The sequence below is a fragment of the Trichocoleus sp. FACHB-6 genome, from assembly GCF_014695815.1.
GTDB lineage: Bacteria > Cyanobacteriota > Cyanobacteriia > Cyanobacteriales > FACHB-T130 > Funiculus > Funiculus sociatus.
This window is the reverse complement of the sequence record NZ_JACJOY010000026.1, coordinates 57,672-115,342: the sequence shown is the minus strand read 5'-3', so window position 1 is coordinate 115,342 and position 57,671 is coordinate 57,672. Positions and strand designations below refer to the sequence as shown.

Genomic DNA, 57,671 nt, shown 5'->3' with positions numbered 1-57,671 from the left:
AAAATCTTCTGTTAGTTTAATTCGGGCTAATTCCTACGAACAGCAATTATTGCGGGAATCTGTGCAAAGCTTACTGGCACCATTAGGAGGGATAGAAGCGTTTGTAAAGGCAGGCGATCGCGTCCTACTTAAGCCTAATCTACTCACAGGTGGTCGTGTAGGCAATGAGTGCGTCACTCGTCCAGAAATCCTTCACTGCGTTACCAAACTGGTGCAAGAAGCTGGCGGTAAGCCCTTCTTTGGGGATAGTCCTGCTTTTGGTAGTGCGATGGGTGTGGCAAAGGTTAATGGTTATCTTCCCCTGATGGAAGAATTAAATCTGCCAATTGTAGAATTTCACGGCAAGCGTTACGAAACAGCCAACAAAGAATTCAACCATCTGTTATTGTGCAAAGAAGCATTCGATGCAGATGTAGTAATTAACTTGCCCAAAGTAAAATCTCATTGTCAACTAACAATGACAATGGGTGTAAAAAATCTCTTTGGTTGCGTACCCGGAAAAATGAAAGCGTGGTGGCACATGGAGGCGGGGAAAGATAGCGATCGCTTTGGGGAAATGTTGGTAGAAACCGCCAGAGCAATTAATCCCAATTTAACCATTTTAGATGGAATTATCGGTCACGAAGGAAACGGGCCTTCTGGTGGCGAACCGCGTCCTCTAGGCATTCTGGCGGCTTCTGGTGATGTATTTGCTCTAGATCGTGCCATTGTCGAAATGCTCAATGTAAATCCCCTTCAGGTTCCCACAGTCGCGGCTTCGATGAGATTAGGTCTTTGCTCAAATCTAGAGGCGATTGACTTTGTGCAACTGCACCCAGAAGATTTAAAGGTGCTGGATTGGAAACTGCCTACTAAGATGATGCCTATCGACTTCGCCATGCCTCGCGTGATTAAATCTACTTTCAGGCATCTCTACATCCGGTTTATCAAAGAACCCATGAACGCTTATGCTGGCAGATAAGTCAAGTTGAGGCGTATTCTGTAAAAGTTGTTACAGTAGGATACAAAATTACCAGGATAATCTATATTACCCTCCGATTGCTTAGGAAGACCGCCCTTACTCATGCTAGAGGCGGTTTTTTTCTGTCTAGACGAAATAACGCCGGAACCGAGGATCTAAATTGTCTGTTTTGCGCTGGTTGCAGGTAAGACAGAGGGTGTGTAGATTGCTGATATCGTTAGAACCGCCCCGCGCCAAGGGTATGATGTGATCGATGGTCAGGTTGGTTTCTAGCGTAGTTTTGCCGCAGCTTTGACATTGATAACGATCGCGTTCAAACACATACTTCCTCACTTGTGGGGGGATGCGAATTCTAGGCGTTTTAGTCATAAAATACTTCTGTAAACACGATCCCAGGCTGAAATGACTGAAACTACAGGCGCTGATGCTATTGATGTAGCGATCGCTAAAGGAATTGACTTTGACGGTTCCCCGATTCCCACAGCCAAACTTGAATTATATCAAAAAGTGATGGGTTTGGAAGCTGGTCGTCAGCGCAGCGGCGTATCTAATACCATGCGTTCCAGAATTGTTCGCATTGGTGCTAAGCATATTTCCCAAGATGAACTCAATCAAATGCTTTTAGATGCCGACTTTGCACCGCTGAAAGACAAAGAAGTAGCCTTTTACTACGGCGAAAAATAGCCTTAGTAATAGTAATTCTCCCCCTAGATGAATGAAAGTTTAGGGGATTTTTTTTATAAAATTTTATTCTAATTTTCTTGGTTGATCATTTTACGAAGCTCGTCAAGCGGCGAGTCTAATTGGCTGATTTCTAGCTCATTCCGCATTAGTGTTTCTTCTTCATTTTGCATTAGCACTTCTTTTACTTCAGGCTCATCAGGAATAAACTCTAAGGTGGTTTTTATTTTTACCTTACCTTTTTGCCAGCCACTAGCACCAATTTTAAGAATTTCACAATCTATCCCCTCTACAAACCACCTTTCGTTTGCTTTATAGTAATGGTGATTAATTATTATTCCTGTATCTATCTCTACTTGTTGTGATTTTAAAGATTCATATAGTGCATTAGCGATTGCACCTTTCAAGGAGTCTTGCAAAGCTTGTTTGATTTGCCTCACTTTAAACATATTATTTTTAAATGATAAAGCATCATCATTGTTACAATTTTGTAAAGGTAAATTATCTTCCATATCAATCTTCACCCTTGAAATTGAATTACTAATTATTGGAAAGCATCGTAACTTTTGGTAGCGAATATAATTCGCGGCTATATAAACAAAGTTCGCCTACACGAACTAATAGAGTTGAAACCCGCGCAGGCGGGTTTCGTCTGTGTAGCCGCGATTTCCAATCGCCAAGGCTATAAACTATGCTTCTGAATGAACAACCCCATTAGCAATCGCACTAACATGGGAATCCTCTAAATCAGAAACAATTAGAATAACATCAGATTGACCAATTACAGGCAACTGATGATCATACAAACCCATCGCCTGCAAACAACTATTAATCCCAGTCACGGCTGAATTATAATTTGCTACTTTTTGCTCAATTGCACTTTGCAAACGGCGATTATTGGCAATCTTTTCCTCAGCTTCTTGTTCTAAAGTTTGCTCTAAATAAGCACGAGCCTGAGTATATTGCTGCAAAATTTCACTACGTTGCTGGGTTGCCATTCGATCCAAATGGGTATTAAGTGCTTGATTGACAGTTGCAGGAAAATCGCGACTGATTGTAGCTTTAACTTTTGGCTCGAAGTCTAACTTCAATAGCTGACGAATTGCTGGCTCTGCTTCCACCATACTTTCACAACCGTAACTTTGAGAAGTTTGCAATAATGTCTGACGAAATTGATAAATTGAGAACGTGCCTTCATCGTAAAACCGCGCGCTTTCCCGTACATAGCGATTACACTCGTCACTCGCCGCAGCTTTGAGAACGTTCGTTACCTGTGTCTCTAAGGCTTTCAATTGTTGCTCAATTCCGCCATCATTGCCTAATAAACGATATAATTGTCGGTAATATTCAGACTTGCGAATTCGCTCTGTGAGGCGTTTAAACAAACTGGTAACTACTTGTTCAGAAGACTCTACCAAGATATCTTCAAGTTGATTCGCAAGGTAATAAAGTGCCTCGACTAAAACAGCAATCAAAGGTGCGGTAGAATTGCGGCGATGACTCCCGATGGCGCGACGATAAGCATCTGCAACCGAGAAAGTATCTAGCAACTCATCTAAACGACGAACCATCCGAGATTGCAACTGGCGAAAATCTGCCTCGAAAGCATCGCATTTGCCTGTGACAATTTGCTTTAGTTCTTCTGTGATATGTTCGAGAAATTCTTCGCCAACTTGCTGTAGTTCCTGATTTAGCCGTTGTAATTCTTGCGCTTTCATCGCCTCAATTTCGCGAGGCTGACTATCTAATCCTTGCAGCGTGGACTGATAATATTTCTTTAAGCTGATGCAAACGTCTTCGAGATCGTCAGCCAAACTTTTAAACAGTTGAGGACGTTTCTCTTTGGTAAGATACTCTGTAATAGCAGCACGAAATTCTTCAATACCACTATCTTGAATTAGCTGCTGAATTACGGGTGTTCCTTGTTCAGCGAGAATACGCACATAATTTTCATTTGGCGTTTCGTAGCTATTAACAGAAATCCGAAATTTGTTCGAGGGTAGTTTACCTGAGTTAGCGCAGTAGTTGTTAAACGATGTAACAAACTGTGGCGTTTCTTCTCGTCCGTCCAAGCCTTTGACACTCTCAGCAAAGATAGAATCTAAACCAAAGCGATCGCGTCCGCTTGTCTGTTTAATCTGACTGCCGTAAAATCCTAGTAAACCGCTAGTTTTGTAAACTCTGCTAGTATCCCGAAACTGAGCGCTAATCAGCTCGTCTAAACGTTGCCTTAACTGGCTATTGTACCAAGTTTCATCGATGCGGTTGAAGGCAAAAAATACGCGATCGCGTATCCCTGAATTTGAGCGCATTTTCTCCAGCAGTTCCGTTTCTTCCTTAGTCATGTCGCCAGCAGACGCGGGTTTGAGAACGCACACCACCGCTGAAGTATCCGGGTGTTCAATCTTAGCGTAGGTAAGTTGTGCGTCTTTCTCCACTGGCGCATCAATTCCCGGCGTATCAATAATCACATTGCCATCCTGCAACAGAGGATGATAACAGTAATACTCAATCCGCTTCAAAACCGCGCTATTGCTGCCACGACGAGCATAACCAGCAGCTTCCTTGAGATTAGAAAAGTTAAACTGCTCCATTGAATATGTAGCATTATTAACAGTATTGATGCGCTCGCGATTGGCGACGAATCCCTCCAGCAACAACATCAACGCATTCGCCTGTTTTGCCCGTTCAGACTTATCTTTACCACCCTCCTGCCTAATAATTCCCTGACATTGCTGATACAGTTGGTTAATAAAATCAGGTTGATTAATATTAGCAGCAGGAGGTAATTCCAACCCTTGTAACAAAGCACCCGCCTGTTCTCGAATCTCCGCCTCCGAGAGAAACGTCAGCACCACTCGTTCTTTATCTGGTTCGGCGTACTCAATTTTACATTCCGTACCTGTAGCGTGTCCCTCTGCACTGTAAAGCAATTCTCGTTCCAGCAGGGCATTAATTAGCATGGATTTACCCGCACTAAAAGCACCCGCAAACACAATTTCAAACTTCGGAGAAATAGCTTTACCGAGAGATGTCTGCACAGGTGTAACATCTTGCGATCGCAGCGACGGCTCCTGATGCAACAATTGTAGTATCTTCTCAACCTGTTCCTTCAGATTTTGACATTGAGGCGGCAAATCAGTCACGGTTTCATCCTAGGAATATAAATTAACACTATTCTAAAAATATTATCTAGTGGTAGGTATAGTAATATTACTGAGTAAAACCTTATCTAAGAATTGATACCAGTGTATCTACTTAATTAAATTATGAAAGTATTTGCTATCCGACTAAAACCGAATCAAGACTTAAAAAAAAGTTTAAAAGAATTTAGTGTCCAGCAAGATATAAAAGCTGGGTTTATTTTAACTGCAATTGGTAGCCTTAAACAAGCAACCATTCGCTTTGCAAATCAAAATGATAGTACAGTTTTAAATGATAAATTTGAAATCCTTGCCCTGAATGGCACCCTAGCAACTACTGGCATTCATCTGCATATTGCCATCTCCGATAAACAAGGAAAAACCATCGGCGGACATCTTGATAACGGTTGCATTATTTACACAACCGCCGAAATAGTTATAGGCGAAAGTGAAAATTTTACCTTCTTAAGAACACTTGACGAGCAGACAGGCTATCAAGAACTAGAAATCCTCCCAAATACCTCCAAATCTTCTTGAGATTTCTAGGCGTTCTCTGCACCTTTGCGGTTCAATAAATTTTTAACCTAAAAGACACAAACTAAAGCCTAGTTAAGAATAATTGTTTGTTGGGTTGAACCACATTAAAACCTAACAAACGCTTATATTGAGTTGGGTTTCGTTACCTCAACCCAACCTACTTCTACTTCCTAGAAACGAGCAATTATAGATAAAACATCTAAATCTATCTGCTTCGCCTCACCTTCTTCCGTATTCTTAAATAAGGCAGTAAACGCACCAGCACCCAAACCATCTTGAGGCAACATCCGATAACAAGGCATAGTAGTAATATGAGATTGATAGGCTGATAAATCCGAAACTTCTATCGCTTGAAATTGAGGAAATTTTTGCAAAAGCCATTCACAAACCTGCTCGTTTTCTTCAAGTGAGTAAGTACAAGTCATATAAGCAAGATACCCTTGAGGCGCTACAATCTGAGCAGAATTTGCTATGATTCTCTTTTGCCTATTGGCACATTTATTAATAGCAATTGGGTGAAAGCATCCAGGTACTTTTTCACCTTTAGCAACTAAAGATTGTCCAGTACAAGGAGCATCAACAATCACCAGGTTGCTGGTGCGGTCAAATGTGGTTTTTAAGATATCTGAGTCTTTGTTAATAACCGCAGAAGATTGAATATTACACCGCTTCAAATTGGAAATGAGCATCCCCAGGCGTTTACCTATGACTTCATTACAAATCAGTAGGTTTGGTTGCAAAGCTTGCCACGCAAAGACACTTTTGCCACCTGGTGCAGCGCACATATCAAAAACTAAATTTACTGGCGACCCAATGGTTAAGAGAGTGGAAGCTGCAAAAACAGAGGAAAAGTCGAGACAGTAATAATATCCTTGTTCGTGCAGTTGATGTTTACCGGGTTTTTCTCTCAAAGCTAAGCGGTTAACAAAGCTTGGTTGCCAAGAAGTAGGCGTTTCGACAACAAAGGGCAAAGTTTCAGGTTCTTCTTTACACCAAAGGATGCAAGGAGGGAAGGATTTAGGATGAATTAATGCCTCTACAAATTTTTCTTGTTCGGAAGTATCATCAAACAAACGCCGACTGAGTTTAAGCAGTAGTTTAGAAGCTTTTTCCATATGTATGCAATTTATTTTTTTACCTTTTGAAGACTTTTTTATTTGCCAGTATTTAAACTGTCACAACTGCTTGAAGTAAATGAGGTAAGCAGATTAAAACTTATTTTAAGAGAAGCCAGTAAAATATAAGAGCGAAACTGGGATAAAATTATGGTTTCAGATAAGTTTCGCCGCCAGTTACGCCAAGAAGCAGAACTTTGGCAAGCTGAGGGGCTAATTGATACTGACCTATACGAACAATTATCAGAGCGTTATCAGTTTAATACTCTGGATACTACCGCACGCGATCGCTTCGTAATGATTTTGCTGGGTTTGGGGAGTGTCCTCATCGGTTTGGGGATAATTACCTTTGTAGCAGCGAACTGGCAGGAGTTGCCACGCAATGGCAAGGTGACGCTACTGTTGAGTTTGTTTATCGGGGTGAACACTGCGGGTTTTTATTTGTGGCGACAACCCAAGGGGGCGCAACACCGCCTTGGTCATGGTTTACTCCTGTTAGGATCGCTGATTTTAGGCGCGAATATGGGGTTGATGGGTCAGATGTTCCACATCAGCGGTCAGTTCTACGAGTTGTTACTCGCCTGGGGAATAGGCGTGTTGGCAATGGCTTACAGCCTGCGTTTAACATCTTTGAGTGTAGTCGCGATTATTATTATCGGGTTGGGTTACTGGGGTTTTTGGGGGGATTACGTAGGACAAGGCTGGTCAGAAACGCTGGCGGGAGAGGAATTTTCTTGGTCATCCCAGATGGGACAACATATGCCGCTAATTTCTGGGTTGATGTTTGTGCCGCTTGCGTACTGGTGCCGCTCTCGCGCTATTTTTGGATTAGCTGCGATCGCAGTCATATCTTCCCTACTCGCCAATTTATACCCTTTGAGCTGGGGATGGTTTTCTTTTCGGTCAACAGGTTTGCTGTTGGCGATCGCCTTCGCCCTGCCACCAGCTTTATTATGGGCTTATGATGACTCATTGTGGGTTTACGGTGACTTCTACTCTTCAAACCGACAACCCCAACCTTTAGCAACTACAGGGTCATTTCAGCCCCTCTCCCGCAGTTTATCGCTGGCATTTTTGGGCGTGGTGCTTTATCTCTTGTCCTCATTTTTCTTCTGGAGAATTTTATCCACAGACTACTCTGGAGATCAACCAAGGAATTTAAACTGGCTTCCCCTAGTGGATGCGTTAATTTTAAGCGGCTTAGCCATCTTTGAGTGGTTGCGTCTAGCATGGCTTTCCAGAAGAATACGCGATCGCTCCGATAGTCTTATCACCACAATCGCCATTGGAATCTTCATTAGTTTAGTAGCTGCGATACCCATTTGGCATCTGAGCTTTACCCCAATTCCCGAACTTGCAACCTTGATTTTCAACGTGCTGTTGTTTCTGTTTGCAGGCGGCTTGATGCGTGCAGGATTAGCACAAGGAGAACGCCAACCTTTTTGGGGTGGTATGGTGTTAGTAACCCTGCGAATTGTCACTTGGTTTGTGCTAATTGAGACGGGATTAGTCTTAAAGTCCCTGCTATTTATTTTATGCGGCGTGGTTGTGATTGCTGTCGGGCTTTGGTTTGAGCGTTATGTCCGCACTCTGTCAATTAAACATTGAAAATGTCAGTAGTACGGTGGGCAATGCTTACCAAAGCTAGTGATTATTATGTAATGCCTTTGAATCCATAATCCAAAATCGACATGACACAAAGTTCTCAATCCTCATCAACCAATCCTACATTTGTAGGACAGCGATCGCTATCTGGACGCATACCATCTTGGAGACTCTGGGTTCCCCTGCTGTTCCAGACAAGCGTAATTCTTGCAGCTCCTGCGGTGCCATTTTATACTGTAATGACTGGTAAATCCATAGTTTTACAGACTGTGCCAGTAGATCCTTACGACTTCCTACGCGGATACTCACAGACCTTGAGTTATGACATTTCCAGTCTAGACACCCTGCGCCGTCTTCCGGGCTGGAAACAGTTACTTAAGCAACAAGCAGGTGGAAAGTCGATAAATGTGCCGCCGCCTGCGCCTTCTTCAGAATATTTAGTTTCCGGGACTCGCTTCTATGTAATTTTAGAAGCGCCTGCTTCCAATAAATCTAGCTCCCCCAAGCCTTGGAAACCTGTGAGAGTAAGTAGCGATCGCCCTGCGTATTTACCTGATAATCAGATAGCCCTAAAAGGCAAGTCCACAGGAAACTCTATCGAGTACGGCTTAGAAACGTACTATATGCCAGAGAATCGACGGGATGAGATTAACAACGATATTAGTCAAGCTCGTGGGGGTAAACAACGACAACCTATAGTAATGGAAGTGAAGGTGGATACCCTTGGGCGTGCCGTACCGATTAGTTTCTGGGTGAGCGATCGCAACTATAGATTTTAAGACAGCTAAATGCTGTATAATTGCGTAATATTATTGCCGCTTCAGTTGGAAAGTGGCACCCAGCGCCGCTCCCGCTCCTGCTATCAAACCCATACTCATGCCCTGAATAGTTTTAAGAGTGGGATCTTGCAATAGGCACTCTGTGGTAGGTGTTTTAGCTTGCAAACACTGATGACTTTCTATCCAGTTCGAGACGCCTCCCACCAGTACCCCAGCAGCACTACAGGAAACAATCAGCACGGTAAAGCGGTTGGTTTTTATAACCATAGATAGATGTTTTAATTTTTGTAAGGAACTAACTGTTCAGTCTACTCTACTCTTAGGCAGAGTGTTACAGTAAATTCCACAATTCTGAATCTTTTTTCCGTACTCCGGAAAATTTTCCCTTTTAGGCTCAGCCTAAGAAATATCTCTGGGAGGCGACCGCCTTAAGAATAGCCGAAAGCAGGCTAAGGCGGTCGCCTCATCAATAGGCATTCCCAGTCAGAGACTGGGAACGAGAATTCACTCAAGCCGAAAGCAGAAAGTTTAATCAATCCGCAGGCTATAGGGCAAACGGGCATAAATGCCTCTGGGGTCGTTCATCGCCTTGAAAGTCGCCAGCTCCTCTTGTAACTTTAGGAATTCTGCTGTCAGCGGATCGGGCGCTTTCTTAGCTTGAGTGCTTTCGTCACCACCAAGCTGCTTGAGAAGCCTTTGTTCAAAACTGCGAGCTTTGGGATACTCTTCCAGTTGCCAATCATTCCCCAACTTAGCTTGTTTAGCAGCATACTCAATAGCTTTATCCACACCACCAATATCATCAACCAAACCTAACTGCTTGGCATCTTGACCTGACCAAACCCGTCCTTGGGCAATTTCTGCCACTTTGGTTCTTGGTATCTTGCGGGACTCTGCCACTTTGGTAACAAACTGACCGTAAATTTGGTTCACAAATTTCTGGTAAATCGCCAGTTCTTGCGGCGTTTTCGGGCGAGAAATGGTTTGAGAATCGGCAAGGTTGGAGGTTTTTACCACATCCCAGGTGATGCCGTTGTTATTGGCAAGCTTTTGCACATTTAGCAGCAACCCAAAGACACCAATCGAACCCGTGATAGTATTCGGCTGGGCATAAATTCGGTTGGCATAGGTAGCAATCCAGTAGCCGCCGGATGCCGCCATATCGCCCATAGAGACGACAATTGGTTTCACCTGACGAATAAGCCGCACTTCCCGCTGAATCACTTCTGATGCCGAAGCGCTACCGCCGGGACTATTCACCCGCAGCACTACCGCTTTCACATCTTTGTCGAGTCGCAAACGTCGCAATTGTCTGGCGAAGCGATCGCCACCAACTTGTCTAGAACTGCCTTCCCCATCAACTATCTCACCTTCGGCGTAAATTACAGCAACTTTATTCTCAGAAACGCGCTCCTTGGCTTCTCTTTTGGCAACCTTGGCGTAGGTACTGAGGCTAATTTGCCGAAACGATTTATCATCTTTATCACTGCCACTTAGCTTTTTCAGCTCTGCAACCACCTGATCCAGGTAGGCAACCCGATCGACAAAGCCGCGTTTTTTAGCTTCCGGTGCTGCTAAAACTCCTTGAGTATCTGCGATCGCTTGTAGCTGTTTCGGGTTTAATTTACGGCTTTTGCTCACCGTCGTCAGAAATTCTCCCCACAAATCACCCAGCAAATTTTGAGTTTGTAGTCGATTTTCCGCACTTAATTTTGTTAACACATACGGCTCTACCGCTGACTTAAACTTTCCTACTCGCACGACCTGAACGCCAACGCCGTACTTTTGAAAAGCTCCTGTCAGGAACATAGATTCCGAGCGCAGACCGTTCATTTCCATCATCCCCAATGGGTTAAGTACAATGGTGTCTGCTACGGAGCTTAAGTAATACTCCTTTTTACCCAAATCCATGTTGTAGGCAATAATCTTTTTGCCCGATGCTCGGAATTTTTCCAACGCCGAACGCACTTCCTTGAGCGTCGCCAACCCGGTTCCAGAACTAGACGACTCGCTGCCATCTAAATACAAGCCGACAATTCGCTTATCCTTGGTTGCCTGCTCTATAGCATCCAAAACTGTTCGCAGAGTTAATGTGTCAGGACTATCACCTGATAGCGCTTCGCTGAGAGCTTCTGAGGTGCTGGAACTCGGTTCGCTATCGGTAATATTTATAGACTGGTCAATAACCAGCACCGATTTATTATCAACTTGCGGCCCTGTATCTCTAGATGCAACTGCAACCAACAAAAATATTAGCCCAGTTGTCCCCAAACCAAAAAATAGGAGGAGTCCAAATAGGCTTCCGAGTGTGCTGGCAAAGGTTTGTTTTAGAAAATTACGCATTGGGGAAGGGGGAAGGGGGAATGGGGGCTGGGGACTGGGGACTGGGGACTGGGGGAGTTACCAATTCCCAATTCCCATCCCCAATTTCATCGTAATGGTTGTAGAGAATTTGAATGTTTCAGATCGGGCAGGGTGGCGTTACCAGTACAGAATAATACAGTGGTGATTTCAGCGAACAACACCTCAACTAAAGCGTCGAGGGCATCTTCTGATTCAACGGCTGCTTGTAGGAAAGGCCATGCTAGACCAGCTAAATCTGCTCCCAGCGCGATCGCTTTGGCGACTTCCAAACCCGTCCGCAATCCTCCGGAGGCAATTAAGGGAATATCGGGGGCAACTGCTCGAATATTTGTAATACATTCTGCTGTTGGCAACCCCCAATCAGCAAATGTTAATCCCAACCGTCGCTGCTGGGCATTTTCCGCTCGTTCACTCTCCACCTTTGCCCATGATGTCCCACCAGCCCCAGCAACGTCAATGGCGCTCACACCCGCCTCGATTAACTTCACAGCCATTGCTGCTGAAATTCCATTGCCCACCTCTTTTGCTATCACTGGCACAGATAATTTACTGCATAAATCAGCTATTCTGTCAAGCAAGCCGCGAAAATTAGTATCGCCTCTGGGTTGAATGCACTCTTGCAGGGGATTGAGATGCAAAATCAGCGCGTCGGCTTCGAGCAAGTCAACTACGCGCAGACATTCATCAATGCCATATTTATAGTTAAGTTGTACTGCGCCCAAGTTAGCAAATAAGAGAATATCAGGAGCAAGCGATCGCACCGCAAAAGTATCGGCAACTTGGGGATTCTCCACCGCCACCCGCTGGGAACCCACCCCCATCGCTAGTTTGTAGCGTTGCGCCGCCTCAGCAAGACGATAATTAATTGTCCTGGCCTGTTGGGTTCCTCCAGTCATTGAAGAAATCAGCAATGGCGCACCCAGATGTTTTCCCAGAAACGTAGTTGATATATCAACTTCACTGCGGTCTAGTTCTGGCAAACAACAATGGGTGAAGCGGTAGCCCTCAAGCCCATTTTTAGTCTGATGAAATTGCACATCTTCATCCAGACAAATCCGCAGGTGGTCTGCCTTTCGCGTCTGGGTTTCTCTCATAGCTCAAAAATCTATACTGGCAGGTTTATCGACAATCTCGATTGTCGCACCGACGCGATCGCTCACCCAAAACACCTCTCAAAACTTTATTAACTCCACAGCATCCCGTCCATCACTATCTTGCAAGTAAACCTTAACCTGTTCTTCCTTCGACGTTGGCAGTTTCTTACCAGTAAAATCCGGATGAATCGGCAACTCCCTATGTCCCCTATCCACCAGAACCGCTAACCAAATCGCCGCTGGTCTACCATAATCATTAACCGCATTCAAAGCAGCGCGGACGGTGCGCCCCTTATATATGACATCATCTACCAGCACCACCGTCTTACCAGATAGATCGAAAGGAATGTCAGTTTTCGCAGGCGTTCGGATGCCAATTTGATCCAAGTCATCCCGATAGAAGGTAATATCCAAAGCCCCTACCGGAACTTCAACTTGTTCGAGTGCTTCTATCTGACGCGCCAACATCTGGGCTAATGCTACACCTTTAGTGTAAATGCCTACTAGCACTAGCTCAGACAAGTCTCGTGACTTTTCCACCACCTGAGAGGCTACGCGGTTAAGGGTACGACGGATTTCGTCGCAAGAGAGAATTTCTACAACTTCGGAAGACATATTAAATCTATGGATTTAGTAGGGCATCTGAATCATAATCGTTGTAGTTTAATTGAAAAAGCCGTTCTATTAAACTTATTTGTTTAGAAGCGGTCGCCTCGTTTTCTTAAAACTTGCTGTGCGGCGGTCGCCGCACAGCTGAAGAATTAGTCAGCTGCAAGCGCTGATTTGGTACTCTGTCCTACCACTCCGTCAGCATATAGCCCATTGGCTTGTTGAAATCTTTTCACAGAGGATTCTGTTAACGAACCAAAGTAGCCAGTAATCGGCCCGTTGTAGTAGCCTCTGCTTCTCAAAACTTGCTGAAGCGTAGTTACACCAGAACCGTTGCTTCCACGTCGTAAGGTGCTGCGACCAAAACCACCACCAGTTATAGGACTTTCACCACCACGACCTTCTAGTGCGGCTAAAGTTCTAGAGCCAGCTATGCCATCTGCTATTAGTCCATTGGATCGCTGAAATCTTATGACAGCTGCCTTAGTCAGATCGCCATAATATCCAGTGACTGGGCCATTATAATAGCCTGCAATTTGGAGATTTCTTTGCAGGGTGGCTACTTGAGAGCCGCTATTGCCTCTCCCAAGTGCCAGCGCATTACCAGCTGTACCCACAACGGCTAAGGTGAGGGCAAGGGATAGCAAGCGAAAACTTGCTTTTTTAGGGAAGTTTTTCCAATTCAGTCCTGGGAATAATTTAACTTCAGCAGGATGTGATTGAGAATATTCGTAGGCGGTGGATAGATGAAGGTATGCAAGAGTTTCCATAGTTTTAGGGCAAAATTTTTACAGAAAATTAAAAAGTAAATACACCCAGTTGGATTTTGAATAGGCTGCATTTCCCTAGAAGGAATTCTAGGTTTACGAACCCGGAAGGCGATCTAAATCCATATCAGGGCTTGAAACTATATCTAATCTATGCTGCCGACTACTTAAGTACCATCGCCCAATGGATTCACCCAAACGGGCGATCGCATAAAAATAATGATGATGCCTGGTGATTTATACGCACAGTATTATTAGGGTAGCGATCGCTATTCCCAACCAAATCAGAAAGCAATACCGCGTTAGCTGCAATGCTCGATGAATTTCTACTGAAGTAATCGGGTTAATCCCATCTCCCAGTAGGGGTTTGTGTTTAGCAACGCCGCGATACCAGTTTGTTCCTCCTACTTGGACTCCCAAAACTGCGGCATAGGCGCACTCACTCCAACCAGAATTAGGACTGGGATCTTTAATAGCATCCCTCTGGCACACGCTCCACACATACCCCGGCTTTCGGGATATTAAAGCTAAAGTAATTACAGTTAATCGGCAAGGCAACCAAGTAAGAATATCTTCTAATTTGGCACTAAACCACCCCAAATCTGTGTAGGGTGCTTCCTTGTAACCAACCATAGAATCAAGGGTACTGGCAGCTTTGTAGGCAAGGGCAAGGGGAACAGCTTCCACATGGGGTAAAAATGCTCCGACAATGGCATAAAAAAGTGGTGCCATTACTCCATCGGTGGCGTTTTCTGTTACGGTTTCCAAAACAGCGCGGAGGATTTCTGATTCTGATAAATTTTCAGTATCGCGTCCTACATATTGACTCAATTTGGAACGCGCAGTGATAATATCGGCTGAATTTAGAGGTTGCAATACATCTTCAGCTGCGGCTCGCAAACTGCGACCAGCGAAACAACTGGCAAGTAAAATACTCTCTAGAGCAATTCCGATAAAAAGATGTAGCGAGTTGGCGGCTTGAACAATTAACCACCCTACAAAGTAGCTGCCTAAGTTTAGCCCGATTGGGAGAATAATTCCCGCCCATCGCAGTGCGAGGGGATGCTGCCATATTTTGAAGACTATCTGGGTATAGCGAGAAATTATCCAGCCCATGACTCGTACTGGATGAGGCCATCCCCAAGGATCGCCGATGATGTAATCAATACTGGCAGCGATCGCTAAAACAACAAACAGCGATGGGTCAGCAGTCATTGGTTCCTAGTTTCTAGTCTTCAATCTATTTAAGAATGACTAATGACTAATGACTAAACAACAAAACTGGTTTCTTCCCCTTGGGCTGCTTGCCAGCTACGAGCGTCATAGTATAAGTCTGCCAATGTAATACTGTACAACGCTTCTTTAAGTTTTTGGTGCAATCTGTGCCAAAGAGTAAATGTTACCCAATCTTCCGCAAGCTCTGCGTCTGGGGTGTGGCGAGGTAGCGGTTCGATTGTTTCGCCTACTGCTTCTAATATTTGTCCGAGGGAAATTTTTGCAGGTTCGCGGGACAGTTGATATCCCCCATGAGCGCCTCGAACTGACTTGACTAAACCAGCTCGTCGCAATTCTATCAACAATTTTTCCAGATAGGGTGCGGGGAGGTCTTGCCGATGCGCGATCGCTTTTACTGAAGTCGGTCTATACCCTGGTTGTAAACTTAAATCCAGCAGTGCCTTTACACTGTAGTGTCCGCGAGTTGTCAGCTTCATACTGGTAAAAAGGGTATTAGGAAAAAATGATTGGGGATAATGACTTGGAAATTAACACTCGCCATTCCCCATTCCCCGTCCCCCATTCCCCGTTCCCCTACATCCTACACTCTTTAATCTTTTTTCACATTGATGCTTTCAAAGGAACAACCATCATTGACTTACCTGAGTTGTTCACAAGGTACAGATATTTATACTTATTCAACAGTCTGATAAAAAAAGTTCTCCTTTAAAGAATACAAATATATTGAATTAATAAAGCGATATCTGTATGATATAGTTTTATGAGCTGATATAAAGCTAAGGTTTTTTATTCTTAGCTACTGTCAAGCTAAAACACCATCCCCGCCCTCCATTACTTACTTCTCGTTGCAAGTTGATGAATAAAAAGAAAAAAATCGAAACTCTAACTGGTGAGACGCTAGTCAAGAAAGTTAAAGAGTTAGAAAACCTCAGCAAGGAAGAAAAGGCAAGAGCCTGCGGCTACTACACCGTTACAAAAAGCGGCGTAGAGCGAGTAAATATGATGAAGTTCTTGAATGCCCTTATTGATGCGGAAGGGATTGAGTTAGACGGCAAACAAAACGGCAATGGACGAGGAGGCCGCAGTGCCAGCTATAGAATTAGCGTCCAGTCTAACGGTAATTTGCTGATAGGCTCTGCTTATACTAAACAGATGGGTCTCCAATCTGGGGATGAGTTTGAAATATCTCTGGGACGGAAACATATTCATCTGCGACAACTTGACCGCGAAGAAGGAGACTTAGACGAAGAATTAGAAGAGGCATCTTGATTCAGGGAGTCGTTAGTCATTAGTAAAAACGCCTGACGAATGTAGAGACGTTGTATACAACGTCTCTATACCCGGTTAAGGCAATATGTAAATTGGCTTTTGCAGGAGATGCGGTGGGAGCGGCCTGCAAAAGTTAGTTATTAGTTATGAAGTTGCGACTGATGACTAATAACTAACTTAAGCAGTTTTCTTGAGCGGCGGTAAATTTAACTCTTTCGGCAGAGGTGTCACAGGGAGATAGCGACGCAATGTTTTGCGAGTAGCGGCGAGACTGCACGCCAAAGCAATTCCATCTTTTTCCAAGACACCTAATACATGATGAGGATTATCTGGGTCAACAACTGGTAACTGGTGGAGTCCCCGCGCCGCCATCCGGTCTAAGGCATCAGCCACAGGTTCATCAGGAGTTGCATAGAGAATTTCAGTTGTGCAGATATCAGCAATCGACTGATAAGCCAAATTGTCGGTCAAGTTAGTAGAGACGCTGCTTAAAACGCTGGTTTGAGCTGAGGAAATTACAGGCGATCGCGCTACAGAAATCGCTCGATTAATATCCTGTAAGGTGACAATACCAATTAACTGCTGGGTGTCGTCAATCACTAAAGCACTGCGAGAACGACTATTAGTTAAAGCCAAACCTGCCTCTAAAACTGAAGAAGAAGCAGCCAGCATCAAACAAGGTGTTTGCATTGCTTCTGCAACTGGCAGTGAAGTTAAGATTTCCTGTTGATAAAGGTCTTTTTCCACATTAATATCCAGCTGCTGGATGTTTTGACCTTTGGTTGGCGCTGGCTTGAGTCGATCCACCAACCAGACACTTAAGCCGACTGCTGCCATCAGCGGCAAAACAATCCGGTAGTCCCGTGTTAGCTCAAACAGTAGCAGAATCGATGTCAGGGGCGCACTGACACTGCCTGCAAGGACTGCTGCCATCCCCACCATTGCATAAGCAGGTGGTGCGGCGATGTGGGCGGATGCAGGCGCTAAGACTGCTGCCAAAATTTTGCCGTAAGCTGCCCCCACCGAGGCACCTAGGAACATCGCCGGGGCAAAGATGCCGCCCACTAAACCACTACCCACGCTAATTGCGGTCAGCACTAGCTTAAATACCAGCAGCGTAAGCAGTAACCCCAAAGAAAAATCAACATCCTGAAGCATGGCGGCAATTGTTTCATAGCCGATGCCGAGAATTTGGGGTAGATGTAAAGCCACTAAGCCAAGACTTGCACCGCCAATTACCGGACAAAGCGATCGCGGCACCCTTTGCATCCATTCAAAACCGACAATTTGCCCGCGAAAGAAACGCCGCGACAGTTGAATTGACTGGGTGTAAGCTAGCGATACCAAACTCGCTAATATACCCAGCCCCATATAAAGAGGTAATTCTAAGGGACTGCGGACTTCATATACTGGCAAAGTGAAAGCTGCTTGACCGCCCAACCCAATCTGAGCAATCAAAGATGACACAACTGCTGCTAGCAACACCACGCTTACTGCTGAAGTGGCGAAAGTCGTTCCCAGAACCACTTCTAAGGCAAAAAATACCCCAGCAATCGGTGCATTAAATCCAGCCGCAACACCAGCAGCTGCCCCTGCACCCAAGAGTAACTGCTGCCTCTCTCTGGAAACTTGCAGCACTTGACCCAACAGCATCCCAAAATTAGCACCAATCTCCGCGCTAGGCCCTTCCGGCCCCAACGAGGCTCCCGTACCCAAGGAAACAGCAGCTGCCACCATCTTCGTAACTGGTCGCAGGGGTAACACTTCTTTCCCGCCTTGTGCCGCAGCAATTAACGAGGAAATGTTGGGGCCAAAGTCAGGCCAAGCAAGCCGCATTAATCCAACAATTAATCCGCCAATTGTAGGAACGCAAGCTAGAGTCCACGCACCCCAGCCGGAGATTAAGCCCATCAAATTCTCCAGCATCAAGCTGTGAATCAGATGTATTAAGTAGTGAAATGTAACTACACCCATTCCTGTACCTGTGCCAATTAAGACAGCCAGGAGGAGAACCACCGTTTCCGGTGAGGGTTGGATGTGGTTGATAACGTGAGTAACGCGGGACGCAGGGGACGCAGGTGCGGATGATTCCGGCAGCAGGACATCTGACGAAGTAGTGGCGGTCATTGAGGAGGTTTGGGAGTAAAAATGAGAAGAAGCTTAATTTTTATTTATAAATCTCATTCTAACCGCGAGTTATCAGCTATAAGCTATAAGCTATAAGGTTTTTATTGAAAATGGGAATTGGTTTATTTTAAGGTGCGTAAATATACTCACAGGCTTCAAGAAGCCTGGGAAGGCAGGCTTCTTTTGCGTAGCCGCGACTTTAGTCGTTAGGCTTCTTTGTAATTAACAGCCAACCCTCTGCCTTGTTAATCGATTTCACACCCTGGAATTTCAGCTTGTCAAAGGTGGGTTGGTCAACTAATAAATAAGGTGAAGGTGCTGTTTTCCAAAGTTGTTTGAGTTGTTCGGGTGTATTAGGGATGACTTGGCGATCGCTATAAAAATTCAGAGAAGGACGTTCATCGGGAAAAGATGTATAAATCTTTTCACCGATGGGAGTGCCGCGCTTAACTATGGCAGCAACGGGTTTAACAGGATACTGTTCTGCCAACTCCCAAACCCAGTGAGAGGATGTCATAAATATCGTCAGCGTCACATAGGTTCCCCAAAACAAAATTGCGATGAATTGCAGATTTCTTCGGGACACTAAAAATGCTGCTACAAGTAAAGTCATAGCAGCAGATGCCAGCACCAGTGACAAATGCCAGTCTAGTTTGGGAGCGAAAACCGCAAAATAAATACTCCCAACAATAGCAACTAAACCCATCACTGTTAAACAAGGTGTCCAAAAGCGGGGATAAGATTCACTGCTGGGCCAGTACCAAACTTCAGCTAGTTTTGCACCACCGAATAAAGCTAATGCTGGGTAAATTGGCAACACATACCAGGGAAGTTTGGTTCCCATCACCGAGATGGCAACTAAATAAACACCACCCCATACCAATGCTAATTTTGCCCAGCTTGAAGTGCGATTTTCCCAGGCGAGGCGAACCCCTTGGGGAAAGAATAGTAACCAAGGCCATGCGTATTTTAAAATTTCCAGCAAGTAGTACCAGGGAGGCCCAGCGTGATTCTCAACTGGTATCCAAATCCGCTGCAATGATTGATTGAAAATGCCGATGCTGATAAACATCTGCTGGTAGCGCCACAGCTGGGCAGCATACCAAGCAGCAACTGGCGCACTGCCAAGCAGCAAACCGCCCCAGAGATAGGGAGAGGTGAGCAGTCTGGGAGTATCCCAAGCCAAAAATATTAACGCGATCGCGCCCAGCAATAATCCCATAATGCCTTTGGTAAGGCAAATCAGCCCAAACCCCACTCCGGCACCCAGTGCATAGCGCAAGTCTCGACGACTTCGCAATACACACCACATCATAAACATCAAAAAGCACAACACCGCCCCATCCAACATCGCCAGTCGCCCATGACGCACCACTGGCACTAAAGTTAGATAAGTCAAAGCTGAGAAAAGAGCTGGAATGCGTTGCCGAAATAATTCCCGACCAATTCCATACAGCAGCGGCACTGAGAAGGCTGTTAGCATTGCCCCAGGCAAGCGCGATGTCCACTCATTGACACCGCCAACCTTGTAAGCTCCGGCAATCAGCAGATGCACCAGAGGCGGCTTATTTAGATATTCTGTACCTGATAGCGTCGGATAAAGCCATCGCCATGAGCCTGCTGGTGCCTGCAAAATCTCACGCGCAACCTGAGCAACTGTACCCTCATCCCAATCTCGCAAAGGTAGTCCGCCCAAATTAATCCCAAACAAGACAATAGCCGCTAGGAGCAACCCCAAAACCCAAAGCCACTCAACCCATCTGTTAGCCCCAATAATCTTGTTTTTTGAACGGCCCCAAGCAAAAGTTTGACGATCCATATTTAACAACGCTCGTGCTATCTAGCGGCAATCAGAAGCAACTTCCTTCGATCTAACTCTTTAAATCATCTGATGAGGATCGCCTATAGCAATTCCAGGGTTGGGTGCCATACATCTGTAGGGATATGGCATTGCCATGTCCCTACCAACATGGACTGAACGTCAGAACCGCGATATATTCCACCCAACTGAGAAACGCTATAGTAAGTTTCCATCTACTATTAAAGGTTGCATAAATCTATAAATAGAGCCGTATTTTCTATCTTAAAGCGGCGCGGCAAAACTTCTGTTAGGCATACACCAATAATGTATGGAAATGCTAGCGGGGAACTAAATCATGTTTAATCTAGTCTAAACTAGGCAAGAAAATCAACTTCACGAGGTTTGTATATGGGTGCGAAACTATCAATTAGTCGTGCTGCTTTGGTAGCTGTTGTTTTGGGAACCCCTCTGGGGGAGGCTTTTGGGCTGGTCAAGCTACTGCACAGCGTGAATATCAACCCCGGATGCGGTCTGCACTGGCAAATTTGAAAGAAGCTAAAACCCATTTGGAAAAAGCTTCTACCGATAAAGGAGGTCATCAGGCAGCAGCGCTACGTTTAACAAACCAGGCAATTACAGAAGTTAATAGAGGTATCGAATACGACAAAAAAATCCTAGACGCTAAAGTGCTAATTGTTTTTAAAGCAATTAGGGATATTAAATAAAGGGATGGGGGATGAAATCTCTGATAGAGCGGGGGTTCGTCCCATTATTTATTTAGTTAAAAGATATAAAATTTACTGCTTTAACGGACGCAATCTGAACTAAGAGTTAATTACTAAAAGATAAAAACCAGCTTTAGTTGCCACACTTCCGCCTGTCGGGTAATTTCAATTTGACGAATGAATTCTCGAAAGTAAAATCTTCGCTCTGATTCTGATAAGTCTAGCCAGAATTGGGGGATGGAAACTGCCTGCGCGATCGCTTGCAAATTTACTGGCGGCAAACTCGCTAACTTTCCTTGTAGCTGAGATATTTCTGTACGAAGTTTGTAGGCGCGTATATCGGCTGTTTCTGAATCCAAAATGCCATTTGCAGTTAAATTAGGCAATTGAGCTAAAATATCTTGTTTGGCAGCAATTTGACTTGTAATTGCGCTCTTAATTCCATTCATATTTGGTACATTCATACCCGCTACTGCAAGAGGTAAATCCTGACAAGTTCTCTCAATAGTTTCTTGCAAAACTTGCTCGTAGGAAATTGCACCACATTTAGGCTGTTTGTTGCACTTGGTTGGACGCAAATAGAGATATTCTCCCTGTTTGGCACGAGTTGTAACGCGAGTTATCGTCATCGGTGACTGGCACTCCCCACACACAACCAACCCCGCCAAAGAACGATTTGCACTTGCTGTGCGAGGTGGCAAATGGCGGTTACGGCGTATTAGTCGGTCAATCTGTGCGGCTTCTTCCCTGGTAACAATGGCAACATGAGTATCCGAGATAACCTGACCATTTTGATAAGCTGTGTCACCCCGATAAACTGGGTTAGAGAGCCAGCGTTGTCCGGTAGATACGGAAATTTTCTTACAGTATTTCTTTTCTAGATACCGCACCGCACCGCGCAGAGAACCGTAGAGTAGATATTGTTCAAAAAAATCTTTCACTACAGGCGCTGCACTGCGGTCAAGTATGTAACGGTCTTTACCTCGCTTATAGCCGTAAGGAGCTTTCCCCGGCCCCGGTGAAGCTTTGAGTCGCCGCTTCGCGTGTCCTTTACGGAGGCGGCGCGATCGCTGGCTTTCCTGAATTTCTTTTAATAATTGGAGCGGTGTTTGATTATACCCTACAGATTCAGTGGTAATGAGTTTGATGCCGAGAGATTCAAGATTGGAGATGCGATCGCATACTTCATCAACCGAGTCTCCCAATTCTTCTAACCGTCGAATCAGCAGATATTCGGCAGGTTCTTCTCGGCAATCTTTTAACAACTGTTGTAGCTGATCCCGACCTCCCAAATCTTGATAAACCCGATCCACCTCCCAACCCCACACATTCGGATTAGGTGTTGATTCCAACAATGGATCGCTGTACAAATACGCAATAATATTCATTGAAGTAAGGCGGCAAGGTGCTTTAGTATACTAAAAACACGATACAAGTCATTTCCTCGATTAAAGATCGAGAAATCATCAGACCTACCATACTGCGGTGTATCTTGTTTGATCAGCTTCAGAAAAACGAAATGGCTGCCATTTGTGACAAATCCAAAGCACGGTTTTTCATGGTTAGGGTTGCCTAACATATAAGCTAGAGCTTGGGGTATACCTGCGTCTAGGGATAAGCTACTACGTTTAGACTCAATGACGAATATCCACAAATGGTTTCCTAAAACCAGAACATCAATATCTCCCTTAATAACTTCATCCTCATCTTCGACAAAGATTTCTACTCCTTTTTCTCCGTCTATTTCAAAAGGAGGCTGATAAAAACCTGCCAATTCCAGCAGCGGAGACAGTACCACCATTTTGACGATACTTTCTATCATTTGCTGGCGTTCAATCAAATGAAGAAAGTTGCTTTTAATACGGTCTAAAGTTTGTTTTTCTAGTTCGGATAGTTCGGGCAAATCAGCTAACCATTCGGTGAAAAATTTGTCATCATTCACCCGTTGTAAGTCAAATTTGTCTATCAGATATCCGATGGTGATTTTACTGGCTTGGATTATTTGAACCATATTTTTTTTAGTAGTTATTTGTCATTTTTATACCTGGCTCAATTCAATTATATTACCGTCTGGATCTTGGGTGAACAAAGCTGCTCTACCAGAAGCACTCATTTGTACGGGACAGTTGTTATTTATAATCTGCTCTTTAGCAGCATCTAAATTTGCCACAGAAAAAGCTAAGTGTCGGTTGCGACCTAACTTTTGGGAATCTACCATATCCGAGGATATATCAGCGACAATCAGGTGAATTTGAAACTCGCCGACTTGATACCATGCTCCCGGAAATTTAAGCGTTCTATCTATTTTATATAGTCCCAGTACCTTGCCATAAAAATGTTCTGCTCGTTCTAAGTCAGAAACGAGAATAGCTGCGTGGAGGCATTGGATAATTTGCATGGCTGGTTTGGTTAAAGATAGGGGTAATTTTAATTATGCAGCAGGTTAGGGATGCGCGATCGCTCTCAAACCACAGAAAACCTAAATTAGCCTAACTCACTGAATGTCATTCAGAGTTAGCTTGAAGAAATCAGCTAAAATTTCCTAATAGCAATGCAACTATAGCAGTCCTAAATGATTGGCGAAGGCGAGATACCCGCCTTCTTACAGAAGTCGGGTATCTGAATGACTGGCATCTCACAACTCAAATAGAATTGCTATACATCCCATTCAAATAAAATTATAAAGTCCGAGATTTTATATAAGCCAGCTACTTCAGCGGAACTGCCAGAAGGTGATTCAAAACACTGAATTTACGCTTACAGGCTGAGTCTGACAACCTTTTATTCTGAGGCTCTCCCTACCTCGACAACTCGAAAAAACTGAGGCTTAAGCCTCCCTAAAAGTATTAATAGCCTGAACTTAGGAACAAGAAATTATCAATTTTTACTTGTTGATTTTTCTATACCGTACCGCTCGATTTCACTTTGCAAATTCAGCGGCGCAACTATTGCCTTATTTTCAAAGTTTCCCCAATCTTCGCGGGGAATATGCCAGGTAATTTCAAACTCCAAGCCATCAGGATCTTGACCATAGACTGATTTGCTGGCACCGTGATCGCTAGCACCTCGAAAATAACCGTTATTTTTGAGAATTTGAATAGAGTTTGCTAAATCTTCAATTGTCTTTACTTCCCACGCTAGATGATAAAGTCCAATTGTTCCCTTTGGTGGAGATGGAGCATTAGAACCCAAGGCTATTAATCCCAAATCGTGATGATTTCTGGAGCCTTTTACTCGCAGAAAAGCCATCGTTCCGTGTAGACGAGATACTTCTTCAAAACCAAAAACTGATTGATTTATAAAACTCAACTGAACGCTCAAGTTCGCGCACATAAAGGACTGCATGGTTTAAACCTGTGACAGGAATCATAAAATTAACCTCATTGAAACGTAAAATCTTGACTAACGATTTTTGGATATATTTGGATACTTAAATTTTAAGAACAGTAAAGATAGTATGTAAAGTATGCACTTTAAAGTAAGCTAGTACCCAAAAAGATACTATGGAAGCCAAAAGCCAGAGTCACGAGAGAAAGACTTGTCCGGCGGAAACTGCTTTAAAAGCGATTAGCGGACGCTGGAAGCTTTTTATTTGGGGAGAACTACTGACAGGAGTTAAACGGTTTGGTGAATTGCAACGATCTTTAAACGGCATTACCCAAAAGATGCTCACGCAGCAGCTTAGAGAAATGGAGGAAGACGGAATTATCCATCGGGAGGTTTATCTGCAAATCCCCCCCAAAGTGGAATATTCCCTAACACCTTTAGGGGAAAGTTTGAAACCTATTATCGATGCTATGCACGAATTCGGAACCCAGTTGTGAAATTACTTGCGGGTGTAGCGGTGCTTAACTCCGATGGGAAAATACTCAGGATCGCCAGTTAGAGTTAGTGTAACTTGCGGCATTTGGTATTCTGCGGGGACGTAGTTAGCAAATTCGCTGTTCAGCCGTAGTAACTGTTTGAGAATGGAGGATGCGATCGCATCCTGCTTCTGTTCACTTTCATCCACCCCAGACGCTAACTCCACCACAACCGACAAAAACCGATTCTTATCTGCATCTTCCTTAACTTGCAATACGAATTTACCTGTCACCCACTCTCGAATAATTGGCTGTTCCAATCCCACCGTCACATTTTCCGGGTAAATATTCGCGCCGAAGTAAGAAACTGTAAAATTAGAGCGCCCGAAAACATAGACAAAAGGTAGAGGATGAATTCCTCTCCCACTTTGTAGCTGCAAGATTTCTATAGGATTGAATCCCCATTCTGCCAAGAACTGGAGCATCGCATCATAAGAGATTAAACCCCCCGTATCCAAAATGTTATAGCGCACCAAGGGGATACCGTTATCGCCGGAAAACAGCAACGTGCTATCAATAACCTCGAAAAAGCGGCTCAAAGGGTCATACTGTACCAATGTAGGTAAGCGCGATTCACCGAACAAAGTACGAGGCGCATCTGGATTATTTGCTAAAAACCTGCGAATGCAAATACTAAGAGGTGTTTCGTTTCCTAAAACGCCTGCATCTGCTGTTCCATACAGCGAAGCTGAGTCATAGTAGGGATTACAGGAACCAACTCGTTCACCTACAAGACTACGCCATTCTTCACTAAAAACTTCTCCAGCAAAAACCATTTTTATTTGATATTTCTGCCACTCTACACCCCGCGCAATACCGCTATCAATAACATCCTTAATAAACGGCGGATATCCCAACAATACAACTTGCTCAAATGCTGAACCAAGTTCCTGCACAACTCGGAATATTTCTTCTTTGTTATTGCCGGGAGTAATAACAGTAATGGGGTAGCCTTTACTGGCAAGATAGCGGCAGCAATTTGTTGTGTACATTCCCCCCACCCAAGTTCCCAAAGTAAAGCAAATTACAGCTAAGGTGCGGCGCGTGTCAGCATAAAAGTTATCGTAAAAAATTTGCTCAAAACGTGTAGCCATCTGAAATTCATCACTCAAAAAGCGAGGCCAAAATGTAGGCTTCCCAGTAGAACCTGATGAAACAGCAATTATGTCGCAGGTTTCTAATTGCCCATTCCGGCACAAGTCCGCGAGTGAGTGACGCAACAGGTAATTCTCTTTAGTAATCAGAGGAAGCTTTTGGAAATCCTGGTAACTTTGAATAGATGAAGGATTGACACCCTGTTCTTTCAGAAAAGCTTTGTAAGCGGGTATACTAGCAGCGACATCGTGAAATAATTGCCTAGCAGCAGCTTCTGGAGAAGAAGTGCAATGCTCTTCAAGTAGCCCCTGAAAGGGTGTATTTAGGAATGCTTGAAAAGCTGTAATTGCCCGTTGACTTTTTTCTTCCTGCATTGTCGCCTCTCTTTTTTGAAAGTGCTTCGCCTTATAGTGCTTATCGCTAGTAAGTTAGGTTGAGCCACAGCGAAACCTAACAAATGATCATGTTGTGTTGGGTAATACTCACCTCAACCCAACCTACTAGCGCGTCTATCCTAATTTGTCGGGTAAAGCAAGCCTATAATCTTGGAAATTTGGATTTTGAGAATTTTATCAATCCAGCATTTCAGCCCTTACGCGCTACTACTCACTGCGATTTTCTTGGTGAACCTTTGTACTTAAATTTCAGTTTCATCTAACACATGGGGCGGTTCCTGATTTGGTTGGTAAATTGGAATTTCGATGATAAACTCTGTTCCCTCTCCTGGTGCAGAAATACAGCTCAAATTTCCGCCGTGTTTTTGTACAATAATTGAGTGCGAAATTGATAAGCCTAAACCTGTACCTTTGCCTACTGCTTTTGTCGTAAAGAAGGGGTCAAATAGCCGATTCCTTACTGATTCTGGAATTCCTGAGCCATTATCATAAATTCGGATTGAAACTTTGTCTTTTTCTATAACTTCAGTGTGAATACGAATCTGGGGATTGTCAGCGATTTTTCCATTTACAATTGACAACTGACGGCTGGCTACTAACTCTTCCAAAGCATCAATTGCATTGCCAATGAGATTCATGAACACCTGATTAAGTGGCCCGGCGTAGCACTCAACAAGGGGTAACTTTCCATATTCTTTGATTACCTGAATACCTGGATGATCTGGACTTGCTCTTAGACGGTTATGCAAAATCATCAGAGTGCTGTCGATACCTTCGTGCAGATCAACACCTTTCATCATCGCTTCGTCGAGGCGAGAAAAGTTTCGCAAGCTACGCACGATTTCACAAATGCGTTGCGTTCCCACTTTTATTGAAGATAGCATTTTGGGCAAATCTGACCTAATAAAATTGAGGTCGATGGCTTCTATTTCATCCAAAATTTCTGGTGTGGGATTGGGGTATTCTTGCTGATAAAGCGTTACTAAACCCAGTAAATCTTCGGCGTAATCCCAAACATGGGGTAGATTGCCGTGAATAAAGCTAACGGGGTTATTAATTTCATGGGCGACACCAGCAACTAGCTGCCCTAAACTAGACAATTTTTCGGTTTGAATCAGCTGGGATTGTGTCTGCTGAAGTTCCCGCACGGTTTGTTCCAACTGAGTCGCTTGTTGTTTTAATTGGGACTCTGCGTGCTTGCGTTTGGTGATATCATTACAAATGCAAACTACCCCGATAATCTTGCCAGTTTTGTCTTTAATGGCATCAGCACGGAGGGAAATTGGTACAATGCGATCGCTCTTTGTTTTAATCTCTACTTCCCCCCGCCAAGAGTCACCTTTCATCACTGTAGAAAACACCTCTTGTACTACCAACGAATCGGTGTAAACTATCGCCTGTCCCCCAGTATTGTTTAGTTCATCTACAGTGTATCCAAACAAATTTATAAAAGCATGGTTGTGATAGATGGAAGTGCCATTAATATCGGTCATAGCAATTGCATCGCTAGAAGATTCTACGGCCTTTCTCAGCAATAAAAGTGCTTCTTCTGCCTGTTTCTGCGCTGTAATGTCTCTGGCAAAAACTACGACACCCCCAATATTTCCCTCGTCATCATGCCAAGGAACTCTATCTAGATTAAGCCAGATATTTTCTCCTGAGTAGGTTTTTATTTTTTCAATGATTCCAAGTCTAGGCTTTTTAGAATTGATTACTTCTAGGTCGTTTTGATGATATTTTGCTGCTTGAGCAGGATAAATATCATAGGTAGATCTGCCTTCGATATCTTCCACGTTCATCCCCATCCATGCGGCAGCAGCTTTATTTATTTTTAAAATTCGATTTTCTCTATCTTTGAACCAAATCATTGCTGGCATGGCATCAAGAATGATTTGTTGATGTTGCTTTTCAGAGGAAGTGCTAATTTGTCTTTTAACTTGGGCGTAAGCGTTGCTTAATGAACTTATAGTATTTTTCAGTTCCGCTGTACGTTCTTCTACTCTGAGTTCTAATTGTTCATTTGCTTTGTCTAGCGCTTCCTGGGCAGCTTTGCGCCGCGAGATGTCTTCGATAGTTGCTATAAAATAGTCTGGTTCCCCAGAAGGTTTAAGCACAAGAGACTGAGATAAATTAATCCAGACACAAAAACCGCTTTTGTGGATGTAGCGCTTCTCAATTGAGAACGTCTGAATTTTGCCTGTCAATAGCTGACTTATAGACGAAAGATGAATATCAATATCGTCCGGGTGGGTAATATCTGTAAGCGATAAAGTTAGCAATTCCTCATGGCTATAGCCTAAAATCTTACAAAATTTTTTGTTAACTCGCAGCCACCCTCCATCTAATGCTATATGGGCAATGCCAACAACAGTTTGCTCAAAGGTAGCATGGAATCTTTGCTCGCTCATCAGTAGAGCTTCCTCTAGTTGCTTGAGGGCAGCTTCGTTAATCAATTTTTGGCTAGATGTATTGATTTGCATTGCTTGTCAGACCTATATGTTTTACTAATATAAGAATTGCCCCCTCTATCTGTTTAAGGCAATACTTTAATTCCCAGTGTGATCGAAAACACATTAGAATGATTTTGTATCACTGTAATCAACCAGACGCTAAGCGATCATAGCCACGCGCCGAAACCGTTTGCCTAAGCCACAAAATTTTAATTTTTATGTATAATCGGAATTTCAATAATAAATTGTGTTCCCTGTCCAACTTCTGAAATACACTTTAAATTACCTTGGTGTTTTTCTACAACAATCTGATAGCTAATAGCTAAACCTAAACCAGTGCCTTTGCCTATTGGCTTCGTAGTAAAAAACGGGTCAAATAGTTGTTTTTTCACATTTTCAGTCATACCTGAACCATTGTCGGCAATTTTAATAACTGCTAGATTGTCGTCTCGAACTTTGGTAGAAATCGAAATTGTAGGGATTGGGGACTCTTGAGTGGTGACTGGGGAATGGGAAATTGAGGATTGGGGATTAGGAGGTGAACAGGTGCACTCGTCCCTTAGTTCCAAGTTCCCAGTTTCCAGTTCCAAAGCATCAATAGCATTGGCAAGAATATTCATAAATACTTGGTTTAGTTGTCCTGCGTAACACTCCACTAATGGCAGGGAACCATACTGTTTGATTACCTGAATACCGGGATGCCCAGATCGGGCTTTGAATCGATTTTGTAAGATTAGCAGAGTGCTATCTAGCCCATCGTGAATGTCAACCGACTTCATTCCTGATTCATCTACGCGGGAGAAGTTGCGTAAAGACAGGACAATCTGTTGAATTCGATTAGCTCCCACCTTCATTGAAGAAAGCAGTTTAGGTAGGTCTGTCATCAAGAAATCAAGATCGATAACTTCTTGTTTATCTTGAATTGCTGCAACGGGTTGAGGATAGTGCTGCTGGTAGAGGGAGAGGAGATTGAGCAAATCTTGGGTGTATTGATCTGCGTAGGTGAGATTGCCGTAGATGAAGTTAACAGGGTTGTTGATTTCGTGGGCAACTCCGGCGACCAGCTGCCCCAGAGAGGACATTTTTTCGGTTTGAATTAGTTTGGCTTGAGTTTGTTGTAAATCTCGTAAGGTAAATTCAAGCTGAGCAGCTTTTTCTCGCAAATTGGTTTCTGATTGTAGCATTGCGTTCTGCGCCTGTTCGCGTTCTGCGATCGCTGCTGCCAAAACCAGAGTCGTGACGGCAACGGCACCGATAAACGAATCCAATAATAAAAGTGATTCGTTGCGCGACTCGCGGACAAACGGCCCAAAACCTTTGACCGTACCCAAAATTGCGATTCCCGACACGATGAGGATCGACAGCGTTGCGCCACGTTGACCAAACCGAAACGTCGCCCATACGAGTAGGGGAATCAGCATATATTCGATGGGATACCCGCGCCTAAAGGTGATATAGCTAACGAACATCACCAGCACTCCCAAAAGTACAGCCTCAACCAATTTTAAATTTGGGATTTTAAATTTTCGATTTTTAAATTGCTGGCGGGTTTTACCTGTTTTGAGCAACGCCCAATCCAAAATCGGTAATCTAAAATTTGAAATTGGTTGGCTCCAAATTAGCAGCACTGGTGTGAAGACGAGAACGCCACCTACATTCCCAAGCCACCAAGTCCACCAAATCGCTTTATAAGCACTCCAAGGTGCGATGCCACCCAGACACATACTGGTGGTGCCGAAGCTGGCAGCTATTAACCAGATCAGCATCCCTCCAATTAATACAAACTTAAAAACGCTACTCACCCGATTTAGCAGATTGCTGTACCCGATAAATCGGCGGATTAAAAAAGCACCCAACACGGGTGTCAAGGCATCTCCTACGGCACAGCCACTAGCAACTGCAAACACCACGGCTGGCGATCCGTCGATTGAAGTGCTGACGGCAAGGAACTCCCCCAGCCAGATACCAGGCCAAACGCCATAACCCAGCCGTAGGATAGCTGCCAAGGCGATACCTGCCGGAGGCCAAACTGGTGTTACGTTTCCAGGGAGGGAAACCAGTAAAAGCCCAAGTTTAGCAGCACTATAGTAGATGACAGCAACAAATACCACGGCTGTCAACCGTACCGCCGATTTGGGCAATGCAAAAAACTTCATTTTTAAGATCTAACGCCACGATATGCCTTGAATTTAGTATTCCCCCTGAGCCAGGGGAAAGTAGATTTGAAGAATACAAAGAATTATTTTTAAAGACGGAGCAGTTGGTATATTCTCGGTCAATTTGTTATACCTAACTTGAATCTTCCACAGAATCAGCCCCAGGTTAATGATGCCCCTGTATTGCACCAAAGGACACGAGAATCCCACCGATTGCCGCTTTTGTCAGCATTGTGGCGAACCGCTGCCGGAGTTCGTCAGCAATAATATTGTGACGGGGATGATTTTAGGCGATCGCTATCGCATTGTCCGCGAACTGGGGCATGGTGGCTTTGGACGCACTTATCTGGCGGAAGACTTGAACCGATTCAATGAACCTTGTGTTTTAAAGGAATTTGCTCCTAAGGTTCAAGGCGCTTATGCTTTGCAGAAAGCTGAGGAACTATTTGAGCGAGAAGCTGGCGTACTCTACAAGCTGCGACATTCGCAAATCCCCAACTTTCGAGAAATGTTTCGGGTAAACCAGCAAAGCAAAGGATATCTGTTTTTAGTACAGGACTATGTGGAGGGTCAAACCTACCGTTCGTTGCTCGATGCTCGAAAATCTCAGGGGTTGCGGTTTAGTGAAGAGGAAGTACGCCAAATTCTACTGCATATTCTGCCAGTGTTGGAGTATATCCACTCGCTGGGGGTGATTCACCGCGATATTTCTCCAGAAAACATGATTTTGCGGAGTTCCGATCAGCTTCCGGTGCTGATTGACTTTGGCGGCGTGAAGGAAGTTGCAGCAACGGTGGAATCGCAGTTTACTTTGGGAAGTGGCAATTCCCCGCCTTTGATCGCTACTCGCTTAGGAAAGCGGGGATACGCTCCTGACGAGCAGATGGACAAGGGATTGGTTTTTCCCAACAGCGATTTGTACGCTTTGGCAGCAAGTGTGTTAGTTTTGCTTACGCTCAAGCAACCCCACGAGATAATTGACAGCGAGACGCTGAAGTGGAACTGGCGGCGGGAAATTAATCTTAGCCCGATGCTGGGAGATGTTCTGGATAAAATGCTGTCTCGGAGGATAAGCGATCGCTACCAATCTGCCAGGGAAGTTCTCCAAACTCTCTCTGTCAACATACCTTCTACTGAATTTCCTCCTACTCAGCCGCCAGCGCTACCACCGATAGAACCCACACAGGCTGTTTCTCCTCTCTCATACCGCCCCCATCAACCGCCAATCGCCAACCTTCACGCCCAACCCTCCCATCAACAGAAAGGGGAGCCGCTTACTGCGAAACCCCAACCTACAATCCCCAAACGCCAATCCCCGTTTGTCGGCATATTAGGTAAAATTTTGCTGGTGGCGCTGGTGATTACTGGTGCTACTGGACTTGGCTGGTGGGCTGGAAATTTGTGGATACAGTCGATGACTGGTTCCGAGGACAAAGGATCTGATTCCAACTCCTCAGATAATTCCACTGCGCCAACCGATCAGGAAAATCCTTCCCCGCAGTATTCTGCGGCGGAACGCGATCGCAAGCAACAGCTGCGCGATCGCCGCATTAGTTTGGGTGTTGACTACAATTTCTACGTAAACTGGGTAAATGAAACTTTCTGGACGCGAAACCCAGAACAACGGGGAAAAATTCTCGGCGATGGTTCAGAATTTGAGCAATTACGCCTGAGTTGGGATCAAACAGCCGCCCAGTTGCTCGATAAGTTGGAGCAGGCAAACTTGAGCGGTGCGTCGCGCCAGCGCTTGGGAAGCTACCAACCGGAAGATCGCGATCGCTTTAAGGAGCAAGTCAACCAGCTGCGTCTTTCTAGCCGCGCCCTCTACGACCTCGCTGATGTAGTATTTTTCCAGCTATTCCCAGAGCAGCGCGGTAAAGATTTTCTCCAAGAGCCGATTGGTCAAGTATGGCACGCGATAGTTGCTGAGAAAGTCAAGGCCTTGCAGGCTGGAGACGCTTTAGAAACCATTCGCTTCGCTCCTGGCGCGGTTGGGAAACGAGTCAGAGGCACCCTCAAACCCAGAGAAGGCAAAGCCTTCATCGCCAACTTTAACAAAGATCAATTGCTGGCACTCACTTTCACAAATAATCCAAAACTCCGCCTTTCTCTTTATCCTCCAACCACCGCCGTTCCCCCACTGCTGGAAGACTCGACACAAACAACTTGGTCGGGAAAACTTCCTCAATCAGGCTATTACGAATTTGTAGTAATTTCTGAAAATTCTGAACCCGTTGATTATCAACTCGACCTCGGCGTGGAAACCCCTGCTGCAACGCCCTCTACATCTACTGCTCCTCAGTAATCATCTTTTGTCTCATGTCTTTAATTCCACAGGAACCTGCACAACGTCACTTGCCACTGCAAGGTAGCTACAACATCCGCGACATCGGCGGCTATGCTACTCTAGATGGTTGCCACACGCGCTGGCGACAAGTTTTACGGGCAGATAGTCTGCATCATCTCACCCCAGAAAGCCAGCAAGCACTTATAGATTACGGTGTGCAAACAATTGTTGATTTGCGTCGTGTGTTTGAAGTGAACAATGCTCCCAATGTCTTCTCAAAATCAAAAGTAGTAACTTATCTAAACCTGCCACTATTTGGTAATGAAGTTGTATCTGCTCTGATGCAAGCCAAAACACTGCTAGAACAGTATTGTTTGCTGCTGGATTCCTGTCAGAAACAGATGAAAGTCATTTTTGAGACAATAACAACCAGTTCGTTTCCTATGGTAGTGCATTGCTCAGCTGGGAAAGATCGGACTGGTCTGATCATTGCGTTCTTGCTAAGTATAGCTAACGTGCCAACAGAGACAATCGCCCAAGATTATGCCTTAAGTGAATCTTACCTGGCCCCGTTGTTTGAAAAAGACCTGGAAGTAGCAAGACGCAATGGCTACGCGCACATATTTGAATGTGAGCATGAAACAATGGTGGACACTTTAAATTACTTGCAAGAAAAGTATGGTGGCGCGATCGCATACTTACATAAAATTGGGATTACGGATCACCAGATTAATCGTTTACGCACAATTATTGTTGATTAATCAGGGAGTATAGCAATTCAAGGGTTGGCTGCACATCTGTAGGGATAAGCCATTGCCATGTCCCTACAGATGCGGCTATAACGCAGGCAACTGAGAACCGCTATATTTCTCGTTTTTCTATCCGCAATATCCAGACTTTTCTTATCTTCCAATAATTGGAGGAGAAACAACGCGACGTAGTGGCGCTTCATTAGCCATTGAATATGCCATGAATAGCATACTTAACCGTTCTGCTTGCGGAAGACTGACTCGATAAATCAGGTTGTCCTGCTGCCACATCACAGAGGAAAATTCATAGGCGGGTTTTTGCTTTGACCCTTCCAATAGATATCCCTTAATATTGGGCTTTAAGGTGATACGATCGCCTGTAGCTTTATGTTTTTCTAAATCTCGGATAGCATTGGGCGAAGTATTCCTCGCTACAGAAAAACTGCCGAGTAAGCAGGGTTGGGGGCCACTGATACAGGTAAACAGGCTAACTGTTAAACCAGCTGGAGTTTCTGAGGGAAAGACGCGGACAATTAACTTAGAAAAATCTATATCTGGGAAGCCACTAAGTTGAATTTGAGATGGTAAGCGCATTACCAACCCCAACGGCAAGTTGCTTTGAATTTCTTGTAGATGGGGAGTAAATATTTCAGCTGGCCGCGCCTGAACTGGTTTGTTTCCAGACGCTACTACGATTCCAGCGATCGCTAGAATCAGACCTGTAAATAATTTGTTAATTTGTAAAACTTGGTAAAGCAATTTTAAAATCTAGCAACCTCTTAAAACAAAGAATAACAGATGTCATGTACCTTAAGGGAGATTTTCTGCTAGGAAACAAAAGCAGATGCACAATATCCGTTACTTATGGCTGACTAAAGGAATTCAATTTGCAATTTATGATTACAAGTAAACCTTTGTAAAGTATCTTCAGTCTAAATACACAGCCAGCCTATTTCTAGTTTATCGCCCCATCGGGCGGTCAGCCGGATATTCTCCTGATTGGAACCTCACCGTGCCATTTAATTTTATGTCTGCTGAATCTGCTACAAATCAAAAGACACAGCAAGAGGGAAAAAGCAAAAGTCAAAGAATGTTTCTTTTGCCTTTCGCCTTTTTATTACTGCCTTATTTGTCAAGTTGCGGTATTTTACCGCAGCAGCAAGCGGATGCTCAAGCTCCACAACAGCAACAACGGGGAGGAGCCGGAGGGATAACCCCAGTGGATGTAGCGATCGCTCGTACTGACACTCTCCAAGAAGAGATAAAGTTTATCGGCACCACTCGCCCGGTTCGGGAAGTCTCGGTGCAACCCCAAGTGGAAGGACGACTGCTATCTCTCAAAGCGGATGTGGGAGATAGAGTAGCGCAGGGCCAAATTGTTGCCCAGTTGGATGACACAATATTGTTAACCAACGTCAATCAGGCGCAAGCAGAACTTGCAACTCTTCAATCGGAAGTGGCACGCGCCCGAACTCAGGTAGGCAATGCACGGACACAGGTAGAACAGGCAAAAGCTCAATTGCAGCAAGCACAGAGGGACGCGGCTCGACTGGCTGGATTGGCGCGGCAAGGCGCGATCGCTCAGCAACAAGCAGAATTAGCCCAAACAGAGGCTCAAACGGCTCAACAAGCTTTGCTCTCTGCTCAAGCACAGGTGAGTACAGAGCAGCAAGCAGTCGTAGCGGCTCAAGGCAGAGTTAAGGCGCAACAATCTGTACTGGCTCAAAGTCGCGAACGCCAATCCTATTCAGTATTAACTTCCCCAATTAGCGGCGTTGTCGTTTCCAAAGGGATAGAACCAGGCGATTTGGCGAACCCAGGTAGTGAAATCTTGAAAATTGGAGATTTCAGTCGCGTCACAGTGGTGGTGCCAGTTTCAGAATTAGAACTGTCAAAAATTCGGGTTGGGCAATCGGTACGGGTACAGCTAGACGCTTTTGCAAACAGGGAGTTTCTTGGAGAAGTAGTTCGCATTTCTCCCGCAGCGAATGTAGCGGCTCGTCAAATACCAGTGGAAGTCACAATTGCCAACCCTAAAGGCGAGATTAGCAGCGGACTACTCGCACGGGTGAGCTTTTCGTCAACTGCCTCCGAACGGGTATTGGTGCCACAAACTGCCTTGCAAGAGAAAAACCCCGGCGGTAGGGGCGGGGCAAGCTCACCCACAGAGGGTCAGGGGAGCAGAGAGGCTAGAAGCGGTGGTTCCGCAACCGCTCCTGAGCAGGCACGCAATTCAACATCCCAAATCGAAAATCCTAAATCTAGCCAAGCGACAGTATTTGTTTTGGACAGAAACGGGAAACAGCCAACAGTGCAGGCTCGATCGGTGACAGTAGGCGATCGCGCAAATGGAAAAGTCGAAATTCTGTCTGGTTTAAAACCAGGAGAGAGATTCGTAAGCCGTAGTGGTAAGCCGCTAAAAGATGGTGAGCCAGTGCGCTTAAGTGTTCTTTCTGAAACTCAGTAACGGGCAATCGGGATTCACCAATTAGCAATTAGCAATTAGCAATTACCATGTCTGGATTTAGCTTAAGCGCGATCGCCATCCGCCGTCACATCGGCACACTCATGCTCACCATCACTACGTTGGTGCTGGGAGTCTTCTTTCTCTCCCAACTGCAAGTTGATTTGTTGCCGTCTATCACCTATCCCCGGATTGGCGTGCGGCTAGAAGCCCCTGGAATCTCTCCAGAGGTAGCAGTTGACGAAATCACTAAGCCGCTAGAAGAAACTTTGAGCGCCACACAAGGAGTGGTGCAAGTTTACTCCCAAACCCGCGAAGGGCAGGTAAGTTTAGACTTGTACTTTGAACCGGGTGGCAACATTGACCAAGCGCTAAACGATGCCACTGCTGCCTTTAACCGGGGTCGCAGCAGACTCCCCAGTACCATCGAAGATGCCCGCTTATTTAAAGTTGACCCCTCCCAGCTGCCCGTTTACGAAGTTGCGTTGCAATCTGCTTCCTTGGGGGATGCAGATTTACGAGTATTTGCCGATGAAGAATTATCCCGCGAACTCGGTGTAGTCAATGGTGTCGCCGCCGTCGATATTGCGGGTGGTGTGGAAGAACAAGTCCGGGTGCAAATTGACCTGAACCGCTTACAGGCGCTAGGGGTGAGTTTGGTAGACGTGTTGAATGCTTTGGGCGATCGCAACCAGGATATCTCTGGCGGTCGTCTGCAAGGCGCCGACTCCGAACCGCTTACCCGTACCGTCGGACGCTTTCAGAATGCCCAAGAAATTAGCAATCTCTCCTTTGAAGTTGGTTTCCCAACCCCCAGCGCAGTAGGAGCGCAATCCCCCGCGCTTTTACCGCAATCTCGCGTTTATCTAAGAGATTTTGCCGAAGTCATTGATGGGACAGAAGACCAGCGGGTATTTGTCTATCTTAATGGGCAACCAGCGGTAAAACTCAGCATCCAAAAGCAACCGGATGCCAATACTATCGAGGTTGTGGATGGAGTCAAAAAACGGATCGAAGAGCTGCGGCAATCTGGGGTGATTCCCAAAGACATGAAACTGTTAGCAACGCTGGATGAGTCGAAATTTATCAGCAACTCCATCTCCAACGTGACCAGTTCCGGATTGCTGGGTGCAGGGTTGGCAGCGGTGGCGGTGATGCTATTTCTAGGTAGCGCCCGTCAAACTTTAATTATTATCATCGCCATTCCCCTAGCGACCATCGCGGCGATTATCTTAATGCAGCTATTTGGACTCTCCATCAACATTTTCAGCTTAGGTGGTTTGGCACTGGGTGTGGGGATTGTTGTAGACAACTCTATCGTAATGATGGAGACAATTGCCGAAGGTGCTGGCATGATTCCGGGTCAGGATAGCAAAGCCCGCATGAATAGCCAGCAAGTAATCGATCAAGCAGAACGCAGTGGTCGCGAGGTGGAATCGGCGCTAATTGCCTCTACCACTACTAACTTGGTGTCTGTGCTGCCGTTTTTGCTGATTGGTGGCTTTTTCTCCCTGCTATTTAATGAATTAATTCTTACCATTAGTTTTTCTGTAGCTGCCTCTCTATTGGTGGCGCTGACCGTTGTGCCAGCACTCAGTTCCCGGTTGTTGGCAATCCAGTGGTCGAGTGGCCTAGGTAAGTTTTGGCCTTTACGGGAATTTAACCGCCGATTTGAGGCAGCGACTGGCAGCTATACTCGCTTTCTGACTGGAGTAGTGCGTTATCGGTTGTTAGTCATCGCCGCGATTATTCTGCTTTTCGGCGGCAGTAGTTTGTGGATGGTCGGTCAAATTCCTCAAGAAATTCTGCCTCGGATTAATACAGGTCAAGCAAATTTGTTTGCCCAGTTTCCTCCTGGAACTAGCGTGGAAACTAACCAAAAAGTGATGAAACTGGTGGACGAAATTCTGGTTAAACAACCAGAAAGCGACTATGTATTTAGCACAGCCGGAGGTTCTCTGTTCGGCAGTACCACCAATGCCAATCCCCTCCGAGCTTCCAGCTCGATTACTCTCAAGCAAGGTACAGATGTCGAGAAGTTTGTCGAAAAAGTCAATCAGGAGTTTAACAAACTTAATTTGGCGGGGATTCGTCTGCGATTGAATCCCGGTCAGGTACGGGGGATTATCCTCAGTAACTCGCCAGTGCGGGGGGCGGATGTGGATATCATCCTCCAGGGAAACGATGAGCAGCGGTTGCAACAAGCGGGGCGGCAAGCGCTGCAAGCCTTGGATGAGCGAGTAAAAAGTGCAACTTTCCGACCTGATGCTGACTCTCGACAACCAGAAGTGCAGATTCGACCAGATTGGGAGCGTGCAGAAGAGTTGGGTTTGACGACGCAAGACATTGGGCAAACGATCCAGACAGCAATCGAGGGGTCAGTCCCGACTCAGTTGCAAAGAGGCGATCGCTTAGTTGATGTCCGCGTTCAATTCAATGAACAATCCGTGCAACGCGGTTCGCAGCTTGCACAGATTCCCTTATTTGTCAACAACAACAGCTTAGTCCGTTTGGGTGATGTCGCTACCATTTCCGAAGGTCAAGCCCCCGGTGAAGTTCAGCGGATTAACCAACGACAGGTTTTTATCATTGCGGGTAGTCTGAGTGAAGGAGCTAACCTTAGCGATGCCTTGACAGAGGTAGACGAGGTACTGGGGAATTTGCGATTACCCGAAGGCGTGAGCGTGATTCCCAGTTCGACAGCGGAAACGAATCAGCAGTTGCAAAACTCCTTGACAATTTTAGGAGGTTTAGCTGCTTTCTTGGTTTTCGTCGTCATGGCGGTGCAATATAACTCCTTAATTGACCCCTTGGTAATTATGCTCACGGTGCCACTGGCGTTAGGGGGTGGCATTCTGGGGCTTTATATCACCCAAACCCCTATCGGTGCTACGGTGCTAGTCGGTGCGGTGCTGCTGGTGGGGATTGTGGTGAACAACGCCATCATCATGGTGGAGTTGGCTAACCAGATTCACGAACAGGAAGGCATCGACCGACAAGCGGCGATTTTAAAAGCGGCTCCCATGCGCCTGAGAGCGATTATGATGACTACCATCACCACGGTTCTCGGCTTGTTTCCTTTGGCGCTGGGAATCGGGGAAGGCTCAGAATTTCTGCAACCGCTAGGCGTTGTGGTGTTTTCCGGTCTATCTCTGGCGACACTGCTAACCTTGTTTATTATTCCATGTTTCTACGTGCTGCTGCACCAATTCCCAAGTCTGAAATTGCCGCGATTTAGTTTTAAAAAGAAATCTCGCAAGGCTTTTCGAGGCAAGGAACAGCCAAGCCCTTCACAAAGCAAAAAGGAAGAGATAAAACTTAAGTAACGAAGCGATTTTCTCCCTATATTTTGTTAGCGAAGCGGCACGTAAGCGCCGCTTCGCCTCATATTTTATACCCTCTGGGGGAGGCAGAGACTCCCGGAATGCTTTCCCAGTCAGAGACTGGGAACGAGATAACCGTGTTTAGAAGTAATGAAATAATCGCTACCTAAGGACAGATGCGGATTATGCTAATTTTTATAAAGTTCCTTAATAATCCGAATCTTATGAGCTTGGAGATCCCCGTCTCGATTAAACCCTGGCTTAATTTCATTCACCCAGCTTTAATGTGGGTGCTGCTAGGTGTATCCGTCTATGCCCTGTATTTAGGCGTTAAACTCCGAAAAACTAGATATGCTGAAGGGGAAGCCAAGAAAGAGCTGATCAAAGGCAGATATAATGTCCGGCACTATCAGGTAGGTTCAGTGCTTTTGGGGTTGATGGTAATCGGTACGCTTATCGGTATGGGCGCTACTTACATCAACAATGAAAAACTGTTTTTTGGGCCTCACCTTCTAGCTGGGTTAGGCATGACAGGTATGATTGCGGTTTCAGCTTCCCTGTCTCCCTATATGCAAAAGGGTCACGATTGGGCGCGTTACACTCACATTGTGTTGAATTCTGCTCTCTTGGCGCTGTTTGCCTGGCAAGCTTTCAGTGGTGTGGAAATTTTGCAAAGGATTATTAGCAAGATGTAACCTAGCTAATGGCTAATAGCTCTTGAACTAGCTATTAGCCATTAGCCATTAGCCCTTTTTTCTCGCTTTTTTCGGTAAGGGTAAGCCGAGAGTGGTGTGAAAGTCTTCCTGCACTTTGTGGGTGAGACGGCGGGAAACTTGGCGGACGATTTGCGCGAGTAAGCGATCGCCTGTATTCTGGATCGCAGACTTGGGCAACTTGTAAATAAACTTGGGAAACCGCAGGTAAACTGTTAAATCCAGCTGCCACTGAACGCGGGTGATGGTCAACCCATCTGTCGGTACTTCCAGCAATTCCATCACCGCTTTATAGTCAACCTCATAGCCCGGAGCCACGTAATCTGGAATCGGTATCGTGTGGATACGATAAACGCCGCAATCCTGGGGTAGCAGTTCTAAGCCGATTTTTGGCTCTACCTCATAGCCAAAAGCCCCAAAACGCCCTATTACTAGCGAATAGCCGTTTTCTCCCAGCGGTTGGGCTGCCATCGGGTGGGCGCAGCGACAGAACCAACCTTGGTGAGTATCCAGATACTTAGCTACTGTGTGAGCATCGGTATACAGTTCCATGCTGTCTTCAAAGCGAGTGTAAAACCGAGTTGGCTCAATCGTACTGTCGGCTTCTACAACTAAATTGTCTGACTCCATGAAACTTGGTTCTAGATTGCACATTGCTGACTGAATCTCAATCGCTTGACTATCAACAAATTGTGACTGCATCACCTGCTCTCCTGCGATGGTTGCCGTTTCCCTATATAAAGGATTCCCGCAAAGAGTCCAATTGTTTCCATAAATTGTAATTTTTTTCTAAAAGACGACAACGCCTCATAGTTCATACAATTGAAAAGTTGGACTTTACTGCCAAATAAAAATTTTCTCTGTCCAATAAGCATAGCTTGCGAATTTAAAAGTGGACACATGTAATATACGGAGAAAGGGATGAAAGCATTTGTAGCAGGGGCAACGGGAGAAACTGGTCGCCGGATTGTACAAGAACTGGTGAAGCGAAATATACCTGTTCGGGCGTTAGTACGGAACATGGAAAAAGCTAGGGGAATTCTCCCAGATGCGGCGGAATTAGTAGTCGGGGATGTGTTGAAGCCAGAAACTCTCAGTGTTGCTTTGAGTGATAGTACGGTAGTGTTATGTGCTACTGGTGCCGCACCAGGTTTTGACCCGACTGCACCGTACAAGGTAGACTACGAAGGCACAAAAAATTTAGTAGATGCAGCCAAAGCTAAGGGAATTGAGCATTTTGTACTGGTTTCTTCAATTGGTGCTTCTCAATTTTTCCATCCGCTGAACCTTTTCTGGCTGATTCTCGTCTGGAAGAAGCAAGCTGAGGAGTATATTCAGAAAAGCGGTTTGACTTACACAATTGTGCGTCCAGGCGGTCTGAAGAATGAAGACAGCTCAGACTCGGTGGTAATGTATAACGCAGATACCCTGTCTTTGAGTGGCAGCATTCCCCGTCAGAAAGTGGCGCAGACGTGTGTGGAAGCACTATTTCAACCAGCGGCTCAAAATAAAATTGTGGAAGTCATTGCTAAGCCGGAAGCTTCTCCAAAAAGCTGGGAGCAACTTTTTGCTGAGGTAGCATGATTGAGACGTCACCTAAAAAGCAGAGAACCGCTGCGATCGCTGGCATCATTGGATTGCTATGCTTGCTCTTTTACATAAGGGCTTGCGAAAAACCGCTATCGCGCCTAGTATTAGACCCATCTGGAGCGGCGGACGGCACACAGCCTCTGGTGATGCAGGGAGGCGATCCTTATATTCGCGCTTTGATGCGGACAATTTCTGCTAGCGAAGCAAATGTGGCTCATCCTTACTCAGTGATCTACGGTGGCGATCGCGTCAGCGACCTCAGCAATCACCCTCAGCAGTGCGTCACCATTGTTAATGGCCCAAATATGGGAAATTGCTCAACTGCGGCGGGACGCTATCAGATGATCAACACGACTTGGTTTGAGAAGGCTAAGCGCTATCATCCACAGCCGTTTGAGTTTATGTTCTGGCAGTCTTATAGCTTTGAGGCGGAATTTCAGGATGCGGTGGTTTATGCTTGGTTGAGTGACGCAGGCGCTTGGGGCGTTAACATTTCTGAGTTACTGCGGCAAGGTAAGATAAATCCGGTTTTGCGGCGGCTTTCTGGCACTTGGACAAGTTTGGGGTATGGAATAGAAAACAATTCCATGAGTAGCAAGTTGCCGAGGATTTATCAGCAAATGCTGAAAGAGGAACTGAAAGCCTCTGGGTGAAAAAAGGCATAAGCCAAAAAACGAAACCAGATTTCTTAGGGTGCGTTAGCGTTATTCTTAACGCACCTTTCTCAAAATATTCTGATTTTAGGCAGTTTTTCTAGTTCTCGTAAATCTCTAAAGGTAATCCATCTGGATCGCTAAAGAAAGTAAACCGCTTGCCAGTAATTTCATCGATTCTAATATCTTCTACTTGTATATCTTTAGATGTTAAATAGCAAACTGATTTATCTATATTTTCAACTACAAAAGCTAAATGCCTCAATCCGCAAGCTTCCGGGCGGCTCACTCTTTGAGGCGGATTAGGAAACGAGAATAACTCTATTTGAGCGCTGCTACCAACTCTCAAATCTAATTTATAAGAATTTCTTTCTTTTCTGAATGTTTCTTTTATAACGGAAAATCCTAAAACTTCTACATAAAATTGTTTGGATTTTTTATAGTCAGAGCAAATGATGGCGACGTGATGAATTCCCGTGGTTTCCATAATTTAATTCCGATAAACTTACGTTTTTTTGGTAGCCATCGCCATACGTTGAGGTAATAAAACCAAAATTACAATGATTCTTAACTTAAAAACAGTCTAACATTTTTAACGAAGTCATTCAGATTTTCAAAATGAACATTATGTCCACAAGTTTTAATGATGTTCAACTTCGCTGATTCACACAAACTAGCCATTTCCGAATTAATTTTAATAAATTTCTCATCATATTCCCCAACCAGCAAAAGCAGAGGCGTTTTATTTTCTTTTAAGTTCTCCCACAAAGAAGGCTGACATCCACTACTTAAATTACGCAATGACTTAGCCAACTCTATTGGATTATTTTGTAAACGATACTCTACGAGACGCTCAAATTCTGGGTGTTTTTTAAGAGAAGCAAAAAGCGGTTGATTATACCATTTTGATATAAAGGATGTAAAACTCGTTGTTTCTAATTGATGGGTTATTTCAAAATCCCGTTGACTTCTTTCCCATCGTTCGGGTTCACTCTTCAAGCCTGGAGATGCGGATTCCAGTACAACTTTATGAAAATAATTAGGGAAATTAAGAACTAGATACAAAGCTAAACGCCCACCCATCGAATAACCTACTAAAAAACATTTTTCAATGTTTAAACTATCTAGTAGTTTGATTAAGGCGTGGGCAGTGTTTGCCATTGTGTAGCAATTATCTTCACCGATAATTCTAGTTTTTCCATGACCGGGAAGGTCAACGGCTAGACAATAAAATTGGTCAGTCAATAAGGATATAGCTTGATTAAATTCATTGATATCTCCCAAAAATCCATGCAAAAAAAGAATTAGTGGCTTATCTGTGCTACCACTGAAAGAATAATGAAATTGATAATTGTCAAAATTCATTTTCTACAAATGCTTTAACGAAGCCTATTTGATATATAAAAAGTGGCTTTACGAATGCGATCGCATTCTCCCGGATGCAGTAAAGTAGGCGAAGCGTAGGGGCGATGAAGGAGATTTCGCGCACTTTCACTTGAATTTAAATAAAAGTCAACCAACCAAAAACTTGTTCAGGTGTTAGTTCCAACTCCACTCCAGTAAGAATTGGCAACTGATTAGCACCTGTAAATAGTTCCACTCGTTGACCGGGAAACACTACTATAATAGTAGCCTCTTCTGGGTCTATTAACCAACCTAACTCGGTGCCATGTTGCGAACAATGCAACAACTTACTAAACACTTTAGTTTGTCTTTGGTCTGGGGAAAGAATCTCAATCGCCCAATCGGGATGAATTTCAAAACGGTTAGCAATTCTGCCTGATGGTTCAATGGGGATTCTTTCCCATCTAAATACAGCAACGTCAGGGACGATTACATCACCGCCAAAAGTGCAGCGCAATTCTGGGAAAGCATAAGCAATTTTTTGTGATTCTACTATCTGGTTGATGACGGTGCAAAATTTACCCTGTACGCGGCTGTGTTCACCTTGAGGCATCGGCTTCTGAATAATTTCTCCATTGATAAATTCTGATGCAGGCTTAGTTTCTGGAAGTTTGAGAAACTCTTTTAAGGTCAGTTTAGGTTTAATAGCTATGCTCATAAGTCACTTGCTTCCCGCTATGATACTTTTTTAGTTTTAGCGCGATCGCTTCTGAATTTGACCCATGACCTCTCCCCTTGTAGGAAACCGCGTAAAATCGTTAGGTTTGTATTCCACTCAACTACGAACCGCTATAGCATCCTTGATACAAAAAAACCCTGCGAACAGGGTTTTTTGTCAAGTAGATATAGAGAAAAACGCAATGCAGCCGTCACCCTGAGTCGAGATTGATTTCTTAAATTAAGGCAGAAATCGATCCAAAGCAGCCTTTAACTCTTCGATTTCAACTTCAATATTGCCTTCTTTGGCAGCACGACCGATGCACTCAGTTAAATGCTCATCCAAAATCATCCGCGCTACCCGATCCAAAGCACCCCGCACGGCAGCAACCTGCACGAGGACATCAGGACAGGGGCGGCTTTCCTGTACCATCGTCTTAATGCCCCGGATGTGTCCTTCAATCCGAGATAGGCGGTTAATTACTCGTCGCAGTGATTCTTCGCTGTGAACGTGATGATGGGGCGACTCTTGATCCTCATGAGTATGCGGATGCGGATGATCCTGAATGGGAAAGTTTTGGTCAAGTTTAGGGTTCGATCCAATCATGTAGAGTCGTCCATAAGGCATCTGTATAACATAATCTAACCTATCTGAGGGTCAGTACCTCTGGTAGTTTAAAGAAATTTGGGATGTAGGGAAAACCGCATCAGCGATCGCGTCTGAGGAAAGCCAATTCCGCTGTAAAAATAGCTGTAGGGCTATTTATTGTTGCCGCCTAGACCATCACGAAGCTAAAAATTGATGCTATGCAGTTTCCATTTTCTCAATTTCCACGTCAAATCGCTACCTATGTATTTTCCATCCTTTTAGGAGCCATTCTGACAGCTGGCGTTTATCGCGTCCTGCCATCTCAAGCCGGGGTTGCTCCTAAGAAATTTTCATCATATCAGGAGGCACCGGCGCTACTGGCACAAAGCACTATCTCCAGAATTCCCGAAACAGCTGCTGGCAGTTTTGTTACCGCAGCGGTGAATCGGGTAGGTAAAGCTGTAGTAAGGATTGATACCGAGCGTACAGTCAACCGCAACCCCGATCCATTATTTGACGATCCCTTCTTCCGGCGTTTTTTTGGCGAAGAATTGCCAAGAGGCCCTATGCAAGAGCGTCTGCGCGGTCAAGGCTCTGGTTTCATTATTGACAAGAGCGGAATTATCCTAACAAATTCCCATGTAGTGAATCGAGCCGATAAGGTGACTGTGAGACTCAAGGATGGACGTACCTTGGAAGGAAAAGTACAAGGTGCAGATCCGGTGACAGATTTGGCAGTAATTAAGATTAATGACAGCAGCGATTTGCCAGTGGCACCACTAGGAGATTCTAACGAGGTGCAAGTAGGAGACTGGGCGATCGCAGTCGGCAATCCTTTAGGATTGGATAATACCGTTACTTTGGGAATTATCAGCACCCTCAAACGCTCCAGCGCCCAAGTGGGTATTCCCGACAAACGGATAGACTTCATTCAAACTGATGCAGCGATTAATCCCGGCAACTCCGGCGGCCCATTGTTGAATCAGCAAGGCGAAGTTATTGGCATCAACACGGCAATTCGCGCCGATGCGATGGGTATTGGCTTTGCGATTCCCATCAATAAGGCTAAAGTAATCTCCAGCGCACTAGCACGCGGGGAAAAAGTTGCCCATCCCTATCTCGGTATCCAGATGGCAACCCTGACACCAGAAGTAGCAGCTGAAAATAACAGCGACCCTAATGCTCCCTTTGAGGTGCCGGAAATCAATGGCATTTTAGTGGTGCGAGTTCTGCCAAATACTCCAGCAGCAGCATCTGGAATGCGTCGGGGGGATGTGATTGTCCAGATTGACGGACAAGCAGTGGAAACCGCCGCTGAGTTACAGCGCATCGTAGATAGTAGTCGCATCGGTCAGATGCTAGAGATGAAAGTGCAACGCGGCAGAGAGACTACGTCTATCGGCATCCGCACTGGCGAACTGCAAGAACAATCTTAGAAAAGGCAAGCTCTTCGGTAAGTAAAAGGAAAGGGCGCACAAGCTAATTGTGCGCCCTTTCCTTTGCGGGTTACTGTACTGGGGACTGGCATAAGTCTTGTCCAGTCCCTAGTCCCTAGCCCCTTTCTTTAGTCCTCGTCATCCTCAAAGTCGCCATCGTCATCATCATCAACGAGTTCGTCATCATCTAGAACCGGGGGGAAGGAAGTGCGATCGCTTCCCATTCCGTAAGTGGGTCGTTCCTCAAATCCCATTCCGGGATTGTAAGCGCGTGCTGTGCGGTCATCCAGCACCACATCCAGTGCGTCTTCCTCAACATCAAGTCCGCCTGCAAATGCCCCAGTAAAGTCAACCGTCTCGTTGTTTGCTTCCTCAAAGGCGTTGAACCCGGTTCCGGCTGGAATCAGTCGTCCGATGATCACGTTCTCCTTGAGACCGCGCAACCAGTCAGATTTACCTTCGATCGCCGCCTCGGTCAGCACCCGCGTCGTCTCTTGGAAAGATGCCGCAGAGATAAAGCTGTCTGTGTTCAAACTAGCTTTGGTAATCCCCAGCAACATTGGCGTGTATTGTGCTGGCGCTCCTCCGGTGATGGCGATCGCTTCGTTGACTTGCTCTATCTGCCGCAACTCCACCAGTTCCCCAGGCAGCATGATCGTGTCCCCACCATCATCCACCCGCACCTTGGAGGTCATCTGCCGTACTATCACCTCAATATGCTTGTCAGAAATATCAATCCCCTGCGATTGATACACCGACTGCACCTCGTTCACCAGGAAGGTCTGGACTTTCTGCAATGCCCCTAGCGCTGCTTCATAGATGCCCATCGTCTCGCGATAATGGTCGAAGAAAATCTCCAGAATCTCGTGCGGGTTCGCAGGGCCATCCGTCAGCGCTTCTGCTGTCTCCACGCTCATACCGTCACCGATAATCACGTTCTGACCAGGGCCTAGCGGGTAGTCAGCTACTACCCCATCCGCCTCGATTACCTTAATTTCCTCAGCTTCCTGCTGCGAGCCATAAACCACCTGCGTCGTCCCGGATCGGCGTGTTAAAATACACGCCTCCTTCGGTTTCCGAGCTTCTAGCAGTTCCTCAATCCTGGGCAAACCCTGGATGATATCCCCAGTCTTGGCTCGTTCAAACACCAGCAGCACCAGGTTATCCCCCCGCTGCACCAAATCGCCATCGTCAATGTGCAGCACAGCTCCCGAAGACACTCGGTAAGGACGCGCCAAACGCAAAGTTACTGAATTCTCGGTTACTGAAAGCACTTGACCGGATTCCGGTGTTGGCAGTCCCGGCGCAAGCGGAGTCCCCGACACCAATAGCGTTCCCGGCTTTACGGTAGGCTTCGCTCCTGATGTTTCAATCGTTACGCGATCGCTATCCCGAATCAGCAGCACCCGACGAATCGCAGCATCCCCAGGACGAATCCCGCGCACTTCTCCCGCGTCTTTGCACTGAATCTCAGTTCGCGCCACAACCGCCCCCGGCTCTATTTGCTGCCCATCCGTCACCATAATCCGGGTGTGCGTGCTGCCGCTCAAGGGATCTGCCACCGTATCCCGCCGGATCACCAGCGTCTCAGACACCAGCAGTTGTAACCGATACTCGGAATAGTTTTGAGTTTCTCGGCTTAAGTTTTGACTTGAATCTTCTGGCTCAGAACTCCCGCCGGAGTCATCAGTCCTGTCGATTGGCAACAACTCAATATCCGCTGCCAGCAGTTCCAGCCCCGCTATAGACGCAGGTTTCAAACCCGCCCCTTCCGCTGAGCCATCTTGCTCGCCTCCAGCGCCAATTTCCAGCACCAACTGCGTCCGCAACAGTTCCAGCGCTTCTTTTGACTTTACCCGCTCCCCATCTTTATATGGCAGACGCTGCACCGCGCGCAGCTCAATGGTGTATCGTCCTTTGCTGGAAAGCGATGCTTGCGAAGGTACGCTTGGTTCATCGGGTACTTGGAACTCCACCACCGGACGCAGCAACAATGCTGGGCCCTCTGGAGTCTCCACAAATTCAATGTACCGCAGTTCGTTTGTCACCAGCCCAGGAACTATTTCCTGTCCGGGATAAAACAGAGTTGCGTCTTTCCCCATCACTGCCTCTGGGTCGTCCACCAGATGCAGATCCCCAGGCTTAATCACAATCTCCCGCAGAATATCATTTTTCTGCGTCACTTCCACCAGACCCGAAGTCTGACAGAAGATATCTTTAACTACCTCAGTCCCGACTTCTACATATTGAGCGTCCTCAACCTGTAACAAGGAAATATCCTTATTCACCTCGTGGGACTCTTCCGGTATCCACAGCAGCGTCCCGCCTTTGATGACTTCGTACCCCAGTTTGGCTTTTGCTTTTTTGGCAACTTCCACCCCAGCGTATTTAATAATTCCCCCGGTGGTGGTGCGATAGCGGTCGTCTATCAACTCCGCAACCACCGCGTGATTCTGCACCTTCGTCCCTGGTGCCGCCTTCAACTGAAAGCGCTGTGACTCGCCAGTGTAAATCGTGTAGTGGTCTCGCCCAGCGGTCGTTTCTGACCGCACCCGCGCTTGGTCTAGCAGTACAGAAGCCGTGATGATTTCAATCTCTCGACCCCTAGAACTTCCAGTCTCCGCCTTCAGGCGCACCACTCCTCCATGCTCACTCACCAATTTGGTTTCCGCTAGCACGTCTTGGTGATCCACCATCGTACCATTCTGGACTACTGCTTCTGCCCCAGGCGGCAAGTTGTAAACTTCCCCTGAGAGAATCCACAACAAACCACCCCGCGCTGCAATTCGGGTGGTGTTCCCTTGACGGTCGGTTTTCTCTTCTGGCAGCAATCCTTCAAATTTCACTTCTCCCGCCAAGTCGGTTGTTACGTCCTTGGCAGCTTTTTCCGTGTGTGCCTTGGTCGGGGCAACAATTGCTACCTCTGCCAATAGCACTCCCTCGGTTACTGTGTCTCCAGTATTGCAGTATAGGGTTGAAGCCTGAGTCAGAGGAATTGTCGTTGCTTCCCCTCCGGAAGCAGGTTCCAATACCAATGCCCCATTGTTAGATTCCACCAACAGAGCATCTTCCCCGTGCCGAGTTCTTAAAGGGCGCGTCCGCATCCCCCGGCTGAAACGCACCTTCCCATCAAAGGGCGCTCTCACTTGTCTGGCAACCTCTCCGGTGAATACTCCTCCGGTGTGGAACGTCCGCATCGTCAGCTGGGTTCCCGGTTCCCCGATACTCTGGGCGGCAATAATCCCGACGGCTTCTCCCAAATCGACCGGGTGTCCGTGGGCCAAACTCCATCCGTAACAAGACTGACAGACGGATCTCGCAGCTTCGCAAGTCAGAGGCGATCGCACGATCACTTCTTCTACCCCAGATGCCGCCACTGCTTGGGCCAATTCTTCTGACAACGGCTGATTTCTCGTCATCACCACTTCTCCAGTGGTGGGGTGAATCACATCCTCTGCCAAAACTCGGCCCAAAAGACGGTCGCCCAGTGGAATCAAAACGCGATCGCCCGAAGTCATTGCCGTAACCTTCACTCCCCTTGGGGTGCCGCAGTCCACTTCCCGCACAATCACATCCTGGGACACATCCACCAAGCGTCGGGTCAGATATCCAGAATCCGCCGTCCGCAAAGCAGTATCCACCAATCCCTTCCGCGCTCCATAAGAAGAGATGATGTATTCCGTCACCGTCAGACCTTCCCGGAAATTGGTCTTAATCGGCAAGTCAATAATTTCCCCTTGGGGGTCTGCCATCAAACCACGCATCCCCACCAACTGGCGCACCTGGGAAATATTTCCCCGCGCCCCAGAAAACGCCATCATATACACGGAGTTCAAGGGGTCTTTCTTCCGGAAGTTGCGAACCACCTCATCTTTTAGTGACTCAGAAGTGCTGTTCCAGGTATCAATTACCTTTTGGAAACGCTCTACTTCCGTAATTTCTCCTCGCGCATAGCGGGCCTCTGTAGCGCGAATTTCCGTCTCAGCCGCTTCCAGCAGATCCCGCTTGGAATCCGGCACCTGCAAGTCATCCACGCTGATAGAAACACCCGCTTTGGTCGCGTAATGGAAGCCTAAATCTTTCAGCCGGTCTGCCATTTGTGATGTCCGGGCTGACCCATAGTGGGTAAAGGCCCAGGCAACCAGCTTCTTCAGCTGCCCTTTATCAACCATTCGGTTGTGAAAAATATTTTTGATTTCAGGTTGCTCTGCCATTTTTGGATTTTAGTTTATGGATTTTGCAGAGGTTGGAGTTTCTCCGCCTCTGATGATTAAGCCAGTGCAAAGACTTCGGATTTTGGATTAAGAAGTTACTCAGTTTCCCTTACAATTTCTTACTTCCTGGTGAGCAACCCCAATCCAAAATCCAAAATCTACTTAGCCTGCTAAGGCTTCTTGAACCGTCTTGTTGTAGATAATCCGCCCAGGCGTAGTCCGAATGTATTGAGTCAAAACATTCCCTTGCTTATCTTCACGAAGGCGGCGGAACTTGTAGGTTTTCCACACCGTGCCATCAGCCAAGGTTTCCACCTTTTCCGGCTCCAAATCCGGTTTATCATTTTCTACCACACCGTCAAAGCGTACCCAGATGTAGGCGTGCAAATCCACCGCCGACTGCTCATAGGCTAAGAGGGCATCATTCAAGCTGGCAAAGTAACATCCCGCCCCCTTGGTTGCTGCCGGGTTTTCCGCCGTTAGGTAATAGCAGCCCAACACCATGTCCTGACTCGGTGTCACAATCGGCCGTCCAGTCGCTGGTGAGAGAATGTTATTAGATGCCAGCATCAGTAACCGCGCCTCTGCCTGAGCTTCCAGAGAAAGCGGTACGTGAACCGCCATTTGGTCGCCGTCAAAGTCCGCGTTAAACGCCGGACATACCAACGGGTGCAGTTGAATAGCTCGACCCTCTACTAGAATCGGCTCAAAAGCTTGAATCCCCAGACGGTGAAGCGTTGGTGCGCGGTTCAATAACACTGGGTGTCCCGCAATCACGTCTTCAAGCACATCCCATATAGCCGCATCGGATCGCTGAATCAGCTTTTTAGCTGCCTTGATGTTATTCACCAAGCCGCCGCGAATCAGTCGATGAATCACAAACGGTTGGAACAGCTCAATCGCCATTTCTCGTGGCAAACCGCACTGGTGAATTTTCAGCTTTGGCCCCACTACAATCACGGAACGTCCGGAGTAATCTACCCGCTTACCCAACAAGTTTTGGCGGAAGCGTCCTTGCTTACCCTCAATAATGTCCGATAGAGACTTCAGGGGTCGGTTATTCGCTCCTACCACCGTGCGTCCCCGACGACCATTGTCAATCAGAGCATCTACCGCTTCTTGCAACATCCGCTTTTCGTTGCGAACAATAATTTCTGGTGCCAAAATTTCCTGCAATCGGGCTAGACGATTGTTACGGTTAATCACCCGCCGATACAGGTCATTCAAGTCAGAAGTAGCAAACCTGCCTCCATCCAGCTGCACCATTGGGCGCAAATCTGGCGGAATCACCGGAATCATTGTCAACACCATCCACTCTGGTTTTGATCCCGTAGCGATAAAGTTGTCAATCACCCGCAGGCGCTTAATCAGCTTTGCCCGCTTTTGACCTTTGGCTTGTTCAATTTCCTTTCTTTGGGACTCCGCCTCTGCTTCTAAGTTAATGTCCTGCAAGAGACGTTGCAGCGCTTCTGCTCCGATTCCCACCTCCACACCTTGCAAGGTAGAATCTTCGCTATACAGCTGCTCCTCAATTTCCAGCCATTGGTCTTCTGTGAGCAACTGCTTGTAAGTCAGATTATCCGCATTGCCGGGGCTAAGAACCACATAGGCATTGAAATAGACAATCTGCTCCACATCCCGCAGGGGCATATCCAGCAGAATTGACATATAGCTGGGAATACCTTTGAGATACCAGACGTGTGCCACGGGAGCGGCTAGTTTTATATAGCCCATGCGATGACGGCGCACGCGCGATTCCGTGACTTCCACACCGCAGCGTTCGCAGACAATCCCTCTGTGACGCACCCGCTTGTATTTGCCGCAGTGACACTCCCAATCTTTTGCTGGGCCAAAGATGCGCTCGCAGAAGAGACCATCCATCTCTGGTTTGAGCGTCCGGTAATTTATTGTTTCGGGTTTCGTAACTTCACCTACTGCTTGACCATTAGGTAGAGTTCTTTGTCCCCATTCCTGAATTCGCTTTGGCGATGCCAGAGCAATTTTTACGTAATCAAACCGCTGTTCTAGCTGATTTCTCATACTAAAGAAGTCAAAAGTAAAAAGTTAAAAGGCAAAAAAGAAAAGGTAAAAGTTAAAAGGCAAAAGGCAAAAAATCAAGAAAAAGGAAATATTTTTTCTTTTTTTACCTTTTACCTTTTACCTTCTTTACACTTCGTCTTCTTCTAGCTCTTCGCGGGTCAGAGATTCATAAGTCGGTCGCGTTGGTGTCCGCCGATTCGACACATCCGCCATCAAGTCCACCTCAACGTGGCCCGTGGTTCCGTCTTCCGTGGTCTCTACTTTGTGGACGGCGATATCTAAACACAGAGATTGCAGCTCTCGCATCAGCACTTTGAAAGATTCGGGCGTTCCTGGTCGCGGTATTGCCTTACCTTTAACGATCGCATTCAGCGCCTCATTCCGCCCCTGCATATCGTCAGATTTCACCGTCAGCAACTCCTGCAAGATGTAAGCTGCGCCAAATGCCTCCAGCGCCCACACTTCCATCTCGCCAAATCGCTGTCCTCCTTGTTGCGCCTTCCCTCCCAAGGGTTGCTGCGTCACCAACGAGTACGGCCCTGTGGAACGAGCGTGGATCTTGTCGTCCACCAAGTGAACTAGCTTCAACATATAAGCTTTGCCCACCGTTATCGGACGGTCGAATGGCTCTCCAGTCCGCCCATCAAATACCTGAATCTTCCCGGCATTTAAGTCGTTGGTAAACAGCCAATCTTTCCCCGTCTTCTTCTTCCCTTCCTCCAGCTTCCCGTGTACGGACTCCCGGCTCTTCTCTGCTCCGTGCATCTCGTCAAAGGGCGTCACCTTGAAGCGCACTCCCAGGTTCTCGCCAGCCCATCCCAGCAAGCACTCAAACACCTGCCCCACGTTCATCCGGCTCGGTACTCCCAAGGGGTTTAGCACGATGTCCACAGGCGTTCCATCCGGCAGGTAAGGCATATCTTCCCCTGGTAGGATGCGGGAAATAATTCCTTTATTCCCGTGCCGTCCCGCCATCTTGTCGCCTACCTGAATCTTCCGCTTCTGCGCCACATAGACACGCACCACCATGTTCGCCCCAGGCGGCAGTTCGTCACCTTGCTCTCTGGTGAAAACTCGCACGTCCACCACGCGGCCTTTCTCTCCGTTCGGCACCCGCAGCGAATTGTCCCGCACGTCCCGCGCCTTTTCTCCGAAGATTGCCCGCAGCAGCTTCTCTTCTGGCGGCTGGTCAGATTCCCCCTTGGGTGTCACCTTCCCTACCAGAATATCCCCTGCTTCCACCCAGGCACCAATCCGGATAATCCCCGTTTCGTCAAGTTGCCGCAGCGAATCTTCGCCAACGTTGGGAATCTCCCGCGTAATCTCCTCCGGTCCCAGCTTGGTTTGCCGCGCTTCTATCTCGTACTTCTCAATGTGTATAGAAGTATACACATCGTCGTAAACTAGACGTTCGCTAATCAAGATAGCATCTTCGTAGTTATACCCTTCCCAAGGCATATAAGCCACCAAGATGTTCTGCCCCAGAGCGAGCTCTCCGCCCTCAGTGGCGCTTCCGTCTGCCATCACCTGTCCGGCAACTACGTGATCGCCTTCATACACCAGGGGTCGCTGATTCAGACACGTATCCTGGTTAGAACGCTGATACTTCTGTAACTCATACAGAGTCTCCGGCCCAGTCGGTTCGGAGTTTCCATCCAGCGCCCTTACCTTGATCTTCGTCGCATCCACATAAGTAACTTCCCCCTCATCGCGACACACGATCACCATCCCAGAGTCCCGAGCCGCCTGCGCCTCCAAACCAGTCCCCACTAAAGGACGCTCTGGTTGCAACAATGGCACCGCCTGCCGCTGCATGTTCGACCCCATCAAAGCCCGGTTCGCATCATCGTGTTCCAAAAACGGAATCAACGAAGTCGCTACAGAAATAATCTGCACCGGAGACACTGCCACATAGTCCACCTGATCCGGCGTTGTGGTCGTGAATTCCTGACGATAGCGCACTGGCACCAACTCGCCCTGAATCATCTCCTGCTCGTTCACCGGAATATCCCCCGGTGCCACTCGCAAATCATCCTCCTCATCCGCGGTCATGTACTGGGGGGCAATTTCCTTCATCACCCGCCCCTTATCACACTTCCAGAAGGGTGTCTCGATAAACCCATAGGCATTCACCCGCGCATGAGTCGCCAAAGAACCAATCAGTCCCGCATTCGGGCCTTCTGGTGTTTCAATCGGGCAAATCCGTCCGTAGTGACTGGGGTGAATATCCCGCACCGCAAAACCAGCCCGTTCCCGCGTCAGTCCCCCAGGGCCAAGCGCCGAGAGTCTCCGCTTGTGGGTCAGCTCCGCCAATGGATTCGTCTGATCCATAAATTGCGACAACTGCGAGGATCCAAAAAATTCCTTAATCGCCGCCACCAAAGGCTTCGGGTTCACCAAAGATGCCGGAGTCAAGGTAGCCGCATCGCTTACCGTCATCCGCTCCCGGATAATCCGCTCTAAACGGTTTAAGCCCACCCGTACCTGGTTCTGCAACAGTTCGCCCACCGAGCGCACCCGCCGATTTCCCAGGTGGTCAATATCATCCGTCTGACCGATGTCAAATTCCAGATTTATTAAATAGTCTACTGCTGCCAAAATATCCGTGGCAGTAAGAACCCGCATCGTATCTGGCACAGACAGGCGCAACTTCTTATTCAGCTTATAGCGTCCCACTCGACCCAAGTCATACCGCTTCGGGTCAAAAAAGCGCGACTCCAATAGCTGCTGTCCCCCGGACACGGTGGGTGGTTCGCCCGGACGCAGCTTGCGATAAAGTTCCATCAGAGCTTCTTCTTCGGAGAATTGCCCTTCTTTCTCAATCGTTTTCTGGAAATATTCCGGGTGGCGTAAGGCATCGAAAATTTCCGAGTCAGAAAGCCCTAGGGATTTCAGCAATACCTGCGCTGAGAGTTTGCGGGTTTTGTCAATTCGCACCCACACCAGGTCATTTTTATCTGTCTCAAATTTCAGCCACGCCCCCCGGTTGGGAATCAAAGAAGCTGAGTAGGTGCGGCGACCGTTTTTGTCTGTCTCCGATTTGTAATAAACTCCGGGAGAGCGGACAATCTGGTTGACGATGACTCGCTCAGCACCGTTGATAATAAAGGTGCCTCGGTCTGTCATCAAAGGCAAATCGCCGATGAAAACATCTTGTTCCTTGATGGTTCCATCTTCTTTATTAATCAGCCTGGTGGGGACGTACATCTGCACTGCGTAGCTGGCATCCCGCCGCTTCGCCTCGTCCACATCGTACTTGGGCCTCTTGAGTTTGTAGTTTTTGCCCAAGAAATGCAGCTCTAGTTTGCCTGTATAGTCGGTGATAGGACTAAAGGAGTCGAGTTCTTCAATCAGACCTTCTTCCAAAAACCAGCGGAAGCTGGCTCTTTGGATTTCAACCAGGTCTGGCAACATATAAGCGGCGGTGGTTTCGGTCTGACTATTCATGCGTTTCCTCTCTCTAACAATTCGGGCCTCAGCAATCTTGGAGAACAGGGCTATGGCTTTTTGCCCATACGGAGCGTAGGTTGTATGGGCGGATGAGAAAAGCTTCCATACAGGAACTTCTTGTTTTTGGCGGGAGCCTTATTTTTTCTGGCTTCATGCTGCATCCTGCCAAATATGACGGGGTATGGAATCTCTCGCTAACACAAGGACGAGCGATTCGCAATAATATCCTGAGACGTTAACTACCGCTGTTGGCAGTACCGCAACGTCTCAGGAATGTCTTAAAGGAAAGCTCAAAGAAAATATTTAGTGCTTATTTACCTGATATAAGGACGGTGTAGGGCTTGCGGTTGAAGTGTCTTCATTACGCTGAGGATGCGATCGCACTTTTACTGAAAGATTTTTGGTCATAGCCGGTCTATTAAATATTATGACGCAGATTTAGTTTTTTGGTTGACATTTTACTGCTAACTAGGTTAATAATTCTAAGTTAACAGGAACAGGCAACCGGAAATTCTCAATTTTCCTGTGATGTGTGTCTTTTACCTTCCTGAGTCATCAGGAAGGCGAAACAGTTTACAAGCATTTTCGGTGGTTTGCGCTGCTATAGTCTCTATAGAGACCCCCCGAAGCGAGGCTAGACATTCTGCCACATAGCGAACATAGGCAGGCTCGTTGCGTTTGCCACGCTTGGGAACTGGTGCGAGGAAGGGGCAGTCGGTTTCAATCAGGAGGCGATCGCTTGGGATAATTTTCGCCGATTCCTGAATCTGGGTGGCATTTTTAAATGTCACGACTCCGCTGAAACTTATATAAAAGCCCAGATCCAAAAACCATTGCGATTCTTCTGGTGTGCCTCCCCAGCAGTGCATAACACCCCGCACGGGAGCAATGCCTTTCCAGAAATCTTCCAATAGTTCTCGCATCGCGACGGCGGCATCGCGGCAGTGGATAATTACAGGCAAATCTAGTTGATGGGCTAGCAATAGCTGCGCCTCAAATACCATTTTTTGCTGCGCCCAATCTTGGGCTTTGTAAAAATCTAGCCCAGTTTCGCCAATTGCTACAACTCTATTGTCAGAAATCGCCAGCGACCGAATTCCAGCGGCAGTCTCTGATGTCCACTTTTCGGCATCTAGGGGATGTAACCCCACGGCAAAGTGTAGTTCGGGAAAGCGGTTCGCTAGCATTTGAATACTAGCAAACTCAGCAGGCTCGACGCACGAATGCACCAGCCGAACCACCCCCGCTTCCCGCCAGCGCTCTTGTAATGCCTCCAGATCCGACTGGAAAACATCAAAGTTTATATGAACGTGGCTGTCGATCAACTGCA

Annotated in this window: 48 protein-coding genes (2 of these 48 cut by a window edge); 17 read left to right on the top strand and 31 right to left on the bottom strand. The window is 46.3% G+C overall.

What is annotated here, in order from left to right:
• Positions 1-961, top strand: the 3' portion of a protein-coding gene (locus tag H6F66_RS05335; protein WP_190418957.1) for a DUF362 domain-containing protein. It extends 5 nt beyond the left edge of the window; only the last 961 of its 966 coding nucleotides appear in the window; its start codon lies off the left edge, out of view; the stop codon is at positions 959-961.
• A 126-nt stretch (positions 962-1,087) separates the two neighbouring features.
• Here the strand turns inward: H6F66_RS05335 and H6F66_RS05330 are convergent, their stop codons facing one another.
• A complete protein-coding gene (locus tag H6F66_RS05330; RefSeq protein WP_190418955.1) occupies positions 1,088-1,330 on the bottom strand; it encodes an HNH endonuclease in 243 nt (80 codons plus the stop codon).
• Positions 1,331-1,363: 33 nt separating this feature from the next.
• Here H6F66_RS05330 and H6F66_RS05325 point away from each other — a divergent pair, with 33 nt between their 5' ends.
• Positions 1,364-1,645: a DUF4090 family protein gene (locus H6F66_RS05325; RefSeq protein ID WP_190418953.1), complete on the top strand. Its 282-nt coding sequence runs from the start codon at positions 1,364-1,366 to the stop codon at positions 1,643-1,645.
• Between the two features lie 68 nt (positions 1,646-1,713).
• Here H6F66_RS05325 and H6F66_RS05320 read toward each other — a convergent pair whose 3' ends face one another.
• Positions 1,714-2,154 (bottom strand): KGK domain-containing protein, encoded by a 441-nt coding sequence (locus tag H6F66_RS05320; RefSeq protein WP_190418951.1) that lies wholly within the window; start codon positions 2,152-2,154, stop codon positions 1,714-1,716.
• A gap of 177 nt (positions 2,155-2,331) precedes the next feature.
• Entirely contained in the window at positions 2,332-4,788 is a 2,457-nt protein-coding gene (locus tag H6F66_RS05315; protein WP_190418949.1) for a dynamin family protein, read from the bottom strand.
• A 123-nt stretch (positions 4,789-4,911) separates the two neighbouring features.
• On the opposite strand from H6F66_RS05315, the gene H6F66_RS05310 reads away from it, so the two are divergent.
• Positions 4,912-5,322: a PPC domain-containing DNA-binding protein gene (locus H6F66_RS05310; RefSeq protein WP_190418947.1), complete on the top strand. Its 411-nt coding sequence runs from the start codon at positions 4,912-4,914 to the stop codon at positions 5,320-5,322.
• A 170-nt stretch (positions 5,323-5,492) separates the two neighbouring features.
• Here H6F66_RS05310 and H6F66_RS05305 read toward each other — a convergent pair whose 3' ends face one another.
• Positions 5,493-6,437, bottom strand: a complete 945-nt coding sequence (locus H6F66_RS05305) for an RsmB/NOP family class I SAM-dependent RNA methyltransferase (protein WP_190418945.1) — start codon at positions 6,435-6,437, stop codon at positions 5,493-5,495.
• 150 nt (positions 6,438-6,587) lie between these two features.
• On the opposite strand from H6F66_RS05305, the gene H6F66_RS05300 reads away from it, so the two are divergent.
• Positions 6,588-8,045 (top strand): DUF2157 domain-containing protein, encoded by a 1,458-nt coding sequence (locus H6F66_RS05300; protein WP_190418943.1) that lies wholly within the window; start codon positions 6,588-6,590, stop codon positions 8,043-8,045.
• A gap of 83 nt (positions 8,046-8,128) precedes the next feature.
• On the top strand, positions 8,129-8,821 hold the full coding sequence (locus H6F66_RS05295; protein WP_190418941.1) for a GDYXXLXY domain-containing protein: 693 nt from the start codon (positions 8,129-8,131) through the stop codon (positions 8,819-8,821).
• Between the two features lie 30 nt (positions 8,822-8,851).
• Here the strand turns inward: H6F66_RS05295 and H6F66_RS05290 are convergent, their stop codons facing one another.
• The 7 genes from H6F66_RS05290 to H6F66_RS05260 all read right to left on the bottom strand — a co-directional run bounded on the left by H6F66_RS05290 (position 8,852) and on the right by H6F66_RS05260 (position 15,367).
• Positions 8,852-9,088: a hypothetical protein gene (locus tag H6F66_RS05290; RefSeq protein ID WP_190418939.1), complete on the bottom strand. Its 237-nt coding sequence runs from the start codon at positions 9,086-9,088 to the stop codon at positions 8,852-8,854.
• A gap of 261 nt (positions 9,089-9,349) precedes the next feature.
• Positions 9,350-11,164, bottom strand: a complete 1,815-nt coding sequence (sppA, locus tag H6F66_RS05285; protein WP_190418937.1) for a signal peptide peptidase SppA — start codon at positions 11,162-11,164, stop codon at positions 9,350-9,352.
• 86 nt (positions 11,165-11,250) lie between these two features.
• Positions 11,251-12,279, bottom strand: a complete 1,029-nt coding sequence (gene fni, locus H6F66_RS05280) for a type 2 isopentenyl-diphosphate Delta-isomerase (protein WP_190418935.1) — start codon at positions 12,277-12,279, stop codon at positions 11,251-11,253.
• Between the two features lie 78 nt (positions 12,280-12,357).
• Positions 12,358-12,894: a bifunctional pyr operon transcriptional regulator/uracil phosphoribosyltransferase PyrR gene (gene pyrR / locus H6F66_RS05275; protein ID WP_190418933.1), complete on the bottom strand. Its 537-nt coding sequence runs from the start codon at positions 12,892-12,894 to the stop codon at positions 12,358-12,360.
• Positions 12,895-13,040: 146 nt separating this feature from the next.
• The gene (locus H6F66_RS05270) at positions 13,041-13,658 is read right to left on the bottom strand and encodes a peptidoglycan-binding protein (protein ID WP_190418931.1); all 618 of its coding nucleotides are present in this window, start codon (positions 13,656-13,658) and stop codon (positions 13,041-13,043) included.
• A 234-nt stretch (positions 13,659-13,892) separates the two neighbouring features.
• Positions 13,893-14,870, bottom strand: a complete 978-nt coding sequence (cbiB, locus tag H6F66_RS05265) for an adenosylcobinamide-phosphate synthase CbiB (protein WP_190418929.1) — start codon at positions 14,868-14,870, stop codon at positions 13,893-13,895.
• A gap of 53 nt (positions 14,871-14,923) precedes the next feature.
• Positions 14,924-15,367 carry an Rrf2 family transcriptional regulator gene (locus H6F66_RS05260; RefSeq protein WP_190418927.1) on the bottom strand — a complete coding sequence of 148 codons (444 nt, stop codon included), beginning with the start codon at positions 15,365-15,367 and terminating at the stop codon, positions 14,924-14,926.
• 379 nt (positions 15,368-15,746) lie between these two features.
• On the opposite strand from H6F66_RS05260, the gene H6F66_RS05255 reads away from it, so the two are divergent.
• A complete protein-coding gene (locus H6F66_RS05255) occupies positions 15,747-16,160 on the top strand; it encodes an AbrB family transcriptional regulator (RefSeq protein WP_190418925.1) in 414 nt (137 codons plus the stop codon).
• 177 nt (positions 16,161-16,337) lie between these two features.
• Here H6F66_RS05255 and H6F66_RS05250 read toward each other — a convergent pair whose 3' ends face one another.
• The 3 genes from H6F66_RS05250 to H6F66_RS28755 all read right to left on the bottom strand — a co-directional run bounded on the left by H6F66_RS05250 (position 16,338) and on the right by H6F66_RS28755 (position 20,321).
• A complete protein-coding gene (locus H6F66_RS05250) occupies positions 16,338-18,287 on the bottom strand; it encodes a chloride channel protein (protein ID WP_190418923.1) in 1,950 nt (649 codons plus the stop codon).
• Positions 18,288-18,486: 199 nt separating this feature from the next.
• Positions 18,487-20,106, bottom strand: coding sequence for a glycosyltransferase family 39 protein (locus H6F66_RS05245; RefSeq protein WP_190418921.1), 1,620 nt, complete (start codon positions 20,104-20,106; stop codon positions 18,487-18,489).
• 83 nt (positions 20,107-20,189) lie between these two features.
• On the bottom strand, positions 20,190-20,321 hold the full coding sequence (locus H6F66_RS28755; protein WP_277874022.1) for a hypothetical protein: 132 nt from the start codon (positions 20,319-20,321) through the stop codon (positions 20,190-20,192).
• Positions 20,322-20,496: 175 nt separating this feature from the next.
• On the opposite strand from H6F66_RS28755, the gene H6F66_RS05240 reads away from it, so the two are divergent.
• The gene (locus H6F66_RS05240) at positions 20,497-20,637 is read left to right on the top strand and encodes a hypothetical protein (protein WP_190418919.1); all 141 of its coding nucleotides are present in this window, start codon (positions 20,497-20,499) and stop codon (positions 20,635-20,637) included.
• A complete protein-coding gene (locus H6F66_RS05235; protein WP_190418917.1) occupies positions 20,634-20,813 on the top strand; it encodes a hypothetical protein in 180 nt (59 codons plus the stop codon). The genes H6F66_RS05240 and H6F66_RS05235 overlap by 4 nt, the downstream gene beginning before the upstream one ends.
• A 113-nt stretch (positions 20,814-20,926) precedes the next feature.
• Here H6F66_RS05235 and H6F66_RS05230 read toward each other — a convergent pair whose 3' ends face one another.
• The 4 genes from H6F66_RS05230 to H6F66_RS05215 form a co-directional block, all read right to left on the bottom strand.
• A complete protein-coding gene (locus tag H6F66_RS05230; RefSeq protein WP_190418915.1) occupies positions 20,927-22,201 on the bottom strand; it encodes a recombinase family protein in 1,275 nt (424 codons plus the stop codon).
• A complete protein-coding gene (locus tag H6F66_RS05225; RefSeq protein WP_190418913.1) occupies positions 22,198-22,824 on the bottom strand; it encodes a type I restriction endonuclease in 627 nt (208 codons plus the stop codon). The genes H6F66_RS05230 and H6F66_RS05225 overlap by 4 nt, the downstream gene beginning before the upstream one ends.
• 27 nt (positions 22,825-22,851) lie before the next feature.
• Positions 22,852-23,211 (bottom strand): VOC family protein, encoded by a 360-nt coding sequence (locus H6F66_RS05220; protein ID WP_190418911.1) that lies wholly within the window; start codon positions 23,209-23,211, stop codon positions 22,852-22,854.
• A gap of 479 nt (positions 23,212-23,690) precedes the next feature.
• Positions 23,691-24,158: a VOC family protein gene (locus H6F66_RS05215; RefSeq protein ID WP_199295437.1), complete on the bottom strand. Its 468-nt coding sequence runs from the start codon at positions 24,156-24,158 to the stop codon at positions 23,691-23,693.
• A gap of 158 nt (positions 24,159-24,316) precedes the next feature.
• Here H6F66_RS05215 and H6F66_RS05210 point away from each other — a divergent pair, with 158 nt between their 5' ends.
• Complete coding sequence (locus H6F66_RS05210) at positions 24,317-24,637, top strand: helix-turn-helix domain-containing protein (protein ID WP_190418909.1); 321 nt, start codon at positions 24,317-24,319, stop codon at positions 24,635-24,637.
• A gap of 2 nt (positions 24,638-24,639) precedes the next feature.
• On the opposite strand, the gene H6F66_RS05205 is transcribed toward H6F66_RS05210, so the two are convergent.
• The 3 genes from H6F66_RS05205 to H6F66_RS05195 form a co-directional block, all read right to left on the bottom strand.
• On the bottom strand, positions 24,640-26,145 hold the full coding sequence (locus H6F66_RS05205) for a phenylacetate--CoA ligase family protein (RefSeq protein WP_190418907.1): 1,506 nt from the start codon (positions 26,143-26,145) through the stop codon (positions 24,640-24,642).
• Positions 26,146-26,408: 263 nt separating this feature from the next.
• Positions 26,409-28,646 (bottom strand): PAS domain S-box protein, encoded by a 2,238-nt coding sequence (locus tag H6F66_RS05200; protein ID WP_190418905.1) that lies wholly within the window; start codon positions 28,644-28,646, stop codon positions 26,409-26,411.
• Between the two features lie 179 nt (positions 28,647-28,825).
• On the bottom strand, positions 28,826-30,772 hold the full coding sequence (locus tag H6F66_RS05195; protein WP_190418903.1) for an MASE1 domain-containing protein: 1,947 nt from the start codon (positions 30,770-30,772) through the stop codon (positions 28,826-28,828).
• Positions 30,773-30,941: 169 nt separating this feature from the next.
• Here H6F66_RS05195 and H6F66_RS05190 point away from each other — a divergent pair, with 169 nt between their 5' ends.
• Together H6F66_RS05190 and H6F66_RS05185 are read left to right on the top strand one after the other, a co-directional pair.
• Entirely contained in the window at positions 30,942-33,077 is a 2,136-nt protein-coding gene (locus tag H6F66_RS05190; RefSeq protein WP_190418901.1) for a serine/threonine-protein kinase, read from the top strand.
• Between the two features lie 14 nt (positions 33,078-33,091).
• A complete protein-coding gene (locus H6F66_RS05185; RefSeq protein ID WP_190418899.1) occupies positions 33,092-33,820 on the top strand; it encodes a tyrosine-protein phosphatase in 729 nt (242 codons plus the stop codon).
• A 141-nt stretch (positions 33,821-33,961) separates the two neighbouring features.
• Here H6F66_RS05185 and H6F66_RS05180 read toward each other — a convergent pair whose 3' ends face one another.
• On the bottom strand, positions 33,962-34,567 hold the full coding sequence (locus tag H6F66_RS05180; RefSeq protein WP_190418897.1) for a hypothetical protein: 606 nt from the start codon (positions 34,565-34,567) through the stop codon (positions 33,962-33,964).
• A 268-nt stretch (positions 34,568-34,835) separates the two neighbouring features.
• On the opposite strand from H6F66_RS05180, the gene H6F66_RS05175 reads away from it, so the two are divergent.
• The 3 genes from H6F66_RS05175 (at position 34,836) to H6F66_RS05165 (ending at position 40,290) form a co-directional block, all read left to right on the top strand.
• Positions 34,836-36,275, top strand: coding sequence for an efflux RND transporter periplasmic adaptor subunit (locus tag H6F66_RS05175; RefSeq protein ID WP_190418895.1), 1,440 nt, complete (start codon positions 34,836-34,838; stop codon positions 36,273-36,275).
• A gap of 47 nt (positions 36,276-36,322) precedes the next feature.
• A complete protein-coding gene (locus H6F66_RS05170) occupies positions 36,323-39,598 on the top strand; it encodes an efflux RND transporter permease subunit (RefSeq protein WP_190418893.1) in 3,276 nt (1,091 codons plus the stop codon).
• 221 nt (positions 39,599-39,819) lie between these two features.
• Complete coding sequence (locus H6F66_RS05165; protein WP_190418891.1) at positions 39,820-40,290, top strand: DUF4079 domain-containing protein; 471 nt, start codon at positions 39,820-39,822, stop codon at positions 40,288-40,290.
• Between the two features lie 48 nt (positions 40,291-40,338).
• On the opposite strand, the gene H6F66_RS05160 is transcribed toward H6F66_RS05165, so the two are convergent.
• On the bottom strand, positions 40,339-41,010 hold the full coding sequence (locus H6F66_RS05160; protein ID WP_190418889.1) for a DUF1997 domain-containing protein: 672 nt from the start codon (positions 41,008-41,010) through the stop codon (positions 40,339-40,341).
• Between the two features lie 219 nt (positions 41,011-41,229).
• Here H6F66_RS05160 and H6F66_RS05155 point away from each other — a divergent pair, with 219 nt between their 5' ends.
• Both H6F66_RS05155 and H6F66_RS05150 read left to right on the top strand, forming a co-directional pair.
• Positions 41,230-41,892: an SDR family oxidoreductase gene (locus H6F66_RS05155; RefSeq protein WP_190418887.1), complete on the top strand. Its 663-nt coding sequence runs from the start codon at positions 41,230-41,232 to the stop codon at positions 41,890-41,892.
• Entirely contained in the window at positions 41,889-42,551 is a 663-nt protein-coding gene (locus H6F66_RS05150) for a glycoside hydrolase family protein (protein ID WP_190418885.1), read from the top strand. Before H6F66_RS05155 ends, H6F66_RS05150 begins: the two co-directional genes overlap by 4 nt.
• Positions 42,552-42,651: 100 nt before the next feature.
• Here H6F66_RS05150 and H6F66_RS05145 read toward each other — a convergent pair whose 3' ends face one another.
• The 4 genes from H6F66_RS05145 to H6F66_RS05130 form a co-directional block, all read right to left on the bottom strand.
• Positions 42,652-43,038, bottom strand: coding sequence for a VOC family protein (locus H6F66_RS05145; RefSeq protein ID WP_190418883.1), 387 nt, complete (start codon positions 43,036-43,038; stop codon positions 42,652-42,654).
• Positions 43,039-43,118: 80 nt separating this feature from the next.
• The gene (gene menH, locus H6F66_RS05140; RefSeq protein WP_190418881.1) at positions 43,119-43,916 is read right to left on the bottom strand and encodes a 2-succinyl-6-hydroxy-2,4-cyclohexadiene-1-carboxylate synthase; all 798 of its coding nucleotides are present in this window, start codon (positions 43,914-43,916) and stop codon (positions 43,119-43,121) included.
• Between the two features lie 136 nt (positions 43,917-44,052).
• A complete protein-coding gene (locus H6F66_RS05135) occupies positions 44,053-44,613 on the bottom strand; it encodes a Uma2 family endonuclease (RefSeq protein ID WP_190418879.1) in 561 nt (186 codons plus the stop codon).
• A 240-nt stretch (positions 44,614-44,853) separates the two neighbouring features.
• Positions 44,854-45,219, bottom strand: a complete 366-nt coding sequence (locus H6F66_RS05130; RefSeq protein WP_190418876.1) for a metal-sensitive transcriptional regulator — start codon at positions 45,217-45,219, stop codon at positions 44,854-44,856.
• 200 nt (positions 45,220-45,419) lie between these two features.
• Between H6F66_RS05130 and H6F66_RS05125 the strand changes: the two genes are divergently transcribed.
• Positions 45,420-46,637, top strand: coding sequence for an HhoA/HhoB/HtrA family serine endopeptidase (locus tag H6F66_RS05125; protein WP_190418874.1), 1,218 nt, complete (start codon positions 45,420-45,422; stop codon positions 46,635-46,637).
• Positions 46,638-46,765: 128 nt separating this feature from the next.
• Here the strand turns inward: H6F66_RS05125 and H6F66_RS05120 are convergent, their stop codons facing one another.
• The 4 genes from H6F66_RS05120 to H6F66_RS05105 all read right to left on the bottom strand — a co-directional run.
• A complete protein-coding gene (locus H6F66_RS05120) occupies positions 46,766-50,851 on the bottom strand; it encodes a DNA-directed RNA polymerase subunit beta' (RefSeq protein ID WP_190418872.1) in 4,086 nt (1,361 codons plus the stop codon).
• Positions 50,852-51,013: 162 nt separating this feature from the next.
• Positions 51,014-52,891: a DNA-directed RNA polymerase subunit gamma gene (locus H6F66_RS05115; protein ID WP_190418870.1), complete on the bottom strand. Its 1,878-nt coding sequence runs from the start codon at positions 52,889-52,891 to the stop codon at positions 51,014-51,016.
• Positions 52,892-53,017: 126 nt separating this feature from the next.
• On the bottom strand, positions 53,018-56,338 hold the full coding sequence (rpoB, locus tag H6F66_RS05110; RefSeq protein ID WP_190418868.1) for a DNA-directed RNA polymerase subunit beta: 3,321 nt from the start codon (positions 56,336-56,338) through the stop codon (positions 53,018-53,020).
• A gap of 542 nt (positions 56,339-56,880) precedes the next feature.
• Positions 56,881-57,671 carry the 3' portion of a TatD family hydrolase gene (locus H6F66_RS05105; RefSeq protein ID WP_190419041.1) on the bottom strand. The gene runs 1 nt beyond the window's last position, so 791 of the gene's 792 nt are visible here — the last part of the coding sequence; only part of the start codon is in view: it crosses the right edge, with 2 bases visible at positions 57,670-57,671; its stop codon occupies positions 56,881-56,883.

Bases quoted from the DNA above. Each gene is read 5' to 3' on its own strand.
- H6F66_RS05195 (WP_190418903.1), bottom strand. From the start codon at position 30,772: ATGAAGTTTTTTGCATTGCCCAAATCGGCGGTACGGTTGACAGCCGTG.
- H6F66_RS05125 (WP_190418874.1), top strand. From the start codon at position 45,420: ATGCAGTTTCCATTTTCTCAATTTCCACGTCAAATCGCTACCTATGTA.
- H6F66_RS28755 (WP_277874022.1), bottom strand. From the start codon at position 20,321: ATGGAAACTTACTATAGCGTTTCTCAGTTGGGTGGAATATATCGCGGT.
- H6F66_RS05165 (WP_190418891.1), top strand. From the start codon at position 39,820: ATGAGCTTGGAGATCCCCGTCTCGATTAAACCCTGGCTTAATTTCATT.
- H6F66_RS05205 (WP_190418907.1), bottom strand. From the start codon at position 26,145: ATGCAGGAAGAAAAAAGTCAACGGGCAATTACAGCTTTTCAAGCATTC.
- H6F66_RS05325 (WP_190418953.1), top strand. From the start codon at position 1,364: ATGACTGAAACTACAGGCGCTGATGCTATTGATGTAGCGATCGCTAAA.
- H6F66_RS05115 (WP_190418870.1), bottom strand. From the start codon at position 52,891: ATGAGAAATCAGCTAGAACAGCGGTTTGATTACGTAAAAATTGCTCTG.
- cbiB (WP_190418929.1), bottom strand. From the start codon at position 14,870: ATGACTGCTGACCCATCGCTGTTTGTTGTTTTAGCGATCGCTGCCAGT.
- H6F66_RS05290 (WP_190418939.1), bottom strand. From the start codon at position 9,088: ATGGTTATAAAAACCAACCGCTTTACCGTGCTGATTGTTTCCTGTAGT.
- H6F66_RS05170 (WP_190418893.1), top strand. From the start codon at position 36,323: ATGTCTGGATTTAGCTTAAGCGCGATCGCCATCCGCCGTCACATCGGC.
- H6F66_RS05160 (WP_190418889.1), bottom strand. From the start codon at position 41,010: ATGCAGTCACAATTTGTTGATAGTCAAGCGATTGAGATTCAGTCAGCA.
- H6F66_RS05245 (WP_190418921.1), bottom strand. From the start codon at position 20,106: ATGGATCGTCAAACTTTTGCTTGGGGCCGTTCAAAAAACAAGATTATT.
- H6F66_RS05330 (WP_190418955.1), bottom strand. From the start codon at position 1,330: ATGACTAAAACGCCTAGAATTCGCATCCCCCCACAAGTGAGGAAGTAT.
- H6F66_RS05230 (WP_190418915.1), bottom strand. From the start codon at position 22,201: ATGAATATTATTGCGTATTTGTACAGCGATCCATTGTTGGAATCAACA.
- H6F66_RS05210 (WP_190418909.1), top strand. From the start codon at position 24,317: ATGGAAGCCAAAAGCCAGAGTCACGAGAGAAAGACTTGTCCGGCGGAA.
- H6F66_RS05145 (WP_190418883.1), bottom strand. From the start codon at position 43,038: ATGGAAACCACGGGAATTCATCACGTCGCCATCATTTGCTCTGACTAT.
- H6F66_RS05130 (WP_190418876.1), bottom strand. From the start codon at position 45,219: ATGATTGGATCGAACCCTAAACTTGACCAAAACTTTCCCATTCAGGAT.
- H6F66_RS05135 (WP_190418879.1), bottom strand. From the start codon at position 44,613: ATGAGCATAGCTATTAAACCTAAACTGACCTTAAAAGAGTTTCTCAAA.
- H6F66_RS05320 (WP_190418951.1), bottom strand. From the start codon at position 2,154: ATGGAAGATAATTTACCTTTACAAAATTGTAACAATGATGATGCTTTA.
- H6F66_RS05155 (WP_190418887.1), top strand. From the start codon at position 41,230: ATGAAAGCATTTGTAGCAGGGGCAACGGGAGAAACTGGTCGCCGGATT.
- H6F66_RS05260 (WP_190418927.1), bottom strand. From the start codon at position 15,367: ATGAAGCTGACAACTCGCGGACACTACAGTGTAAAGGCACTGCTGGAT.
- H6F66_RS05225 (WP_190418913.1), bottom strand. From the start codon at position 22,824: ATGGTTCAAATAATCCAAGCCAGTAAAATCACCATCGGATATCTGATA.
- H6F66_RS05175 (WP_190418895.1), top strand. From the start codon at position 34,836: ATGTCTGCTGAATCTGCTACAAATCAAAAGACACAGCAAGAGGGAAAA.
- H6F66_RS05270 (WP_190418931.1), bottom strand. From the start codon at position 13,658: ATGGAAACTCTTGCATACCTTCATCTATCCACCGCCTACGAATATTCT.
- H6F66_RS05255 (WP_190418925.1), top strand. From the start codon at position 15,747: ATGAATAAAAAGAAAAAAATCGAAACTCTAACTGGTGAGACGCTAGTC.
- fni (WP_190418935.1), bottom strand. From the start codon at position 12,279: ATGAGAGAAACCCAGACGCGAAAGGCAGACCACCTGCGGATTTGTCTG.
- H6F66_RS05250 (WP_190418923.1), bottom strand. From the start codon at position 18,287: ATGACCGCCACTACTTCGTCAGATGTCCTGCTGCCGGAATCATCCGCA.
- H6F66_RS05150 (WP_190418885.1), top strand. From the start codon at position 41,889: ATGATTGAGACGTCACCTAAAAAGCAGAGAACCGCTGCGATCGCTGGC.
- H6F66_RS05220 (WP_190418911.1), bottom strand. From the start codon at position 23,211: ATGCAAATTATCCAATGCCTCCACGCAGCTATTCTCGTTTCTGACTTA.
- sppA (WP_190418937.1), bottom strand. From the start codon at position 11,164: ATGCGTAATTTTCTAAAACAAACCTTTGCCAGCACACTCGGAAGCCTA.
- H6F66_RS05295 (WP_190418941.1), top strand. From the start codon at position 8,129: ATGACACAAAGTTCTCAATCCTCATCAACCAATCCTACATTTGTAGGA.
- H6F66_RS05185 (WP_190418899.1), top strand. From the start codon at position 33,092: ATGTCTTTAATTCCACAGGAACCTGCACAACGTCACTTGCCACTGCAA.
- rpoB (WP_190418868.1), bottom strand. From the start codon at position 56,338: ATGAATAGTCAGACCGAAACCACCGCCGCTTATATGTTGCCAGACCTG.
- H6F66_RS05305 (WP_190418945.1), bottom strand. From the start codon at position 6,437: ATGGAAAAAGCTTCTAAACTACTGCTTAAACTCAGTCGGCGTTTGTTT.
- menH (WP_190418881.1), bottom strand. From the start codon at position 43,916: ATGAATTTTGACAATTATCAATTTCATTATTCTTTCAGTGGTAGCACA.
- pyrR (WP_190418933.1), bottom strand. From the start codon at position 12,894: ATGTCTTCCGAAGTTGTAGAAATTCTCTCTTGCGACGAAATCCGTCGT.
- H6F66_RS05240 (WP_190418919.1), top strand. From the start codon at position 20,497: ATGGGTGCGAAACTATCAATTAGTCGTGCTGCTTTGGTAGCTGTTGTT.
- H6F66_RS05190 (WP_190418901.1), top strand. From the start codon at position 30,942: ATGATGCCCCTGTATTGCACCAAAGGACACGAGAATCCCACCGATTGC.
- H6F66_RS05215 (WP_199295437.1), bottom strand. From the start codon at position 24,158: ATGCAGTCCTTTATGTGCGCGAACTTGAGCGTTCAGTTGAGTTTTATA.
- H6F66_RS05200 (WP_190418905.1), bottom strand. From the start codon at position 28,646: ATGCAAATCAATACATCTAGCCAAAAATTGATTAACGAAGCTGCCCTC.
- H6F66_RS05300 (WP_190418943.1), top strand. From the start codon at position 6,588: ATGGTTTCAGATAAGTTTCGCCGCCAGTTACGCCAAGAAGCAGAACTT.
- H6F66_RS05310 (WP_190418947.1), top strand. From the start codon at position 4,912: ATGAAAGTATTTGCTATCCGACTAAAACCGAATCAAGACTTAAAAAAA.
- H6F66_RS05120 (WP_190418872.1), bottom strand. From the start codon at position 50,851: ATGGCAGAGCAACCTGAAATCAAAAATATTTTTCACAACCGAATGGTT.